The following is a 56,700-nucleotide window of genomic DNA, read 5'->3' as shown; positions in this document are numbered from 1 at the left end:
GTCAGTGCGGTACCGTCAGGGAGCGTCATCGTGCGTCGCTCGCCAGTGCCCGTGCGGTAATCGGCGGTGGCCATACGCCAGACCCGGGTTCGGGTCGCGCCATAACCCAACAGCCCGGCGCCGCCAAAGGCCGTCAGACCCAGCAGCAGTTTGCGCCGGCCCAGGTCGGCAGAGGGTGCCCGTAACACCCGCCCCGCCAACTGCTCAGGCACCGTCTCAAACGCCTGACTGACCTGCTGGACGCGTTGCCAGGCCTGCCGCTGGGCCGGACCGGTCGCGAGCCAGCGTTCAAAGTCGGCCTGCTCTTCGACCGACACCTCACCCGACCAGAGAATCACCTGCCATTCCAGTGCCTGGGACCGCAACTCCGATTCCAGCAGTCGCTGCGTTCCCTCACTCCGGCGCGACTTCCGGCTCATGGCGCCTCAGTCGCCGCCAGGCATGCCTGCATGGCAACCAGCATGTCCTTGCGGACCGTCGCCACCGACATGCCGAGACGCTCGGCGATGGCGCTGTAGGTCAGGCCATCGAAACGCGACAGTAAAAAGGTCTCGCGGACCCGGGGCTTGAGTGAAGCCAGCATCCGGTCAATCCGCACCAGGGTGTCCAGCACCAGCGACGACTCCTCGGGCGACGGCGCCACCGCCATCGGTTGATGGGACAGTGCTTCCAGGTAGGCCTGTTCGATACGCTGGCGGCGATGGCGGTCCACCACCAGGCCCTTGGCAATCTGCATCAGATGGGGCCTGGCCTGGGCCTGGTCGGGTACGCGGCCGCTGGTCAGCACCCGCAGGTAGGTGTCCTGGGCCAGATCCGCCGCCCGATGGGAGCAACCCAGCCGTCGCCGCAGCCAGCCATACAGCCAGCCATGATGGTCCTGATACAACGAGTGAAGCTGCTGTTGTGCGAAATCCGCGCCTGACACGACAAGCCCTGAAGACAATGAGAGGAAACGGCATGGCCATTAATGAAAACGATTCGCATTCTATAATTTTGTGACTGCGAAAGGCAATCCATACCGCACTGCTCCCCGCTTGCAGGCAGGGACGGTGAACACAACAGGGAAGGCAAAGCGAGGAGGCTCGCCAGGCTAAAGGTTGCTGGCGAGCACGGGGAAGATGCTGATCAGGCGCCTACGGCCAGGAACGCCTCGACCAGTTTGTCGATGCGACTTTCACTCAGGCCAGCGACGTTCACACGACCACCACCCACAACGTAGACGCCATGATCCTGGCGTAGACGGGCAATCTGCTCGTTGCTGAGGCCGGTGACGGAGAACATGCCGCGGTGACTGGCAAAGTAGTCAAAGCGGTCGCTGTCACTGGCTTCCCGGAATGCCGTGACCAGCTGCTGACGCAGACGCACGATGCGCTGCTGCATGCCATCCAGCTCATCCCGCCACTGTTGGGTCAGGCTGTCGTCGTTGAGCACCCGGGCAACGATGGCGGCGCCGTGGTCCGGCGGCATGGTGTAGGTCGCCCGCGCAATCCGCTGCATGTGGCCCTTGGCACGCTGGGCATGGGCCAGACTCTCGCCGATCACAATCGCAGCACCGGTGCGCTCACGGTAGAGCCCGAAGTTCTTCGAGCAGGAGGTGGCAATCAACAGCTCCGGCAGCCGTTCTGCCAGGTGCCGCAAACCACGGGCATCGCCCTCCAGACCGTCACCAAAGCCCTGGTAGGCCAGATCCACAAACGGCAGGAAGCCCTGACGCTCGGCCATGTCGGCGATCGCCTGCCAGCTTTCCCAGGAAATGTCGGCACCGGTCGGGTTGTGACAACAGCCGTGCAACAGCAGCACGTCTTCCGGCCCCAGCTCTGCCACCTGGGCCAGCATCGCGGCCTCATCCACCCGCTTGCTGTGCGGATCGAAGTAGGGGTACTCGCGCACCTCCAGTCCGCAGGCTTCCATCACCGGCTGGTGGTTAACGTAGCTGGGCCGGCTGATCCACACCCTGGCACCGGGGCGGGCGTAGGCAATCAGCTCTCCGAGCATGCGCAAAGCGCCGCTGGCACCGGGAGTCTGGATGGTGGCGGCACGATCCAGGGTCGGGGTGCCGGACAACAGCAGCGAGGTCAGCGCCTGGTTGAACACCTCATTGCCGGCGAGGCCGACGTAGCTCTTGCTGTCCTGTTCCTCGGCGATACGCAACGCCGCCTCCCGCACGGCAGCCATAACCGGCGTCGCACCGGCGGCGTTGCGATAGACCCCGATGCCGAGGTCCAGTTTGTCGTCCCGGGGGTCGTCCCGGTAGGCCACGGTCAGCGAGAGAATCGGATCTTCTGCCGGGGGATCGAGCTGCTCAAACACTGCGGTATCTCCTTCTAGCCAGTCAGGACTTGCCCAAACCCCCAAGAATACTCCGGTCCCGCCCTCCAATTCGAGTGTTTTACTCAAGCACCCGGCCGGGCTGGAGGCACTGCTGGCGGGGCTACGGCTCCCGGGCCACTGACGTCGGGTCGATGTCTGGCTCTTCATGACGCAGTAGCTGGTTGGCCAGCTCCAGGGCGCTGTGGCATTCCCCGGTTTCGGTACAGTGCTCCAGCTGCGTCTGCCAGTAGGCACAGGCTGAACGGCGGCGGCAATCGGTTGCCCTCACCAGCCAGTCGATCCCCTGCTCGGTACGCTTGACCGGTGCAAACAGATACTGCTGCCCCTGGTAGGCCAGCACCGCCACCCGATAGTCGCTGCCTTGTCCCACCGTCGACGGGTAGTCAAGCAGGTTCACCAGGCTGAGAGGGGTACCACGGGGAATCACCGCCACCACATTGCGGTCTCGGGCGGGATAACCGCCGAAACGGCCACGCTGGGACAACGGCAGCAGGCGCTGCGTCGCGCCATCGCCGGCGAGGACCACACCCAGGGCCGCGTGGTCACCAGCGACCGCCAGCAGGGTTTCCGGAGTCACGAAGGTGGCGTCATAAGCCGGCGGCAGGTCGGCGTGCAACGACGCCGGGGAAGGGGCATCCGGGGTGCTCTGGCATCCGGCCAGCACCAGCAGACACAGCAGCGACAAAATTCGGTACATGAAGGGGTTAACCTGTCAGTCAGTCCATTGAGCGAGCCATGATCCCATGGCTGACAGAATGGTCAAGCCGGCAACCGCAAAATTGGCGATCAGTCCCGGCCATTCCCGCTGCTGCACCTGGCTATAACCACGCCCCACTGACGGCGGCTCAGTCCGGCCTGGCCAGCCAGGACGCCAGCTTGGCCCGGCTGCGCTCGGACACCGGTGTTGCCAGCAGTGCTTCCATCCGCGCCGGATCACGGGGTTTGCTGACCCACAATGTGAACATCTCCGCCACCGTGACCGACGGTGTCGCAACCGGCTCGAACTGCACGTCTGCACCTGCCTCCAGGCGGCCGCCTTGCAGTACCCGGGCATAGACTCCGGGTCGGGCGGCATCGATGAAGCGGGCAACGAACTGCGGGTCGGCCATCCGGGCACCAAAGGTGGCGCAGGGAATGCGCGGAGCCGACAGTTCCAGCACCACATCGGCAATCCGCAACCGGTCACCAATACGCAGAGGCTGCTCGGGAAAGGCGGACAGGGTCAGGTTCTCACCGAATATCCCCGGCGCCAACTCACGCTGCAACTGCGCCGACCACCAATCGTAGTCCTCACGGCTGTAGAGGTAGACCGCCTGGTCGACGCCACCGTGATGACGGCCATCAACGATCACATCCCCGGCGACACCCTCAATGCCAACCTCAACCGGCCCCGATACCGGGCGTTTATGGATGCCGGTTTGCTGCACCCGTTTGCCGATGGCGATGGGCTCACTGGCACCGACGTTGATGGATTCCAGCCGTATTGCTCTGGTCATTGCCTTTCTCCCTGACGGTTTGTTTCTCCCGCCAGCCCCAGGGCCTGGCGAAGGTTGTCCCGGGCGCGAGTCTCCCAGCTCTGGTACAACGCCGGCGTCTGATACAGCCGCGTGCGTTCCAGAAAGCCGGCAAGCACCTGACGACGTTTGCGTCGATACAGCCAGCCCGGCACCCAGCGGTACTCCTGGCGGACCTGGAGTTCGTACTCGGCGAATCGCGCCGGCTCCGCTGCCAGAATGGCCAGGTCGATATCCACCAGCAGGGCCCGGTCGGGATCGCCGGATGTCGTGGTGCTGCCTTCGTCGGCACCGTGGCAGGTCGCCATCACCAGCGCCACCACCCGATCAACCCGGGACTCAGCGATACCGGCTTCCGCCAACGCCTGCCGGGCCCACTCGGCGCTGCGGGCCTCATTGTCGCCAGAGCGCACCTGATAAACCGCGTCGTGAAACCACAATGCCATCTCCACCTCGGCAGGTTGCTGGCAATGGTGTCGCTGGTGCTCGAACGTCAGCAGGCATTCGCTCAGGTGCTGCAAGGTGTGGTAGTGGCGCTGGGGCTCCTGCCAGGCCGTTAACAGCTGCTGGCAAAGGGCATCACCGGTACCGCTTCGAGTGGGCGACAGGCCCGTCCAAGCGCGCTGCCAGGAGCGTTGGAGCAGGGCATCCCGGTGTGAGGAGGAATCAGAATCGGGGACTGGGCACATGGGGGTCTCACTGGCCAGATCACGGACGGGCATCAGTTTGCGCCGCCCCCGGGGCTGATGCAAGCCATTGACCTTAAAGGCGGTTAGCCATCACACAGAAAGGCGCTCGGCAGCGGCTGTAACAATCCCGCGACAGCGGTGTCCAAGAGCAACCATCCTGTCTGCATGAGGACATCGCAATGAACGCCGTCTGGCAACGCACCATCATGATTCTACTGCTGACCACCGTGGCATCGCTGGCCCGGGCGGGGGAAGACCCCGTCTACACCGGACTGCTGTCCAACACCGGCGCCGGCGGCTTCGATGTCGTTGGCTACTTCGAGCAGGGCCAGGCGCTGAAAGGCTCAGCGGACTTCCAGAGTGAGTATCAGGGCGCCCAGTGGCGCTTCGCCAGCGCCGATCACCAGGCCAGGTTCGAGGCCAACCCGGAACGCTACGCCCCCGCCTATGGCGGCTATTGTGCCTGGGCGGTCAGCCAGGGCTACCTGGCGAAAGGCGATCCGCAGCACTGGAGCATCGTCGATGGCCGGCTGTACCTGAACTACAACCAGGACATCCAGGATCGCTGGCTGGCGGACACCACGGGCTTTATCCGTCAGGCCAATGCTCACTGGCCGCAAGTACTGGAGTGACTCAAGTCACCTCGGTCGCGGCCGCCAGCGTTACCCGGTCGCGACCGTGGCGCTTGGAATCGTACAGGGCATCGTCGGCACGGCGGATCAGCGTCTCCGGGTCGGTGTCCTGATCCGACTGAATCGCCACCCCGAAACTGCCACTGATAGCCACCGTCTGGCCATCAGCCAGCTGGACGGATAATGCCGCCATGGTCTGACGCAGGCGTTCCGCCGCCTCACCCGCCTGTTCACGATCACAGTTGGGCAGGATCACCGCGAACTCCTCACCACCGTAGCGGCACACCACATCCACCTGGCGAACCGCATCGTGCAAGGCCTCGGAGACCGCCTTCAGGACCCGGTCGCCGTTCTGGTGACCGTAGTTGTCGTTGAATTTCTTGAAGTGGTCGATGTCACACAACACCAGGGCCAATGGCTGGCCAAAGCGTTCCGCCCGCAGACACTCCTGGGCCAGCATCCGATCGAAATGGCGGCGATTGTGGAGCCCGGTCAGGCTGTCAGTGATGGCGGCAGTCTCCAGCTCCCGCTGTTGCAACAGGATCTTGCTGCGCATGGTGTTGAAGGTTTCCGCCACGCCCGCCAGCTCATAGGGAATACGGACCTCGATGCGATGGTCCGGGTCGCCATCGGCAAACTTCATGGCGCCGTCAGACAGCCGGTTCATGCTGTCGATCAGCGACCGGTTGATGATCCACAACCCCAGCACCCCGAATACCACGGACAGCAACAGCGCCGCCAGGGCGAGCTGATCGAATCGCGTGATGGCGACCAGGGCCCGGCGGTGGCTGGCTTCGTTGGCCAGCCGGACATCCTCGAACAGTTTACCCAGGTCGTGGCCGAGGCGATCGATATCGTCCTCGAACGCCAGCAGGGGCTGACTCCGGCTGGCGTCCATCATTCGTGATGGCAGCCCCAGCACCTGTTCAGAGTCTCCGGTCACGGCCCGCCAGTCCGCCAGGGCCTGGCGTACATCCTGTTCCAGCAGGGGTTGCCCGGCTACCGCCTGTTCCAGCCGGACAAAGGCCTGGTCAATAAGGTCACGGTGTTCAACGTAGCTGTCCGCATACCCCCGCTGACCAGTGGCGGCATAATCCACCACCGCCCGGGACACATCCCAGAGATTGATTTCGATCTGGTTCAACGGCTGCAGCACCTGACTCTGCTCTTCGGTCACCGCCACCAGCGGTTGCACTATTTCACTGTGAAAACGCAGGTAACCCAGCACCGCCAGCAGACACACCGGCGCGATGGTCATCACCAGGCCGCTGGCCAACCAGAACTTGAGGGACCGCTGCTGCCAGAAGGATTTGATGCGGCTCATGAGGGGCTCCATCGGCTCATGTTCGGGGAAACGCCCTCAAGGTATAGCCGAAACCGACGTCGTCGACCATACCTGAGGGCGTGTGACTGGAGCCTTGTCTGTGCTAAAGCCTGGTCAGCACTGCTGCCAGGCCAATACTACTACCAGGTCAGCACTACTAAGAGATCAGCACTACAGCGAAGTCAGCTTACCCGCCCCCTTGCGGCGCAGTTCCCATTCCTCGCGGGTCTGGGCGGCCTGTTCGCCGGGCATGGAATCGACGATGTGGAAGTAGTCAGAGCTGTATTCGTCCTCCATCACCAGTTCCCGCTCCTTGACCTTGACCACGTACACCGTCTGTACGTTCTGGTGATCGAACTCACGCCATTCCTGCTCGTCCTTGAGGAAGCTGTAACGATGCCCCTCCAGTTCTTCAATCACGCTGCTGGTGCGGGTAGTGCCGGCCCGTTCCACCGCCTCCTTGTACTGGTACACGGTGCTGTAGGCCGAGGCCGCTACCGATGAGGGGCGCATTTCATAGCGCTCGGAGAAGGCGTCAACAAACGCCTGGCCACGGGGATAGCCGCGCTCATAGGGCAGGTTCCAGACCCAGGGTGCGGCGCCGATCACGCCCTGCATGATGGTCGGTCCCACTTGACGCACCATGCCCAGGGTCAGACCCGGCACCACCACCTGCATGCGCTCGGTCAGCCCCATCTCATAGGCAATGTTGAGTGCCCGCACCATATCGTCGCCAAACAGCACCAGCATCAGCACGTCAGCATCACTGGCTGCAGCCTGCTCCAGGGCAGCGCGGTAATCGGTGATCCGGGCCCGCGGAAAGGGCGTGTGCACCCCGGGATGCACCTGGGTGTCCGCGGTGTTGGAGAAGTTGCGCATGGACTCCTCGGTGGACCAGCCCCAGGTGTAGTCGGCGGTGATGTAGAAGTAGCGATCGTTGGCATGCTGCCGCTGCAGGTAACGGCTCAGCGCCTTGGCCGACATCCAGGCGTTGTAGGGTTCACGGAACATGTGCCGGTGACCCTCACTGCCGGTGGTGGCGTTCGAGTAGGTCAGGGTACCGAAGTACACCCGGTCACGGTCCCGTGCCACCTTGCCGGAGGCGATCACCACCGAGCTGGAGGCCCCGCCGAACACCATGTCGACACCTTCCTGATCAATCAGCTCCGCGGTGTTTTCAGCGCCCTGTTCGGGTTCACCACGGGTGTTACGGATCACCAGTTCCAGTGGTCGGCCCATCACGCCGCCAGCCTTGTTGATCTCATCCACCGCCAGAAAGGCGCCCAGGCGCTGTTGCAGGCCCTGGTCCTTGTAACGGCCGGTTTGAGGGTAGTTGAGTCCGAGCCGGATCGGTTCGGCGAGCGCGGTCGCGCCGGTGACAAGCCAAATACACGCACAGAGGAGTACGGTCCTGATACTCATGGGTAGGTCTCCTGGGCAGCCTCGCCAGCAACTAAGTCCATCCGCTGCTAACGGTTCGCCTTTTTATTATTTGAATGTTGGACCTTGTAGTCTCCGCACCGAAATGGCGTACAACAACTGTACAAAGGTGACAGTTTGGTTACGAAGTGTGAACGCCCGGCTTGACCAACCTTACCCACTAAATAATAATGATTCTCGTTAGCCATTAAGGATGGCGAACCGCCTGGCCAAGTCGCGCCAGTGGCGGGCGCAGGCACAGCAGGAAGACGAACATCATGGACACCAACAGTTACCGGACACTGGAAGCCCGGATTCGCCACGGCAGCGAGCCGGACCACCCACGACTGCTGATCCGCTACCTCAGCCTCAGCTGCGCCCGGGCGGAACGCTGTAACAGCTCGGGTGACAAACGCGCCGCCTACCTGCGGGCCTACCATACCCTGCTGGAAGCCATCTGCGATCCCTGCGTCGCCCGCCATTGGCGCTGCCTGTGCCTGGACCAGATCTGCGTTCCCATCATCGCCCTGAACCGGCTTGCCAGCACCCGGCGCGAGCGTGCCCGCATCCAGCGACTGCGCCACGAACTCTCGGTGCTCAGCCACTATTTCCTGGCCTGACCGGCCACCACACCAAGGAGCCACAATGACCCAAACCCGCATTGAACGTGACAGCATGGGCGAGCTGGAGGTACCGGCCAACGCCCTATACGGCGCCCAGACCCAGCGCGCGGTCAACAATTTTCCGATCAGTGGCCGGGGCATGCCGGAAGCCTTCATCCGTGCACTCATCCTGATCAAGTCCGCCGCGGCCACCAGCAACCGCCAGTTGGAATGCCTGACCCCGGCGCAGGCCAACGCCATCGTCAGCGTCTGTTCCGACCTGCTGGCCGACGACGGGCTGATGACCCACTTTCCGGTGGATATCTTCCAGACCGGCTCCGGCACCAGTTCCAACATGAACGCCAACGAAGTCATCGCCACTCTGGCCAGCGCCAAAGCTGGTGAAACCATTGGCGCCAACGACCATGTCAATTTCGGCCAGAGCAGCAACGACGTGATTCCCAGCGCCATTCACGTCAGTGCCGCCCTGACACTCAACGACCGCCTGCTGCCGGCGCTGCGCCATCTTCAGGATGCCATCGAGACCAAGGCTGATGCCGTCAAGCAGTACTGCAAGACCGGTCGCACCCACCTGATGGACGCCATGCCAGTACGCATGGACCAGACCCTGCGCGCCTGGGGGGCCCAGGTGGCGCAGAACATCCACCAACTGGAGGCCCTGCAGCCGGCGGTCCAGACCCTCGCCCAGGGCGGCACCGCTGTCGGTACCGGCATCAATGCCCACCCTGACTTCGCCCGGGTCTTCAACGGCAACCTCAGCAACCTCACCAATCTGACGTTCACGCCGGCGGCCAATTTCTTCGCCCTGATCGGCTCCCAGGACACCGCCGTGGCCCTGTCCGGCCAGCTCAAGGCCACCGCCACCACGGTGATGAAAATCGCCAATGACCTGCGCTGGATGAACTCCGGACCGCTGGCGGGACTTGGCGAAATCGCCCTGGAGGCGTTGCAGCCCGGCTCCTCGATCATGCCCGGCAAGGTCAACCCGGTGATTCCGGAAGCCGCCGCCATGGTTGCCGCCCAGGTCATTGGCAACGACGCCGCCATTACCATTGGCGGTCAGTCCGGCAACTTCGAACTCAACGTGATGCTGCCGATGATCGCCAGCAACCTGCTGGAAAGCATTGAACTGCTGAGCAACAGCAGCCGTCTGCTGGCCGATCGCGCCATCGCCACCTTTACCGTCAACGACGACAAACTCACCGAAGCCCTGCACCAGAACCCCATTCTGGTGACCGCACTCAACCCCATCATCGGCTACCTCAAAGCCGCCGAGATCGCCAAGCAGGCCTACCGGGAAAAACGCGCCATCATTGATGTCGCCGAAGAGCAAACCGACCTCTCCCGGGAAGAGCTGAAACGCCTGCTCGATCCGGCCAAACTCACAGAGGGCGGGCTGTAGACTCTGGCAGCCGTGATCAGCAATGCGGCGGTCAGCAATCGGGGTACAACCGACCGCCGCACCACCAAAACCAAGTACATATACTTAATAGATGCAAATTTAACCAAGGGTTTGCCACTGGTGTTTTTTTGTGCTGTGATGCCCTAAACACCAACCGGAGTCGCCCATGCCCGCCACCTCACACGCCGATGGTTCGCTGACCGCCACTCACTGGGGCACCTACCTTGTCCACACCCAGAATGGTCGGGTCACGGCTCTGACCCCATTCGAACGTGACCCTGACCCATCCGCGATTGGTCAGGGCATGGCGGATGTGGTGGATGGCCCGCTGCGGATTACCCAACCGATGTTTCGACGTGGCTGGCTGGAGCAGGGAGCGGGTCCTGCCGACGGGCGAAGGGGTAGCGAAGACTTCGTCGCGCTTCCCTGGCCCGAAGCCATCGAGCGGGTAGCCGCCGAACTGAACCGGGTTCGTCAGCACCATGGCAACGAAGCGATTTATGGCGGGTCCTACGGTTGGTCCAGCGCTGGCCGGTTCCATCATGCCCAGAGCCAGCTAAAACGCTTCCTCAACACCATCGGCGGCTATACCGCCTCCGTCAACACCTACAGCTACGCGGCTGCGGAAGTCACTCTGCCTCACGTCCTGGGCAGTTTTTACCCTATGGTGAACGGCGCCACCAGCTGGGCCCAGATGCGCAAGCACACCGACCTGTTCGTGGCCATTGGCGGTATCCCGCTGAAAAACGGGCAGGTCACCAATGGCGGAGTAGGAAAGCATGTCCAGCGACAGGACCTGCTGGATGCGGTGGCAGATGGGGTCCGTCTCATCAACATCAGCCCGATTCGCTCGGACGTCATGGCCGAGGCAGGGGCCGACTGGCTGCCGCTCAGACCCGGCAGCGATGTCGCGCTGTTGTTGGCCATCGCCCATACCCTGGAAAGCGAGGGCCTGACCAACCAGCAGTTCATTGCCAGCCATACGGTCGGGTTTGAGCGCTTCCGTGACTACGTGCTCGGACACAGCGATGGTCAGGCCAAAGACGCCGATTGGGCAGCAACACTCTGCCAGCTCGACGCCGATGATATCCGCCAGCTGGCCAGGCGGATGGCCCGGGAACGCACCATGATCTCCGTGAGCTGGTCACTAACCCGGCAGGATTACGGTGAGCAGCCCTACTGGGCCGCCATCGCCGTCGCCGCCATGCTGGGCCAGATCGGCACCGAGGGTGGTGGTATCGGCTTCGGCTACTGCGCCATGAACGCCATCGGCGCCAACTATCAGGGCATTCCGGGCGCGGCCTTGCCCCAGGGCAACAACCCGGTGAAACAGTTCATCCCGGTCGCCCGGATTGCCGACATGCTGCTGAATCCCGGTGAACGCTTCGACTACAACGGCCAGTCCGGACACTACCCGGAGATAAAGCTGGTGTACTGGGCTGGCGGCAACCCCTTCCACCACCACCAGGACCTGGATCGGCTGCGACAGGCCTGGCAACGGCCAGACACCGTCATCGTCCATGACTGGTGCTGGAATGCCCATGCCCGCCATGCCGACATTATTTTGCCCGCGGCCACCCATCTGGAGCGGAACGACATCGCTTCGTCCAGCCGTGACCCGTTCCTGGTGTACATGACCCAGGCCATTGACCCGGTTGGGGAAAGCCGTACCGACTATGCCATTTTCAGCGCCCTGGCCAAGGCTCTGGGGGTGGAGGAGGCATTTACCGACGGACTGGATGAAAGCCAATGGCTGGCCCGACTGTACGACGAGACCCGGGACAAGGCGGCGGTGCAGGGCATTGAACTGCCGGACTTCGAACAATTCCGCCAGCAGGGCTGGTTCGAGGCCGAGCCCCCGCGGCAACCGCAGGTCCTGATGCAGGCGTTTCGCCGAGACCCGGAAACCCATCCCCTGGGCACTCCCAGCGGAAAAATCGAACTGTTCTCGGCAACCGTGGCCGGTTTCGGCTACGACGACTGCCCCGGCTATCCCTGCTGGATACCGCCACGTGAATGGCTCGGCGGCGCCACCGCGGCAACGCCCCTGCACCTGATCTCCAACCAGCCAAGGACCAAGCTGCACTCACAGCTGGACCATGGCCGACACAGTCGCAGCGCCAAGCTCAATGGCCGCGAACCGGTCATGCTGCATCCCGACGATGCCGCCGCTCGCGGCATTCGCCACGGCGATCTGGTTCGGGTCTTTAACCACCGGGGCGGGTGCCTGGCGTCGGCCATTGTCAGTGATGATGTGCGCCCGCAGGTCGTGCAACTCAGCACCGGCGCGTGGTATGACCCGCCGTCGTCATCGGCCAGTGGCCTGTCATGCCTGCACGGCAATCCCAACGTACTGACCCGGGATCAGGGCACCTCCCGGCTGGCACAAGGCCCCAGCGCCATGTCCTGTCTGGTGGAGGTCGAACGTTACCTCGAACCGGCAGCGCCGGTAACGGTCTTCACACCGCCAACCATCGACCACCGCAAAGGCATAGCCGACTAATGCCTGATCTGCCGAGGGCCGGATCCCGTCCGCATCGACACGCCGGGTTGCAATTCCCCCCGGCGCCGCTTTAATAGGCAGTCAGATCACCACCGGCCCCGATTCCCCATGCGACAGACCTTCGAACTTACCCTCAGCGAGACTCAAACCGCTGCCGATGCCCTGGCAGCCCACACCGGGCTGTCCAAGGGACGCATCAAGGACGCCATGACCAAGGGCGCCTGCTGGTGGACCTGGAAAGGCAAGACCCTGCGATTGCGACGGGCCACCAAGACTCTGTACCCCGGAATCCGGCTGGCGCTGTATTACGATGACACCGTGCTGGCACGCACCCCGCCGGAAGCGTCCTGTGTGCAGGATGGCAAGCGCTACAGCCTGTGGTACAAACCCCACGGATTGCTGGCCCAGGGTTCCCAGTGGGGAGACCATTGCAGTCTGTTGCGCTGGGTGGAACAGCGAACCGGCCGTGAGGTATTTCTGGTCCACCGGCTCGATGCCGATGCCGCCGGCCTGATGCTGGTGGCCCATGACGGCAAGGCTGCCGGTGCGCTGTCCCAGCTGTTCCAGGGTCGGGATATCCGCAAGGTCTATCAGGCCTGGGTCTGTGGTGACCTGCAGGCCAGCGACCAGGTGCTGGACGAGCCCATCGACGGCAAGGCCGCGATCAGCCGCGTCACCACCCTGGCGTATGATCCGCAGCAGGACAGTACCCTGGTGGAAGTGGTGATCGAAACCGGCCGCAAACACCAGATCCGGCGCCACCTGGCGGGCATTGGCCACGCCATCGTCGGTGACCGGCTCTACGGTGACGGCAAGGGCGAGACCCTGCAGCTGCTGGCCCAGGCACTGAGTTTTCGGTGCCCGCTGAGCCGCAAGGCCATCGAGGTGTCACTGCCTGAGGCGTTGTGGCTGGAGGGTGCGGCTGATCAGGCATCAAAAAGCTGATAGCCGCTCTTGCCGTGCTTTTTGATCTGGTACATCGCCTGATCGGCTTTTTCCAGGAGTTGCGCCAGTGCCTCACCGTGGGTGGGGTACAGGCTGATGCCAATGCTGGCACCAATGTTGTAGTGCTGGCCGCCGACCTGGATGTCGTCTTTCAGCCGTGCCAGTAACTTGGCCGCAATGTCGTGGACGTGAGCGGCATCGTTCAGCTGGGTGGCAATCACCACGAACTCATCGCCCCCCAGGCGGGCGCAGATGTCGGTACTGCGGGTGTGCTCCCGTAACCGTTGCGCCACGATCTTGAGCACCTCATCGCCGATGCAGTGACCGGCACGATCATTGATCGGCTTGAAGTTGTCCAGATCGATGTAGATCAGTGCCACAGATTGGTGAGGGCGGGTGGCCAGCAGCAGAGCGTCTTCGAACAGCTTGGTCATGTACCGTTGGTTGTTGAGCCCGGTCAGCGGGTCGAGGTAAGCCAGCTCCAGTGCCCGGGACTCCGCATCCAGCAAACGCTGCTGAAACAGCAACAGCAATGCGCCAATCAACGACAGGTACAACAGCACCGAGAACACCATGCCCGTCACAAAACCCGCAGCCTGGGTCTCAGGTTCAAACCGTAACGACGGATAACTCAGCCAGTACACAGAGAAAACCGCGGCCACCAACGCGGTGAAAACCAGCATGCCTTTAGGCACCCGATGACGGTAGCGATAGGCCAGAACGGCCAACAGCCCCAGTGCACTGCTGTTGAACAGCACCACCCCCCAAGCCACCGTCGTAACAGCCAGGTCGAACCCCACACCGGCCACCAGCCAGACCAGGGCCAGCAAGGCGACACCACGGCAGTACCTTTCAAGGGAGTCGAGCGCAAGCAACCGGATCAAGCCGGTTACCAGGAACAGCTTTTCCAGCACCACAAAGGCGATGTAGACGGCTTCGGCGATGCGCTCTTCCGCCCCCCAATCAGGCAACAGCAGGCTGAGTCTCGCCGACAACAGGCATAGCATTGCCAGTGCCCACCAGATGGCTACCGAATGGGTACGGGGAAAACGGTTCAACCATAAGAACAGCACCAGAAACACGGCGTAGATCGAGGAGCCAACAAGGTGTACCACATCGATGGGCGCCATAGACAAACGGCCTGGGCTGGAAGCGGGTGTTTCCCCCAGTATAGCTCGGCTACGCCGGGCTGCCGGTCAGCCTGGCTGGGTGACGAACGCCACCAGTGCCTCGTGAGCCTGTTTGGTACCGTTGATGGCCATATCGGTATGCGACGGGTCCCGGTAAGCCGGACCGGTCTCAGTCTGGACCATTTCCGTCCAGCCATCCCCCAGGTCCCGGAATTCCAGCACGATCTCGGCGTCGGCGCCATCGAAGCGGCCTTGCGGGCCCCAAGACTCCCAGCTTTGGACAATGCGCTGGCCGGGCACCAGTTCTTTGAACTCGCCCCGGGCGGACAGCTCACCGTCCGGAGTGGGCCAGCGATAGACGTAAGCGCCGCCTGGGCGGGCATCGATTTCAACACTGGCAGCCAGCCATCGCGCCAGCGACGGTCCGTCTGTCCAGGCCTTGAAAACCGCGTCCGGAGACGCCTGGATGCGTGTCGTTACCGAAAAACCCTGGTCTTCCACAGTGGCAGTACTCATGGGTCGCGCTCCTTTCGACGTTCAGGCTTTGCCTGATCGTGGCATCCCACCAGATATTATTCAACCAAAAGGTTGACAGTTGCAGGAATTCGGCAGATATTAAACCACATGGTTAACTATAGCGATGATGCCCTCAACCAACTGTTCCATGCCCTGGCGGACCCAACCCGGCGGGCGATGCTGCAGGCACTGGCCCACCACCCCCAACCGGTCGGGGCCCTGGCCGCCCCGTTCGAGATTTCCCTGGCGGCCGCCTCCAAGCACATTCGGGTTCTGGAGCGGGCCGGTTTGCTAACCCGGCAGGTACAGGGACGAAGCCACATCTGCCAGCTCAACGCCGCGCCCATGCATGGCGGTATGGAGTGGATACGCCATTACGAACAGTTCTGGCACCACCAGCTGGACACCCTGGAGCATTTGCTGGAAGCGGAGGATGCCGCCAAAGCCGATCCAGAAAGCCGTCGGGATGCTCCATCCACGTGAGGACCACTGTGAGGAGAAAACACCATGACCCAACCCTATGGCGAACTCAGCAACCCCGACACCCTGACCATTGAACGACTGCTGCCTGGCCCGGTCGAGCGGGTCTGGCAATATCTGACCGATCCGGAACTGCGACGGCAATGGCTGGCGGCCGGCCCGATGACACTGGAACCGGACGGTGAGGTGGAGTTGCGATTCCACAACAGCCAGCTGTCCGGCGCTGAGGACACCCCCCCAGCCAAATACGCCCAGTACGATGACGAACACATCCAGCGGGGCACCATTCTGGCCTGTGAACCTCACCGACTATTGCGCTTCACCTGGCCCATGGGCGATGAGATGACGGAAGTCAGTTTCGAGCTGAGCCCGCAGGGCGAAAAGGTCAAACTGGTGATACGCCACAGCCTGCTTCAGCGGGGCGAGCATCTGCTCTCGGTCGCCAGTGGCTGGCACACCCATCTGGCCTTTCTGCTGGCCAGGCTGGAGCAACAGCAGCCACCGGCATTCTGGGCCACCATCGCTGAGACCGAAGGGGAATATGCCCGGCGACTTGGGCTGACGCCCTAACGGCGTGCCACTGTTCCGAAAATGTCGCGGGTAGTAGTCCACTATTACCCGCGGTGATACCACTTACCACGGGTATGCCCACCATTCTGAGGATCGCTGTCTTGCCCAGATTACTGCGAGCTATCTGGGCAAAGAGCACACGCCAACGGAGAGCCGGGCGAGAAGGCTGGTCGATGAAGAAGACCAGAGTGTGATCGATTCTGGCCTTTCGGTTTTCAACGCTCGCCGGCGGACGGCTTGGACGCCGCCAGGGCAGCGTCGATGAGGTGACGGCCAATGGCCTCCTCGAACTCGGCCCATACCGGCTGCATGGCCCGGCGCCAGGTGTCCAGTTCGGCTTCACTGGGGCGGTAGACTGTCACTTCACGCATCCGCTTCAGGTCCTGGTGGTCGTTGCGGCTTTTTGCGGTGGCCACGCTGTTGCCGTAGCGCAGAGCAATATCCATGGCGTAGCTCAGCATCCGGCGGTCCTCATCCGGCAGGCCTTGCCAGAAGGCGTTGTTGGTGATCAGCAGGTAGTCCAGCACGCCGTGGTTGGATTCCATCAGATAGGGCTGATGGTGCTGGAAGTTCTTCGAGTAGATGTTGGACCAGGTGTTCTCCTGCCCCTGGATCATGCCGCTGGCCAGGGCATCGTAGACATCGGCGAACGCCAGCGGTACCGGTTCCGCGCCAATCTGCTCGAACTGGGCCCGCAGTACCGGCGAATCCATAATCCGGAACCGCAGCCCGGCCAGGTCCTGGGGCTCATGGAACGGTCGGTCCGCGGTCAACTGCTTGAGGCCATTGTGCAAATAGCCCAGACCGAGAATGTTGCTGTCCTGCATGCTGGTGAGCAATCCCCGGCCCGCCTCACTCTGCTGAAAACGGTCCACCGCGGCCATGTCCGGGAACAGGAACGGCAGCGAGAACAGCTTCAGGCGGGAGGTGTAACCGGCAAACTTTGACAGCGACGGCGCCGCGAAATGCACCTCACCGGCAGCCACCGCGTCGATCACTTCGACATCGTTCATCAGGGTTGAGTTGGGGTGCACCACCACCTGGTAGCGACCGCCCAGTTTCTGCTCGACGATGGACTGGAACATGGTCGCCATCTTGCCTTTTGGGGTATCCGGTCCCACCACGTGGGAAAACACCAGTTGCCGCGGGCTCTCGGCCGAGGCCAACAGCGGCAACAATAACAGGGGCACCAGGCCCAAACGGACAATCCACTTCTTCACTTCGGATCTCCTTGCACAGGGAAGTCGGCAGCCGGCATGGGCCACCGTTTTGTTAGGCTGCGATCAAAAAAAACCCGAACCACCGGGCAGTGGTTCGGGTTGTGAGCCGGTACGGCTGGCCGGGATCAGTCGATCTCGGCGCGGGCGTTGGCCAGGATGGTGTTGAGGGTCTTGCTTGCCTGCATGACCTCAGCCACCTGCTCAGCCGGCGCGTGGTAGTAACCACCGATGTCCGCCGGGTGGCCCTGGATCACGCTCATTTCCTCGAGGATCTGGTCCTTGTTGGCTTCCAGCTGCTCGGAGAGCTTGGTGAAGAACGCCTTCAGTTCCGCATCTTCATCCTGCTTGCTCATTTCCTCAGCCCAGTAACGGGCCAGGTGGAAGTGGCTGCCACGGTTGTCCAGCTCACCGGTCACGCGAGACGGCGACTGGTTGTTCTCCAGCAGGCGCTCGGTGGCCTTGTCCATGGTCTGGCCAAGGATACGGGCGCGGGCGTTGCTTTCCTTCTCGCCCAGCTCGTCCAGGGACACCGCAATGGCCAGGAACTCACCCAGGGAATCCCAGCGCAGGTGGTTCTCTTCCAGCAGCTGCTGCACGTGCTTCGGTGCAGAGCCGCCGGCGCCGGTCTCGTACAGGCCACCGCCGTTCAGCAGCGGCACAATGGACAGCATCTTGGCGCTGGTGCCCAGTTCCAGGATCGGGAACAGGTCGGTGAGGTAATCACGCAGCACGTTGCCGGTCACGGAAATGGTGTCGAGGCCACGGATCAGCCTCTCCATGGTCCAGCGAATGGCGCGCACCGGGCTCTTGATGAGGATTTCCAGACCATCGGTGTCGTGGTCCTTGAGGTAGGTTTCCACTTTCTTGATCAGCTGGGCGTCGTGGGGACGCTCGTCGTCCAGCCAGAACAGGGCCGGCATGCCGGACGCACGGGAGCGGTTGACCGCCAGCTTGACCCAGTCGCGGATCGGCAGGTCTTTGGTCTGGCAGGCACGCCAGATGTCGCCTTCCTCAACCTTGTGCTCGGTCAGTACCGCGCCATCGGCGTCGACAATGCGGACGACGCCGTCTTCCTGGATTTCAAAGGTCTTGTCGTGAGAGCCGTACTCTTCCGCCTTCTGGGCCATCAGCCCCACGTTCGGTACCGTACCCATGGTGGTCGGGTCAAAAGCGCCATGGGTCTTACAGAAGTTGATCACTTCCTGGTAGATGGTGGCGTAGGTGGACTCCGGCATGACCGCCTTGGTGTCCTTGAGCTTGCCGTCGCGGGCCCACATCTTGCCGGAGTTGCGGATCATCGCCGGCATGGAGGCGTCGACAATCACGTCGCTCGGTACGTGCAGGTTGGTGATGCCTTTGACGGAATCCACCATGGCGATTTCCGGGCGGTGCTCGTAGCACTTGTGCAGGTCTTCCTGGATCTGCTCCTGCTTGGATTCCGGCAGCTGCTTGATCTTCTCGACCACACTGGACAGACCGTTGTTCGGGTTAACACCGATCTCGTCGAACAGATCGCCGTACTTGTCGAACAGCTCCTTGTAGAAAATCTTCACCGCGTGACCGAACACGATCGGGTGGGAGATCTTCATCATGGTGGCTTTGACGTGCAGGGAGAACATCACACCGGTGTTTTCACAATCGGCAATCACGTCCTCGAAGAACTGGCACAGCGCTTTCTTGCTCATGAACATGGCATCCAGCACTTCGCCTTCCAGCAACGGCAGGTCGTCTTTCAGGACCGTCTGTTCGCCCTTGCTGTTCTCGAACACAATCTTGGCGTTGGTGGCCTTGTCCAGGGTCAGGGACTGCTCGCTGGAGTAGAAGTCACCACCACGCATGTGGGCAACGTGGGTGCGGGAAGCCGGGCTCCACTCGCCCATGGAATGGGGATACTTGCGGGCAAAGGCTTTCACCGCTGCCGGCGCACGACGGTCCGAGTTGCCCTCACGCAGTACCGGATTCACCGCACTGCCGAGCACCTTGGCGTAACGGGCCTTGGCGTCTTTCTCGTCGTCGTTCTGGGGGTTTTCCAGGTACTCGGGCAGGTCGTAACCCTGGGCCTGGAGCTCCTTGATCGCTGCCCGCAGCTGCGGGATGGAGGCACTGATGTTGGGCAGCTTGATGATGTTGGCGTGCGGGTTCTTGGTGTACTCCCCCAGCTCGGTCAGGGCATCGGGGACCCGCTGCTCGTCGGTCAGTCTATCCGGGAACTGGGCCAGGATGCGGCTCGCCAGGGAAATATCACTGGTCTCAAATTCAATACCGGCCGGCTTGGCATAGGTTTCCAGGATCGGAAGCAGGGAACGGGTGGCCAGGGCGGGTGCTTCGTCCGTCAGGGTATAGACGATCTTGGATTTTGATTCGGTCATTTTCGTCCTCTAGCTAGTGTGAGAGTTCAGGACGGTCATGGCCAGACCGGAAGTCTTGTGAACCCACGGTCACGGCAAAGACTGATTACGAACTTTTGATGGGCGTACTAAGATACCAGTTTTTCCAGTGGAATGAGTAAGATCTTAGTATAAGAACTTAGATATTGTGGGCAGAACCGGTGACAATCCGGTGAAATGGCGTTTTTTTACGGAAGTTTCGGAAACGGCGGGAATTTTCCAACCCCGCCGACCAGGGCGCCAGGGGGTTGGAAAGTAAGTTGGATAGTGAGCTGGCCAGAGGGTCGGGGACTCAGCCCGCCGGCATCAGGCCAACCGCCGACAACGCCTCGGCAATCTGGTCCAGGGCCTGGGGGTTGGCCAGGGCGTCACGGTTGTCACTGCGGGCGGCACCGTTGATCAGTCGGGCCACCGCCAGCTCCACCTTCTTGCCGCTGCGGGTGTAGGGAATGTCCGCCACCTGCACAATGTGCCGCGGCACATGGCGGGGGCTGGCACCCTCGCGGATGCGGGACTTCAACCGCTTCACCAGGGCTTCATCCATAGCCTCGCCCTCGGCCGGCACCACCAGCAACACCACTTCCACATCGCCGTCAATCTGGCGTCCGACCACCAGGCTGTCTTTCACCGCAGCCTCGGTCTCCACCTGCCGGTAGATCTCAGCGGTACCGATGCGCACACCGCCCGGATTGAGGGTAGCGTCGGAGCGACCGTAGATGATGGCGCCACCGTGCTCGGTGAACTCGATGAAGTCACCATGGGCCCAGACCCCCGGGTAGGTATCGAAGTAGGCGCCGTGGTAGCGACTGCCATCGGTGTCGTTCCAGAAACTCACCGGCATCGACGGCAATGGCTGGCGACACACCAACTCGCCGCGGCCCTGGGAGACCGGCTGGCCGTCGTCACCGTAGGCCACCGCATCCACGCCCAGGAAACGGCACTGAATTTCGCCCCGGCGCACCGGCAGCAACGGTGTCGCGCCGACAAAACAGCCACAGATATCGGTGCCCCCGGCAATGGACCCCAGCAGCGCCTGGGGTGCACCGTCGCTATAGATCCAGTCGTAGTCCTCAGGCAACAGCGGCGAACCGGTGGAAAACACCACCCGCAGCGGGCTCTGGTCCAGGGTCTTCGCTGGCGCCAGCTCGGCCTTGCGACAACCGGCAATAAAGCGGGCACTGGTGCCGAAGTGGGTGACCTTTTCGTCCGCCACCGTCTGCCACAGGAAATTGAGGTCGGGATAACCCGGCGAGCCATCGACGGTGATCACCGCGGCCCCGGTCAGCAGCGCTGACGCTTGCCAGTTCCACATCATCCAGCCACAGGTGGTGAAGTAGAGGAAACGGTCATCGGCGCCAACGTCGCCGTGCAGCATCAGTTCCTTGGCGTGGTTGACCAACAGCCCACCGGCACCATGGACGATGCACTTGGGTTTGCCAGTGGTACCGGAGGAATAGAGGATGTAGACCGGATGCTCCGGCGGCAACGGGGTGTAGGAAGGCGCCTGGCCCTCACCGGCCGCCAGCGCGTCCTCCCAGGTGGTCACCCGGTCACCGGATATCGGTGGCTGGTCCGGCAACTGCTGGACACTGACCACGCAACGCAGCGAAGGCAATCCAGCGATCAGTTCGGCAAACTCCTGCTGGCGCGGGAACACCTTGCCGCCGTAGCCGTAACCGTTCACCACCACCAGCGCCGCCGGTTCAATCTGGCTGAAGCGGTCGTTGATGGCACCAACCCCGAAGTCCGGCGATGCCGAGCTCCAGATGGCTCCCAGACTGGTAGCCGCCAGCATCGCGACCATGGCTTCGTAGCCGTTGGTCACCACCCCGGCCACCCGGTCGCCGGCGACAATGCCCTGGCCACGCAGGAACGACTCCAGCGCCCCCACATCCGCCTTTAGCTCGGCGTAGCTGCGGCGCAGCACAGGCCGGGTTTCGCAGTAGGCGACGATGGCTTCCCGGTCCGCCAGCTCACCCTCGGCGTGGCGCAACAGGTTGGCGGCGAAGTTCAGGGTCATGCCGGGGAACCAGTCGGCACCGGGCATGGTACGACGCCCAAGCACCGCATCGGCCGGACGGTCGCAGATCAGACCGCAGAAGTCCCAGACCTTCTGCCAGAAGGTTTCCAGATCGTCGATGGACCACTGGTGCAGGGCGTGGTAATCGGCAAACGGGCCATGGCCCTGCTGCTCCAGCCAGTGTTTGAAACGGGCCATCTGGCTGTTGTTGAGGGCCGACTCGGTGGGGCTCCACACGACATCGGCGGGTTGGTTGTCAGTCATGGTGTTGCTCTCTCCTGTTCGCGCTGCCGTTTACTGCATGTGCCAGCCATGGCTTACCACCACCGACTGGCCGGTGAGGGCCGCCGAGGGGAAGGCAGCCAGGTGCACCGCCAGTTCCGACACGTCCTCGACGGTGGTGAACTCACCGTCGACGGTGTTCTTCAACATCACGTTGCTGATCACCTCCTGCTCGGAGATGCCCAGTTCCTTGGCCTGTTCCGGAATCTGCTTGTCCACCAGCGGCGTGCGAACAAACCCCGGACAAATGATGTTGCTGCGGACGCCGTGGCTGGCCCCCTCCTTGGCCACCGCCCGGCACAGACCGAGCATACCGTGTTTGGCCGCCACATAGGGCGCCTTCAGCGGTGACGCCTCCAGCGAGTGGACCGAGCCCATGTACAGCATCACCCCGCCATCACCGGCGTACATCTGCTGCAGCGCCGCCCGGGTCACCAGGAAGGCACCGTCAAGGTGTACCCGCATCACCTTCTGCCAGTCGGCAAACGCCAGCTTGTCCAGCGGGTCGATGTGCTGGATGCCGGCATTGGCGAGCGCAATGTGCAGGCCTCCCCACTGGTTGACGATCTCCGCCACACCGCGATCTACCGCCTGCTCATCGGTGACGTCCATGGCCAGTCCCATGGCGGTGCCACCGGCAGCCTCAATGGCGCGGGCGGTGTCGGTGGCGGCATCGCCGTCGAGATCGGCCACCGCCACCCAGGCGCCCTCACGGGCATAATGCTCGGCAATGCCGCGGCCAATGCCACGGGCACCACCGGTGATCAGCGCAATCCGCTTGTCTAAACGCATTCTTGAATCTCCTTAAACAACGTCACCGGGGCTAGTCGTAGGCGACACTGGGCAGCCAGGTCGCGATTTCCGGCACCAGGAACACGATGGCCAGGGCCACCAGCTGGATAATGATGAACGGCACCACACCCCGGTAGATATCGGTCACCTTGATCTCCGGCGGCGCCACCCCCTTGATGTAGAACAGGGCGAAACCCACGGGCGGCGTCAGGAACGAGGTCTGCAGGCACATCGCAAAGAGGATGGTGAACCACACCAGATCAAAGCCCAGCTGCTGCACTACCGGCGCCACCAGCGGCAGGATGATCAGGGTGATTTCCACCCAGTCGAGGAAGAAGCCCAGCAGGAACACCCCGAACAGAATGGTGAGGATCACGCCATAGGGGCCGAAAGGCAGACCCAGCAGCGCACTCTCGATCACCTCATCACCGCCGAGACCCCGCAGTACCACCGAAAACGCCGTCGCCCCCAGGAAGATGGCAAAGATGAACGACGCCGTGCGGGTGGTCTGGTAGAGCGAGGACCGCAGCACCGGCAGGTTCAGGCGACCGGCAAACAGCGCCAGCAACAGCGCGCCCAGAGCCCCTACACCAGAGGCCTCGGTCGGCGTTGCCAGACCGGCAAAGATCGACCCCAGTACCCCCAGGATCAGCGCCGCGGTGGGCACCACCGCCTTGCAGACCTCCCAGATCACACTGATATCCACCTTGCCAAGCCCTTCCGGCACCGGCGCCACATTGGGCTGCAACAACGGTCGCAGGATGGCGTAACCGACGTACATGGTGCCCAGCATCAGACCGGGCAGGAAGGCCCCCATGAACAGGTCGCCCACCGACGCCTCGGGCACCGCCAGCCGGTCCGCCATCAGTACCAGCATGATCGACGGCGGAATCAGGATGCCCAGGGTGCCGGTGGCACAGGCGGTGCCGACGGCAAAGCCCTTGTCGTACTTGTTCTCCATCATCACCGGCAGGGACAGCATGCCCAGCAGCACCACCGAGGCACCGATGATGCCGGTGGTGGCCGCCAGCAGCACACCGATCACGATCACCGTGACGGCATAGCCACCACGCACCGCTCCGAACAGCTTCACCATGCTGTTCATCAGTCGCTCGGCAATGCCGGACTGATCGAGCATGATGCCCATGAAGATAAACATCGGCAGCGCCACCAGGGTTTCGCTCTCCACGATTCCCCAGATCCGCTCCGGTGCCAGCCCCATCGACGAGGGGTAGTCAAACCACAGGTTGGCGCCGAAATTCTCCACCGCCACCACACCGACCACGGTCCAGATCACCGCAGTACCACCCAGCACCCAGGCAACCGGGAAGCCGGTCATCAGCAATGCTCCAAAGGTCAGGAACATGCCAATTACGAACAGGGTTTCAAGCTCCATCAGGCCGCATCCCCTTGTTGATCTTGTGAATGGGTCTCAGGCTGCGACGTCCGCGGTTTCAGCGGTCGCGGAAAACCGAACAGCAGCGCGGTCACCTTGAACAGGCGGGATACCGCCGCCAACGCAATCAGCATGAAGGCCAGGGCCAGGATGGCCTTGAGAACCCAGCGATGGGGCAGCCCCGCGGGCGCCTGGCTGGTTTCCCCGACCTGGTAGGAGCTGAGGGCGTAGGGAATCATTTCGTAGATCGCGATGCCCAGGAAGGGCAGTAGCAGTAACAACAGGCCGAACAGTTCAATCCAGCCCTGGGTCTTCAGACTCAGGCGCTCGTGGATCACGTCCACCCGCACGTGGTCATCCACCACCAGGGTGTACGCCAGCCCCAGCAGCCAGCCGGCGCCGGCAATGTGCCACTGCAGTTCCTCCAGCAGCACCGAGCCCTGGCCAAAGGCGTAGCGGCCAACCACCGCCCAGATGATGACCCCGGTTACCACCACCCAGAACCAGGAGGCCAGCTTGCCGATTGCCGTCAGCGCCCGGTCGAGCAGGCGACTGATAGCGGTATCCGGCAGTTCGGTGTGGTGATGGATAAGCTCATCGGCATCGGTCACGGTCGGGTGACCGGAGGGTCCTTGATCAGACACCGTCATGGAAGAGTCCTCGCTTAACAAGCCAATACTGCGAAGCAGCCATGATCCCGGAAGACCATGGCTGCGGCTCGCCAGGCCGGCAACGCCGGCTGGCGGTTGACGCGCCCCGGATTACAGGTCGCTTGGCAGGTAGGCGCGGCTGTCCCACACCTTGTAGGTTTCCATGAATTCCTGCTGGCTGTCGTAGACCCGTTTGAAGTCGGCGTCACGCTCGGACTCCTCCTCCAGCACTTCCTCAGTCACTGCCTTGAGCTCCAACAGTACCTCGCGGGGGATCTGGTCAGCCTGGACACCTTCGTCCTGGAAGCCGGCCAGCACCGCACCGTTGCGATACTCACCCTCGGCCAGACCCAGGGTGGTGGCGGCGGTACAGGAGGCTTCTACCAGCGCCTGCTGGGACTCGCTGGCGCCATCCCACTCATCCTTGTTGATCAGCAGGTACTGGGCAGTGAACTGCTGGTGCCAGCCCGGGAACAGGTTGTACTTGACCACCTGGTTGAAGCCCAGGATCTGGTCGATGGCGGGCATGGAGAATTCGGTGGCATCGATGGTGCCTTTTTCCAGCGCCTGATACAGCTCGCCACCCGGAATCATGGTGACGGACGCGCCCAGGCGTTCCAGCACCTTGCCGCCGAGACCGGCGAAGCGGATCTTCATGCCGTCGTAGTCTTCCAGGGTTTCGATCTTGTTGGCGTACCAGCCCGCCGTTTCGGGCCCGATGATGCCGCAGAGCTGGGCGTGGACGTTAAAGCCCTTGTTGGCGTAGACCTGTTGCAGCAGGTCATGGCCGCCACCGTAGTAGTACCAGCCAATGTAGGCCCAGGGCTTCATACCGAAGGGAACCGCGGCGAACAGCGGTACCGCAGGCACCTTGCCCTGGTCGTAACCGATCCAGGTGTAGCCGGCGGATACCTTGCCGTCGGAGACGGACTGCAGGATATCGAATGGTGGAACCAGCTCACCCGGCTCATACACCCGTACCCGGATGCTGCCGTTGGAAGCGGTGGTCAGGTTGTCAGCTACCCAGGCAGCGGGAGAGCCCAGACCGGGCAGGTTGGTGGCAAAGGCGACGGGCATTTTCCAGCGCAGGTCGTCGGCAACGGCACTGGTGGACAGGGCGATAGCACCGGCAACGCCGGTCATGGCCTTGAGCAGTTTCATCGATAAGTCTCCTAATATTGTTCTTGTAGGTTGCCCGCCTGGCATCGTCGGGCGGGTCTGGCCAGAGTGTAGTCAGACAGCGCAGGAAACAGGAAAGACTGAGGACGGTAGGGTTGAGCTGTCGGCGTCATTCTTGTTTTCTGCGTTGTTCTGACGTCCTGCCTGACAGGAATAGCAGACACCGTGCCAAACTAAAAAAATACAATAAAAACAGGAGACTAAAAGAAAAAACGCGATGTAGCGGAAAACCGAAATGTCCTGACTTCCAGACACACTTAGACAGAAGTCTAAAAGCCCCGTCCTGAAAACCGGACAGGCGTCCAGAATTCAGGACATTCGCGCCAGCTTTTCGTACAACACCGAACGGGAGATGCCCAACAGTTTCGCCGCCCGGGTGCGGTTGCCGCGGCTGGCCACCAGGGCCTCCTCAATGGCCTGCCCCTCCGCTTCTGCCAGGGTCTGGGCCAGCGGCCGGATGGGCCGCGGCACCAGCGATGGCGAGGGCCGATTGCCGCCGCGGGGCAACACCTTGAAGATGGCATCGGCATCCAGGCGGCCGGAGTCTTCCCCCATGGTCAGTGCCCGCTCCAGCACGTTGCGCAGCTCGCGGATGTTGCCGGGCCAGTCGTAACCGGCCAGCGCCGACACCGCAGCGTCGGTGATCTCGCCCCGCAACTCCAGACCCTCACACAGGTCTTCCAGAATGGCCTCGCACAACACTCCGAGATCCGGCAGCCGATCCCGCAGTGGCGGAATGGGGATTTCCAGTACGTTCAGGCGGTAATAAAGGTCGGAACGGAAACTGCCCTCCGCCATCATCACCTCCAGGTTGCGACTGGTGGCGGCTATCACCCGCACGTTCACCGGCACCACCTTGTTGGAGCCCAGCGGTTCGATCTCACCTTCCTGCAGCGCCCGCAGCAGCTTGGCCTGCAGTGCCAGGGGCATGTCGCCCACTTCATCCAGGAACAGGGTGCCGCCGTTGGCGAGCTGGAACTTGCCGTCGCGGTTGCGGCGGTCCGCGCCGGTGTAGGCCCCGGGGGCGACACCGAAGAACTCCGCTTCCAACAGATTTTCCGGAATCGCCGCGACATTCACCCCCACGAACGGGCGGTCGGCGCGTCCGGAAGCCGAGTGGATGGCCTGGGCCAGCACCTCTTTACCGGTCCCGGTTTCCCCCAGCAGCAGCACCGGCACGTCCCGGCCAGAGGCCAGGCGGGCCCGGCGCTTCACTTCCAGCGCCGCGGGGCTGGCCCCGACGAAATCCCCCAGGCTGTAGCGGGTGCCGCGGGTCTTACGCGCCAGGGCCTTACGGGCCGCCACCAGATCCTGGTGCAGCCGGCGGTACTTGCTCACCAACGGGGTCAGTGGCTGCAGGTCGTCGTACAGCACAAACGCCACCGCCCCCATGATGTCGCCGTCCTCATTGAAGAACGGCAGCCGGGTCACCACCAGTTGCTGGGTGTCGTGCTCCATGATGTCGAGCAGCAGCGGCTGGCCGCTCTGCACCACCTCATGCATCCGGGTCTGGGGAATGACACCTCGAACATCCTGGCCAATGACCCCGCGGGGATCGGGCAGCCCCAGCAGGGCGGCATAACTGGCGTTGATCCAGGTGATACGGGCATCCCGATCCACGGCGATGGCGCCGGCACTGGCTTCCTCAAACATCGGAAACAGCGCTTCGATCAACTCCCGGGTCAGCCCACTTTTGTTGTTTTGGCTAAACGGCTTGGTCATGAACTCGCTACTGGCTGGAAAAAAGTCTGTCATGATGATGAACCTGCCAGAGGTTATCCCGCGGGACCGGGGTTGGCAATCCAGGCCACCAACCGCCAGCCCCGCAACGTGGGGGATCAGTCCGGGATGCGGACCTGATTGTCAACGAAGTGGATACGATCCGCCTGCGCCGGCGCCGGCTGGATCGCCGGCAACTGCGCCAGGGTCAGCGCTGGCGCGCCAGCACCACGGGGCTGGGGCCGTACCACCTGGCTCGGCGGCAACTCGGCCCCGGTGGTCAAGCGGTCGTACACCAGATCCAGCGCCTGCAGGTAGTAGTGGTGCAGCGGCACATAGCGGGCATCAAAGCCGGGAAAAGCATTGAATGCATCCAGGTGATGGGCGTTCAACACCTCGTAGTAACGCAGCCCGGAGGTGTCACCCTCAACCCGGCGGTTGAGACCGAAGTAAGGCCGCGAGGTGTGGTTGATTGGCAGGATGGCGTCGGCCCGCCCGGTCACAAACACCGCCGGTTTGCCCTGCAGATCACCACTGGCCCGCACCGCCTCGATACCAGAGCTGACGCGCTCGGCCTGGGCCTGCAGCGGGGCCGACAGCGCATCGCCGGTGACCGGATCGAGGCCGTCCACCAGACTGCGCAGGCACAGCAGCGCATCCAGGCCATGGTCGGCGAGGCCGCTGGAGGTGGAGACCGCATCCGCCAGACGGGTGGGCGCCCCGGCGGCCTGGTCATACACCAACTGCACCCCGGACGTCGGCGGAATGCCGTTGCTGGTGGCGAACAGGGCCGCCTCCTGGGCATCCGTCAGCGGGATCACGGTGCCCTGGTCACCGGTGGCCGCCAGCGACAGGCCGCACAGCGGTTGGTTGACCGGGAACTCGCCATAGGCGTTGGCGTAGGTCATGGCGATGGCCTGGGCCACGGACGCACCGTAGTGGCTGGGCGCCACCAAGTTCTGCTCCGGCTGGATGGCGTACTCGTCGTTGAGAATGCGCAGGGCATCGGTGGCCTGCTCGTCCAGGGTCGCCCCCGTCACCAGGCCCGTGGCCGCCAGCGCGGCACAGGTAGTCTCGTTGACGCCGACGTCGTTCAGCGCGGCATTGAAGGGGGCGTCATCCCGCACCGCCGGCGCCCGGTTGGCACAGCCCTGGTAAAGGGCAATGGCGGAGGTGTAGTCCAGCAGGCTGCGGCTGTGCCCGGTAATGACCGGGCCATCGCCCTGGCGCAGGGTGAAGCTGCTGTCCGGCGTCGGATTGATGTTGGGCTCGGATACTGCAACACCGTCAATCCAGCCGTTATCATCAAGCTCGGCCGCCCGCACCGAGGCACCGCCACCGTTGGAGACGCTGGAGGCGATCACCAGGGTGTTTTCCGGTGTCAGCACCACGGTACGGCCATCGTCGCCGTGGGGTTTGCCATAGCGCTGGTTCAGCACATAGAAACCGAACTCGATTGACTGCAACACATGGCGGCCCCAGTCCGCCTCCGGGTTATCCCGGGAATGGGCGTGCTTGAACGCCAGCCGGTCCGGGTGACTGGTGTTGAAGGCCTGGCGTTCGGCGTCGGTGAGATCGGCGCGAAACAGCACCGGCGTGTCGTCGTCATCACTGAGGGTGCCGTCCAGACGCTGGGCGTTATTGGTCATCAGATTGTGGCTGCCGGTTCCGGTGCCCTTGTCGGTGTACACCACCGCGCAGCCCTGTTTCAGCCCCCATTCTCCGGCGGTACCGATGGCACCGTAGATGCCGCGGGAACCGGAGGACGGTGCGGTCACCATGCAGGCCTGTTCGATGTCAAAGCTGGCGGGCACCTGCACCATCACGGTGACCGGGTGATTGGCGCCGGGCACCGTTGCCAGGGCCAGGGTTTCGGAGCCTGCCACCAGGCCATCGTCGTTACGCCCCACCTGGGGGCCGTAGAGCCGGCCATAGCCGCCGTCGGCGGTCATGTCCGCCAGTGCCCGGTAGTTGGTGTAGATCGCCAGGCGGCGCAGTTCCGCCGGTGTGGGATTGAGGCTGTCGGCAAACGCCGGCGCGGTGGCGCTGGCCAGGCCGCTGCCGCCGAGACCGGCGGTCAGCAGATCGTCGGTGATGCCGTCGTAATCCTGCTGCTGAACCTCACCGGTGATGAAGCCGGGCAGGGTATTGAGTTGGGGAGAATCGTCGTTGTCGGAGCTGCAGCCCACCAACAGAAAGGCTGCCGCCAGGCCCGTGGGAACGGCCAGCCGTGCGCGATTGGTCATGACATGTTTCCTTACCGGTGTTGTTGTTATTGATCCGCGTCCCAGCGACCAGGGAACCTCTGATTAACGTCGCCGGACGCCGCAGCCACCGATGCAGATCCCGGGCCAATGATCTAGATCTTTAAAATTCAATGAGTTACAGGAATCAAAGCTGCGCGCAGCCTGAGCCTGTCCGGATACCAGGACAGACAGAATCCGGCGATCGCCAGTCTTCACGTTGGCAGGGTGGGCTCTGGAGGCAACAGCAGGCTTTCTCAGCCGGCGTCCTGATATCCGGACACCGTCCCGCTTTCCGGACAGCCCAGAGGCAGGCGCAGCTCAGTCCAGCACCGACCGCAAACCGTCGATGGCTTCCACCAGACCATCCGGCTGGCGTTCCCGCGACCACACCACGTAGGAGGGGTAGGGAAATTCCGGCGCCAGCGGTACCCGATGCAGCTCACCACGGGCCAGATAGGGCCGAACCGCCCGTTCACGGAAATAGCCGGCGCCACCGGCCTGGAGAATGAAGCTGAGCGCCAGCGGCCCGAGACCCACAAAGACGTTGGAACGCCGCAGGGTGGGAAAGGCCTGATCGTGGCGACGGGAGAATTCATCCCCCCAGTCAACATAGACGTATCGGTCCGGGGCACTGATGGCCCCCTCCGGTTCGGTACTGACCATGATCAGCCGCTCATCCTGCAGCAGTTCGGTGGCCAGGTCCGGGTGGTACAACGGCGAGTACATCACCGCGAAATCCAGCAGGCCGCGCTCCACCTTGTCCAGCAGACTGGCGGGCTCTTCCACATGGGTACGCAGGCCGATGTCGGGGTGATGCTGGCGCATCCACACCAGCCAGTTCAGCAACAGCGGGCTCCACAGGCTCTGCTCCCCGCCCACGGCCAGCATCTGGCGCTGCTCCGGCGCCATATTGACCTCATGCTGGGCCCGCTCCCACACCTGGATCAGCGCCTGGGCATGGCGCTCGAAGCGGCGGCCTTCCAGGGTCAGCAGGGCACCATGGCGGCCCCGATCGAACAGGGTTCGACCCAGTTGAGCCTCGAGGGTTTTGATGCGGGCGGTGACGGTGGTCTGGGACACACTGAGCCGTTCGGCCGCCTGCATAAAGCTCCCAACTTCCACCACCACCAGGAATGTTCGCGCCAGTTCGGTATCCATGGCCGAACCTTACCTCAAAATAATTGCTGGTTAGTAGCAATATAATTCGTTATTTATGCATTAATGAGGGTGGGATACTGGCTCCGCCAATGTCGGCCAACCTTTTCTATCCGTAGGCTTGTCATGACCAATGCAATCGAACACCGCGACGTTTGGTCGTCCCCCTGCCTGCTGGGACAACCCGACGCTCACCTGCTGACACCGGAACCCGCCGGACGGGAACTGGCCCTGGTAAACAGCCTATCCCGGGTCTTCGGCATTCACCTGAAATCCGCCGGGCGGGACACCGACCATCCCATGCTGAGCAACCTGACGCGGCTGTTCCACCGGGTGACGGTGGACGCTGACACCGCTCTGGAGCGACATCAGGAAGCCTGGTCCAACGTCTACTTGATCCAGCACGGGGTCACCCGGCTGTTCCGTGAGGCCCCCAACGGCAAGATTTCGATTCACCACTTCTTCGCCGAAGGCGACCTGGTGTGGCCAGTGTTCGGCCGCAGCCGGACCATGCGCAACACCCTGTGCCTGTCCACCGTCACCCACTGCACACTGTGGGCTGCGGACTTCCAGGCCTTCCGCGCCACCATTCGCAAACACAGCGAAGGCCAGTGGGCCCGTTTCGCCCTGGCGCTGACCGAGGAACTGGCCGAGCTGGCCACCATGCGGGAGTTCCACAAGCAGACCCTGTCGGCAAAGGAACGCTACGACCTGCTGGTGCGCGACTACCCCGAGCTGGTGCAGCGGGTACCGGACAACCAGCTCGCCGCCTGGCTGGGCGTGGTGCCGGCGACCTTCTCCCGCCTCAAGCGCGCAAGCTGATCCACTGAGCGCGGAGCTGGCACCAAGCCACGTTTCAGCCCCGCGCGTCACGACCATCCCCAGAACATCAGCCACCAGGCGGCCAGTATCGACAGGATCGCCAGCAACGGGCCAACCATGGCCACCATCCGCCGCCCACCGGTGGCATAACCACCTGCGATCTTCCAGGCCAGCACCGCACTGGCAAGGGCGCCCAGCGCCAGCAATGTGGCGCGGGCCTCGTTGACCCAGCCCAGGCGGATACCGTCATTGCCCAGCAGCGTCACGGTAATGCCGGTCAGCCCCAGGAACACCCCCAGCCCCGCCAACGGGATTAGACAGTAGCCCAGGTGCCAGAGCCGCGACCAGGACCAGCGCCCCAGCAATCGGTTCGCCAGCGCCAGCAGCATCGCCAGCACCGATCCCAGCAATGCACCGGTGGCGGTGATGTAGAGCAGCAGGGTGACGCCATCGAGCAGGTTGAAGACGTCGTTCTGCGCCGGGTAATTGGTGAGAACCCAGGCCGGCAATGTGGTGGTGAGCGGCCACAGCCAGTCCCAGGACACCAACCAGGTGGCAATGGTCTGCTTGAGGGCCACAAACCAGGGGCTCACGGTCCACTGGAACGACCCCACCGCCACGCCCAGAACGCCGTAGAGCAGCAGCACAAACTCCCAGCCGGTGGGCTGGCCGTCCCGCGGTGGCCGGATCACCTCGCTCGCCGGCGCTCGTAACCGCAGCCGGATCGAGGACTTGTAATCGCTGCAGCGGCCGCACATGTGACAGTCGCTGGTGCTGTCGAGCTGCTTCAGGGGAATCAGCGGCCCACAGTCCGGCGCGGGCGAACGCGGGCGCTGGTGTCGGGTTTCACGGTTGAACCGGACCCAGGCGGCCTGGTCGGTGTGGAAATGCACCGGCGCCAGTTTCGCCAGCAGGCCGAACACCCCCCGCACCGGACACAGGTAACGGCACCACACCCGCTTACCCTTGCCATACACCAACCCCACCAGAGTCGCCGCCAGCGTTGAGCCCCCCAGCACCACCAGGGCACCCAGCGGATACTGGTAGACGCTGGCCATCTGGCCGTAAAGGGTGGTGCCCAGGAACGCCACGAACGGCCAGCCGGGCCAGCGAATCCAGGCCGGAATCGGCCGTCCCAGCCCCACCCGGCTGGCCGCCTCGGTGAGGGTGCCCTCCGGACAGAACACGCCACACCAGACACGCCCCAGCAACACCATGCTCACCAGCACGAAAGGCCACCACAGCCCCCAGAACACAAAAGCGGCGAAGACCGTCAGATGAGAGAGGATCTGGGCCTGGTGATCCGGCAGCGGCAGGCACGCCGGCACGATCAGCAGCACCGCGTACACAACCACCACCGTCCACTGAATCCGCTGAACCCACCGCCGGTGGCGACGCAGGCCATCGCCAATCGCCGCCAGTCGCGAAGGCCTGGCCGTCGCGGGCTGGCCCAACGTCATACCGCAGTCTCCGTTGACAGACTCGCAGCGGGCCGACGCCGCTGCCAGCGCAGTCCAACGGCCACGATCAGCCAGAACAGGCCGTAGGCCAGCACCATGGTCAGGGCCGGCCAGGCGCGGTAGCCGGCGAAATCCGCCAGCAGTGCCCCCACGCCCTGGCCATCGTCGAGCAGCCAACGGCTGTCCCACAGCGGATCAGGGCCCGCTGGCAACAGCCCCAGGCCGATCAGACGTTCCACCCCGGCAACCAGCAGTGAGGCAGCCAGCATTAGCAGCAGTATCTCAGTCAGGCGGAAAAACAGCCGCCAGGAGAACAGCCGGGTACCGACCTGCAGCAGGGCAAACGTCAGTAACGCCACCGCCAAGCCACCGAGGGCTGCCAGGGTGAACGACGCCAGGGCGGCCGGGGAGTCCTGGGCCAGGCCCATGCCATACAGGAAGATCAGCGTTTCCGAACCCTCCCGGGCCACCGCAATCGCCACCAACACGGTGATGCCCCAATGGCGGGAGTTGTCAGTGGCGTGGCTCAGCCGCTGCTCGATACCGGCCCTGAGGCCGGCGCCGTGGCGGCGCATCCAAAACACCATCTGTACGATCAGTGCGCTGGCGACCAGCACCATCACGGCCTGAAAGATCGCCTGGCGTTCACCCTGCAGCCAGCCGTCAGCCTGCATCAAACCGATCCCCATCAGCCCGGCCAACGCCACGCCCACGGCGACGCCCAACCACAGGTAACGCTGCCCGGCACCGCCGGAGGTGCGGGCCAGCCAGGCGTGAACAATACCTATCACCAGAATCGCCTCAACGCTCTCGCGCCAGACGATGAAGAAAACCTGTTCGGGCATGCCGGACTCCTTACGATGGCGCGATGGCGGACGCTTTACTCGGCAATGACCTTGCCGCGGGCCTCGGGCAGATGAAACTCGTCAAAGAAGTCGTATTCACCGGGGCGAAGCGGGTGCACCACCACAAACGAATCCACCCCCGGTCCCATCACCTTTTCCTTGCGCAGGGAGCGACTCTCAAACTCCACCGGGGTATCGCCGGTGTTGTGCAGGCGGATCTTGAAGCGCTCGCCCGCCCGCACCCGCAGCTCCCGGGGAATCAGTTCACCGTTGTTGAGTTCCAGATCGTAGGCCGGCAGCCCGCCGGCCCGGGCCAACGGTGCCAATAGCGCGGCCATGGTGAGGACAATCAGTCGATTCATCGCCGTCGCGCCCTCAGTACCCGCCTTTCTTGCCGACTCCGGCGTACACGAAGGTGTAGTCCACGCTGAAGGTGTCGAACCACTCGTCCACGCCGGTCTCGTTGTCAATGTGGCGCATCAGGCGCGGGGTGCGAATGGTGTAGGTCAGGTGATACTCGCCCGGACCATTCAGCCGCACGTTGTCGCCGTAGTGGGTGCCGTCGCTGGCGATCATCGGCATGAAGCGGCCCTCAATGGCGGTGCCGCTGCCGGCCTTGGTCAGCACGTAATCGATTTCCAGGTAGGGGATCCAGGCACCGGGGGCAAAGCCGTTGGGGTTGTCTTCCAGGGCGTGGATGTCCGCCTCCAGATGAATGTCCGCCTCAGCCGCCGGCAGGCGGCCGGCCGGTTCCATCACCACCGGCTGCAGGTACACGGCGGCGATCTCCATGCCATGCTCCAGAGCGGGTTCACCGATGGGGTATTCCAGCGCCATCGCAGAGGATGACAGCAGCAACAGGGGGGCAAGCAGTAACGAAGGGCGGGGCATGGCGTCGTTCCTCGATCAGGTCTGTTGGAACGGCACTATAAACAAATGATAACGGTTATCGCTTGATCGATATCAACCGGCGCTCGATGGGCCGCCTCAGGACGGCTCGAGGCCCGGCGTCGAGGGCCTGGCAGCCTGGTCCGCCGGCCGCCAGAGCGGGTAGGGAATGCCCGCCAGCCGATTGATCGCCCAGGCCTGCACCAGCAGCAACAGCACCCCGGACATCAGGATCGGCAGCTGTGCCGGGTGGGGCATCAGCCCCAGTGACACGATCAGGGCGGTGGCACCGGCCGGCGGATGGGGCACCCGGAACACCACCATCAGGCAACTGGTGAGCCCCAACGACATGGCCGCAGCCCCTACCCGGGAAAGGTCGACGCCGGTGGCCATGGCTGACGACGCGTCCGCCAGCCCAAACAGGTACAGCGACACCAGGCCCATCAGGGCACCCAGCAGGTGGCCGCAAAATGCATTGCGGGGCGACGCCGGAGCCGCCAGCGGGACGTGAAAAAGAATGAACGCGGTCGCGCCAAGGGATGGGAAGATAAAGGCTTCCTGAGTGGCCAGTGCCACCAGCGACACCAGTGCGATGCTGAGGCTGCCATTCACCAGATTGAATCCCGCCTGCACCGTGCGCCGGCTGAATCGCTGTTCCAGCCGCTCCAGGTGCAGCACCCGCAACACCCCGCTGACCTGCTGCCAGCGCAGGCGTTCGTTGCCCGCCGCCATGCCCGTCTCCGTTGACGTCACCAAAGGGCCGGCGATGCTACGGCAGAATGCCCGGCCAGGCCATGGCAGCGCCCGCCATCACTTGATATTCATCAACTGACGCCAAAACCCGGTCACAGAACACCGCTTTCAGTCGCGGACAGGGCTACAGCCGCAGGTAGGGCGCCAGGGTCAGCAACAGAATCATCGCCATGGCGAGGCAGGCCGCCAGGGTGGTCACCGGCTTGTGGCGCAGCCGCGCCCAGAAGCCACGTACCCGGCCGGCGTCCAGGTCCTGCTGGTAGGCCGCACGCTGGCGGCTCAATCGCTCGGCCTGATAGTCCTGCAACAATGCCCGCGCCCGCTCCGCCTCATCGGCGTCATGGACCCAGAAACCACCCATGCTGATGCCCCAGCGGCTTGGCGGGGTCTCATAGTAGGCCACGCCATGCTGTACAAACAGCGCGCGAATCTCATCCGCTTCGTCGTCGGGCACATGGCGCAGGTTCATCAGGTGGTGTGGCATGGGTCTCCAGGGCGTGGTGGTTGCCCCGGGATCGGGGCCATAGAGTTCTGGCGCTACGCCCATTATTCTAGTGCCAGTGCCCATTGCTTGAATAGCCGGCGCTTCCGGATCTTTGCCAAGGACCCTGCATGACCGAACACCCCCTGACCCGCCTGCTGGCGTTCGACGACCAGGTACGACGGGACCGCCGCCAGGCGCCAGCGTTCCTCCACCGCCGTGACCGCCGTTTTGGCCTGGATACCGAGGCCTGCGACGACGACACCCTGGTGAACCAGTGGCTGACGCACCTCCGCCGTTTCAGCCCAGGCAGTCAGCAGAACGCCGGCGGGCGTGACCGGCGCCTGCAGCGCTGGGACCGAATCGGCCTGGCCTTTATGGCCGCCGGTGTGCTGCTTGGCATTACCACCATGCTGGGTCTGCTGTACTACGACGGCAGTGGCCGCATCAACGTCACCGTGCTGCTGGCGTTCCTGGCGCTGCAGCTGCTGCTGGCGCTCGCCACCGCCGTGCAGTCGCTGCTGGGCTGGCGCCCCTGGGGCTGGCTGGTAAACCGCAGCGCCGGCGCCGACACCTCCGTGCTGCAACACCTTCACCCCCAGCTGTTGGCCCGGGCCGCCCAGGGTGGGGGGCTGGCCTTCACCCTCGCCGGCCTGGCAACCCTGCTGGTGCTGGTGGTGGTGCAGGATCTGGCGTTCGGCTGGAGCACCACCCTGGCCGCCGGCGCCGAAAGCTATCACCGGCTGGTGCAGACCCTGGCCATACCCTGGCAGGCACTGTGGCCGGCCGCGGTGCCAGACGCCAACCTGGTGGCCAGCACCCGCTTCTTCCGCGCAGCGCCGACAAGCGCCGTCACCGCCGTCCGCTGGGGCGACTGGTGGCCGTTTCTCACCATGGCCTGGCTGTGTTACGGCGTGCTGCCCCGGGCCCTGCTGAGATGGCTGGCCGGCTGGCACCTGCGTCACCAGGCCCGCCAACGGCTGTACCATCACCCGGGGCTCACCGCCCTGCGCTACCGCATGGAGACGCCGGTGCTTGAGACCGGCAACCCCGACGCCGATGCCAGCAGCGCGCCGTCCCTGGACACCCGCGGCGAGCTGCAGCCGTACCCGGACAGTCCGGTGGTGATCCGGTGGGCCGGCGCCGGTGGGGAGCCGCTGCCGCTGGACTTTGCCGATAACGGCCAGCGCCAGGTGTTCGAGGCTGGCGGTGGCGCCACCCTGGCGCAGGACCGGCTTGCCCTGCGCCAGGCGGCGGCGGTACTGGCGCTGGCCGAACAGCCATCGGCGATCGTGCTGACCCGGGCCTGGGAGCCGCCCACCGGGGAGCTTGAAGACTTCCTCAGCGAAGCCCGCGAGCAATGGCCGACGGACACCCTGGTGGCGCTGGTTCCCCTGGCCACAGACCCCAGCCGACCACCGGAACCCCAACAGCTGGCACAGTGGCTGCGCTTCAGCCAACGCCAGCATCAGGCCCGGCTGCAGGTCAGCCGCTACGATGCCCAGCCACCGGCCCGGGCCTGGAGCAACGGGGGTGCGACATGAGCCAGCCGCCGCTGTTTGCCGTCGTCGGCCACCCCAACAAGGGCAAGTCCAGCGTCGTGGCGACCCTGTCCCAGAACGACGCCATCGCCATTGCCCTGGAGCCCGGCACCACCCGGGAACACCACACCTACCCACTGAGCATTGACGGTGAGACGCTGTATACCCTGGTGGACACCCCCGGCTTCCAGCGCCCCCGCCAGGTGCTGGCCTGGCTGGAGGCCCACAGCCTGTCGGCCTCCGACCGGGCCGAAACGGTGGCGGCGTTTGTCCAGCAGCATCGCGACGATCCCCGTTTCCACGACGAGTGCGAACTGCTGACACCATTGATCAACGGAGCCGGCATTATCTACGTGGTGGACGGATCGGTGCCCTACAGCGCGGCCCATGAGAGCGAGATGACGATCCTGCGCTGGACCGGCCAGCCCAGCCTGGCGCTGATCAACAGCATCGGCACCGACGACCACAGCGACACCTGGCAGGCCGCCCTGGGCCAGTACTTTCAGGTGGTGCGCAAATTCAATGCGGTGACCGCACCGTTCAACCAGCACCTCAGCCTGCTGAAGGCCTTCGGCCAGCTGGAGCCAGCCTGGGAATCGGTGCTCGAGCGGGCGGTGATGTACCTGTCGGAACAGCGCGCCCAGCGCCGCCATCAGGCCGCCCGGCTAATCGCCACCGCGCTGGAGGACATGATGGCCTGGCAGGAACGTCGCACCCTGACCACGGGCCAGCCCGCGGACGCCGAGCGTGACGCCCTGGCCGGCCAGCTGCGACAGGCCTGGTATCGGCACCAGCGTCGCCGTGAACAAGCCCTGCGACTGGCCATTGAAGCGCTGTATCAGCATCACCGGGTACAGCGCCAGGAGGCCGAGCTGGAGTGGCACAGCGACCACGACCTGTTCAGCGAGGACAGCCGCCAGGCCTGGGGTGTCAGCCGTAAATACCTGGCCGGTGCCGGGTTTGGCGCTGGCGCCCTCGGTGGCGCGGGGCTGGACGCGGTCACCCTGGGCTCCTCCCTTGGCACCGGCGCGCTGATTGGCGGGCTGGTGGGGGCCGCCGGCAGCTACTTTTACGGCGACCGGCTGACGCTGCCGGTGATGCGCCTGGGGCCCCTGCGTGATGGCCTGCAGACCGCCCGCTTCGGGCCGGTACAGGACAGCCAGTTCGGCTACGTGGTACTGGGCCGGGCGGTCGACCACTGGTGGCACATCAGCTGTCGCAACCACGCTGGCCGCGATACCCTGAACCTGGCACCCGCCGACAGCCATTGGCTGGAAACCCTTGCCCCGGAGCATCGTCAGCAGATCCACAAGGCCCTGCAGCGCTGCCGCAAACAGAAGCCGCTGGGCAGTGACCAGCGCCACCGGCTGGCGCTCGCGGTGGAAGCCGCACTTGAGGCTTACAGCCACTGGCGGTTGAATCCGGGTTGAGAGGGATGTTTATACTGTAAGGCTATTCCATCACCCAATGAGGAATGCTATGAAAATTGTACGTGTACAGGACATCATCGGCACCGAACGCGAAGTGGAAGGTCCAGGCTGGACCAGCCGTCGGCTGCTGCTGAAGAAAGACGGCATGGGCTTCTCGTTCCACGAAACCATTATTCCCGCTGGTGCCGAACTGAACCTGTGGTACAAGAACCACCTGGAAGCGGTGTACTGCGTGGCCGGCAACGGCACCATCACCGACCTGGCCACCAACGAGACCCACGAGATCACCGACGGCACACTCTACGCCCTCGACAACCACGACCGCCACATCCTGCGCGGCGGCACCGAGGACATGCGCCTGATCTGCTCGTTCAACCCGCCGGTCACCGGTCGCGAGACCCACGACGAAGACGGTTCCTACAACCTGTCGGAGTAATCCGCCCCTCCGGGAACCCCTGTAATGCTCAAGGAGCACACCCCTGCCAGCACCGCCCACCTGGTGCTGGTCGGTCTGCTGTTGTGGCTGGCCGGCCTGTACCTGCGGATACCGGTGCTGGTGGCGCCGGCGCTGGCGCCGGACATCGCCGCTGAGCTGGCGCTGTCCCAGGCCCTGACCGGCGCCCTCACCACGCTGCCCATCCTGATGCTGGCCATTGGCGCCATGCCGGGTTCGCTGGCGATTTCCCGCCTTGGCCCCCGCCATACCCTGGCCCTGGCGATGCTGGTGATGGTGCTCGGCTCGGCGGGCCGGGCGCTGGTACCGGACGCCACCGCTCTGATGGCGGCCAGTGCGGTCATGGGCCTGGGAGTGGCGATGATGCAACCGGCACTGCCGGCTCTGTTGCCACGCTGGCTGGCCCCGCACCACCTTGCCATGGGCACCGCCATCTACATGAACGGCATGCTGATGGGGGAGTTCATTGGCGCCGGTATTACCCGGCCGTTGATCCTGCCAATGGTGGGACACAGCTGGCGCCAGGCGCTGCTGGTGTGGTCACTGCCGGCCCTGCTGGTCACCGCCGCACTGTACCTGCCCCGCCGCGATAGCGCCCGCCCAGCCCGGCGACCAGCCTGGCTGCCGGACTGGCGCAACCCGCTGACCCTCAAACTGGGCCTGCTGCTGGGGCTGTCCGGCTCGCTGTTCTTCGGCTTCAATGCCTACCTCGGCAACCTGCTGGAACAGCGGGGTGAGCTGGAACGGCTCTCCGACGCCCTGTTCTGGTACAACCTGGCCCAGGTGTTCGCCTCGCTGATCATGCTGAAAATGGCAAGGCGCTGGGTCGGCAACCGTACCGTGATCCTGGTGATGGCTCTGGGAGCCATCGCGGGCGCACTGGGCAGCGTGCTGACCGACGGCACCCTGGCGATCGCCAGCGCCACCTTCATGAGCCTCACCGCGGGCATCCTGCTGATCCTGCTGGTGGCGCTGCCGCCACTGCTGGTGAGTGCCGCGGACACCGGGCGGCTGTCCGCCGGTAATTTTCTGGTGGGCTATACCATTGCCTTCGGCGTACCTACCCTGGGCGGTCTGATCGCTGACGCCACCGGGGATGTCCGTCACGCCATCTTCACCATGGTCGTCTACGCTGTGGCGGTATTGCCGCTGGCGCTGACGCTGGACCTGAGACGGGCCCGCTCACCCGCTCCCCAAACCCATTAACCGTTGGACACCCTGACTATGCGCCAGCTTCTTCGTCTGTCCCTCACCGCCCTGTGTCTGCTGCTGGTACTGGGCTGCTCCGAACACCCCAGCCAGGCCAGCGAACGCCAGGCCCTGCCGGCACCGACCAGTGACACGGTGAGTTTCAGCGACGACGTGCAGCCCATTCTCGCTGGCAAATGCCTGGCCTGCCACGGCTGCTTCGACGCCCCTTGCCAGCTCAAGCTGGAAACCGCGGAAGGCCTGGTGCGCGGCGCCCACCCCAGCCCGGTGTACGACGGCGGCCGGCTGGAAACCGCAGCCACCACCCGGCTCGGCTTCGATGCCAGCAGCGAGGCCCAGTGGCGGGAACTTGGCTTCTACTCGGTGCTGGCGAAGAACGGCGGGGAACAGAGCCTGTTCGAGCGCATGATCCGGCTCGGCAAGCAGTACGATTTCGCCCCCAACAGCAAGCTGCCGGAAGACATCGCCCTGGGGCTGGCACGCAGCAACCAATGCGTCAGCAATGACGAGTTTGCCGACTACGCCGAAGACCATCCGCTGGAAGGCATGCCGCTGGCGGTGACCGGGCTGACCGATGACGAGTACGCCACCCTCACCGGCTGGCTCCGCCAGGGCGCCCCCGTCACCCTGGAACAGGTCACCCCGGGCCCGGCCGAGCAGGCGCTGATCCACCGCTGGGAATCCCTGCTCAACCAACGCGATGACCGCCATCGCCTGGTGGCTCGCTGGCTGTACGAGCACCTGTACCTGGCGCACCTGTATTTCCCGGAACTGGAGGGCGACGCCCGCTTCTTCCAGCTGGTGCGTTCCTACACGGCGCCGGGTGACCCCGTTGACCCGGTGGCCACCCGGCGCCCCAACGACGGTGTAGACGCACCGTTCTACTACCGCCTGCGACCGGTGACCGGCAGCATCCTGCACAAACGCCACATCACCCTGCCGGTAGGCGAAGCCACCCTGGCGCGGGTCCACAAGCTGTTTTTCGAGCCGGACTGGTCGGTGCACCGGCTGCCCGGCTACGGCGCCACCGAACGGGCCAACCCGTTTCTGACGTTCTCCGCGATTCCGGCCCGGGCCCGCTACCAGTTCATGCTCGACAACGCCGAGTACTTTGTCCGCACCTTCATCCGTGGACCGGTGTGCCGTGGTCAGATCGCCACCGACGTAATCCGCGACCGCTTCTGGGCGATCTTCCAGGACCCGGACAAGGATCTCTACATCACCGACGCCGCCTACCGCCGCAAGGCGACCCCGCTACTCAGCCTGCCCGGCCAGGACTCCGCCCTGCTGGATCTGGGGGACAACTGGCTGGGCTACCAGGACATGCGCAATCGCTACACCGCCCTGCGCGAGGCCGCCTACCGCGAATACCAGCCCGACGGCGCACAGCTTGCGGATATCTGGGATGGCGATGGCCACAACGACAACGCCCTGCTTACCATCTTCCGTCACCACACCAGTGCCTCGGTGCAACGGGGGCTGATCGGCCAGGTCCCGCTCACCACCTGGTGGATGGATTACCCGCTGTTTGAGCGCACCTACTATGAGCTGGTGGTGAATTTTGACGTCTTTGGCAACGTTGCCCACCAGGCCCAGACCCGGCTCTATTTCGACCTGATCCGCAACGGCGCGGAGCACAGCTTCCTGCGACTGCTGCCGGCAGACGCACGCCAGTCGGTACTGGATCACTGGTACCAGGGCAGCGGTCAGCTCAAGTTCGGCATCAGCTATCACGAGGTCGATACCGACACCCCGAGCGGCGTGACCTTCGCTACCGATGCCCCCCGCCAGGAGCTTGGCCTGCGGCTGCTACAACGCTTTGCCGACATCAATGCCGAACACCAGGACCGCCTCAACCGCTGCGCCGGTCGCAATTGCCGGCGTCCCGACCAGCCGGGCTGGGTGCACCCGGTGGACCGACAGCTCAAGACCCTCGCCAACGTCCCGGCTGAACGCCTGGCCGCCATCGATGGCCTGCCGGATGTGACTTTCCTGCGGGTCCACAACGACGATGGCGAGCGCACGGTGTACAGCCTGATCCGCGACCGCGCCCACAGCAACGTCGCCTTCATGATGGGGGAATCGCTGCGCTACCAGCCGGAACAGGACCGCCTCACCCTCTACCCGGGCATCATCGGCAGCTACCCCAATTTTGTCTTTAACCTGCCGGCCTCACAGGTGGCGGAGTTCACCCGCCGGATGCAGGCGGTAGCGACGCCGGAGGATCTGACCCGGGTGGTGGATACCTGGGGCGTTCGCCGCACCCATCCCCGGTTCTGGCAGATCCTCCATGACATCACCGCCTGGCACCGAGGCCAGCGACCGCTGGAGGCAGGCATCTTTGACATCAACCGTTACGTCAACCTGTAGGGCAGCCGCCGGATACCGCCTGTAGTGAAGGCGTGGTGATGTTGTGGCAAAGCTGTAACGAAATGTAAGATCCGGCGGCCCGGGCTTTTCCGCCCTGGCCGCTGGTGATAATGTGACCAGCAATGGCCCGATATGACGGGCTGAACCCTGACCAGTTGAACCCACGAGGTCGCTATGGACGTCTCTTCCATTGCCAGTTACGCCAGCCTTCAGAGCCAGGGACAGGTCCGTGAGCAGGTACAGCTCAGTGTATTGAAAACCGCCCAGGACATGGCCTCCCAGGGCGCCATGCAGTTGCTGGACAGCGTCGCCCAGACTGCGCCGGTATCCACCGCCAGCTCCAACCCCAACGTCGGCAACAACATCGACGTTCGCGCCTGATACCGCTCAACGCCCCTGTTTCTTGGTGCCCTGCTTCGCTTCCGCGGTGAGCGGGTCTTCCGGCCAGGGGTGCTTGGGATAACGCCCGCGCATGTCCTTGCGCACCTCCACATAGCCATTACGCCAGAAACTGGCCAGATCACTGGTCACCGCCAGCGGTCGCCGGGCCGGTGACAGCAGGTGGATCACCACTGGCACCTCGCCCCGGGCCACCGTCGGGGTGGTGGTCCAGCCAAACAGCGCCTGCAGTTTCGCCGCCAGCACCGGGCCGTGGTCGGTGGTGTAGTCGAGGGTGACGTTCTGGCCGATGGGAATGCTCAGCGCAGCCGGCGCCAGTTCCGCCAACTGCTGTTGCCGGGGATAGTCCAGCAGGCTCAGCAGCGCCGGCACCAGGGCCACCTGCTGGAGCTGGCCCCAGCTTTTCACCCCCACCAGGAACGGCGCCAGCCAGCTGTCCAGACCGTCCAATAGCGAGGCGTCATCCATCGCCGGCCACTCGTCCGGCCACCGCGAATGCAGCAACCGGAGCCGGGCCCGCAGCTGACGGGCGTTGTCGTTCCACGGCAGGCTGGCCAGACCCTTCTCCCGCACCGCTGCCAGCAACCCCGCCACCACCTGCTCCGGAGACGGATCGGGCAGGGCGGTTTCCGCCAGTACCAGGCGTCCCAACCGGGTCTGGCGACGGGCAACCACCCGGCCGCGGTGGTCGTCCCAGATCGCCTCTTCGACGGTGGTCATGTGGTCGGCCAGATCCCGCTCCAGATCCGCCGGGTCCAGCGCCGCGGCCAGGTAGATGGTCGCCTCCCGCGCCTGGCCGTCCAGCTCGGCCGCCACCAGCCAGTCTTCCCGCGCCAGGGCATCGTCCGCCCGCAACGCCGCCCCGCGGCCGTTGCTGAGCTGGTAACGTGGCGACGTTCCGGGGCGGCGATGGGCCACCCGATCCGGGTAGGCCTGGGCCAGCAACCGTCCTAGGTCCGCGGCACTGGCGCCGCTGTCCGGCTCCGGAGCCCATCGCGCCGCCACCCGTTTCAGGGCCTGCAGACGCTGGCCATCCACCCGGCTGTCCCGACGCTCCCCACGCAGCAGCTGCCAGCGGCTGTGGAGGTCGGCGCCGGCACCCGGTCCCAGCAGGTCCCGGTCTTCCAGCAGTGCTGCCAGCTCGGCGGCGGTTCGGGCCAGCCCCCAGTCCCGGCCCCGCAGCATCATGTGCGCCAGCCGGGGATGCGCCCCCAGTTGCCGTGCCGCCTTGCCCTGTTCGGTGATCGCGCCGTCGGCCGCCAGCAGATCCAGCCACTGCAACAGCGACACCGCTTGCTGCCAGTGGGCCCGGGGCGGAGCATCCACCCAGGTCAGATCATCCGGGCTGCGGGCGCCCCACTGCGCCAGTTCCAGGACCAGCGGGGCCAGGTCGGCCTGCTGGATCTCCGGCGGGGTAAAGTCGGCCAGACCAAACTGGTCGGACTCACTCCACAGCCGGTAACACACCCCGGGCTCCACCCGCCCGGCACGGCCCTTGCGCTGCTCAGCCGACGCCCTGGACACCCGCCCGGTGACCAGTCGAGTCATGCCACTGTTGGCATCAAAGCGGGCCTGGCGCTGCTGGCCGGCGTCCACCACCACCCGAATGCCCTCGATGGTCAGGCTGGTCTCAGCGATGGCGGTGGCCAGCACAATTTTGCGTTCACCCGCTCCCGCCGGTGCGATGGCGCGGTCCTGATCGTCATTGCGAAGGTTGCTGTACAGCGGTGCCACATGGACACCCGCCGGCAGCTGACCCGCCAAAGCCTGGGCCACCCGGCGAATTTCGCCAGCCCCGGGCAGGAACACCAGCAATGATCCCGACTGGTCCGCCAGCGCCTCCTGAATAACCACCACCACATGATCCAGCAGCCGCCCCTGACGGGGCAGGGGACGATAGATCTCAGTAACCGGAAACGCCCGGCCGGCGCTGGTAAGTACCGGTACATCCCCCAGCACCCGGGCGATGGGCGCGGTATCCAGGGTGGCGGACATCACCAGCAAGCGCAGGTCCTCCCGCAGCGCCTGTTGCGATTCCCGCACCAGCGCCAGCCCCAGATCCGCCTGCAGCGAGCGTTCGTGGAACTCGTCAAACAGCACCGCAGCGTATTCCTCCAGCGCCGGGTCGTTCTGAATCAGCCGGGTGAGGATGCCTTCGGTCACCACCTCGATACGGGTCTGCGCCGACACCCGGGTGTCCAGCCGGGTGCGGTAACCCACGGTCTCGCCCGCCCGTTGCCCCAACTGGCTGGCCATGAACCGCGCCGCGGAACGGGCCGCCAGACGCCGAGGTTCCAGCATCAGGATCTTGCCGTCTCCCCGCCAGTCCGCCGCCAGCAGCGCCAGCGGCACCCGCGTGGTCTTACCGGCCCCGGGCGGCGCCTGTAACAGCGCCGTTGTATGCTCGTCGAGGGTGGCCAGCAGGTCGGGGAGCAGGTTGTCGATGGGGAGCATGGTTGGGGGTATCCGGGTTAATGCGGGGTATGAATTCTAGCGGGAGAAAGCAGGGACTGTCAGGACGGCGGCCACTCTGACCATACCCCCGTTTGATTAATGTCCGTGCCACGCCTCAGGCTTCGGCACCAGCGCACTGAACACCAGGCCCCAGGCGAGGGCGGCGACGCCGATCCAGAAGGCGGTGTCGAGGGTGCCGCCGAGATTGAGCCATTGCTTGGTCAGCCAGGGGCCCACCATCTGGGTGAAACCGTAGAGCGCGACCAGGGCGGCGGAGAGACGGGGGCCCTGGTGGGGGTGGAGGGCACGGCCGATGCGTTGGGTCAGCAGGACCGTGCCGACGAAAGTGATGCCCACCAGCAGAGCACACAGCACCAGTCCCACCGGACCTGGCCACAGCACCGCTGCCAGAACACCCAGCAGCTGGATCAGGTAATTGGCCCGCAGAGCCGGCAGATCCCCGAGACGGCTACCCAGGTGGTTCCACAGGAAGGCGGCAGGCAGGGTCGCCAGAGCCACTAACAACCAGCTGCCATCGAGCAGCCAGTGCTCCGGCGGCAGCTGGCGCTGGGCCACCAGTGGCAGGAAGGTCATCGGCAGGATGTACCCCAGTCCGGCACCCGCGTAGGACAGGAACAGCGGCACGCTGGCTCGATCCAGTAACGGTCCATGGTCCGCACCGTGGCCAGAGCTCTCAGGCCGGGAGGGCACCTCGAGTTTCAGCAGTCGCGCCGTTCCCCACCAAGCCAGTGGGATCGAGAGAATGGCCGCAGGCCACCAGCGGGCGGCACCGCTCAGCCAGTCCGCACTCAGGCTCACCAGGGCGCTGGACAGCAGCAAGCCCAACCCCACCCCCAGATAAACCAGGCCACTGGCGCTGGCGCGGTTGCGGCGGACCAGCCATTCCAGAATCAGCGCCGGCGCCTGCACAAATACCACACCGTTGGCTACGCCGTTAAGCCAGCGGGAGGCGGCGATTGTGGCTTCGCTGTCCAACTGGGTCTGGAGCAGCGTGGTGAGTACGTGCACCGCCAGCGACAGCGGCAACAGCAGGCGGATGTGGTCAATGCGGTGCCAGCGAATGGCCAGCAACGCCCCCATCAGATAGCCGAGGTAGTTCCAGGTGGCGATGCTGGCGCCCTGTTGCAGATCCAGCTGGCCATCGGCGACCAGGTAAGGCAGCAACGGGGTGTAGATAAAGCGCCCGAGGGAGTGCACCACAACCAGCAGAACGGCGCCAGCGGCAAGGACCGAGAACAGCTCACGGGGCGTGGTACAACTGGGTTGGGATACCGACATTCAAGACACCACGGCAGACAGCTAAGAAGAAGAGCAACCTTTCCCTGAAAAGACCCGGATCAACCCGCCCGGGGATGATTGCGACGGGTCCACTCATAGATTTTCTGATAGGCCTCTGCCAGGTCTTTGGGCGTATGCGGGGGCTGGATAACCGCGGTCATCTCGCCCTCGGGGTTGATCAGCGCAATGTGGGCGCTGTGATCCACCAGTTGCACACCCTTGTCCTCACGATGGACAAACACCGCGTTGAGGCTCTTGGCCAGATCCCGCAGCACCGAAAGGTCGCCGGTAAGGCCGTGAAAGTCGTCGCCGAAGAAGTTGAGGTACTCGGTTAGCCGGTCCGGGGTATCCCGTTCCGGGTCGGCAGAGATCAGCAGGTAATCCGGCTGCGGCAGGGTATCCGGCATCAGACCGTCGGCCTGGCGCAGGGTGGACAGGGTGGCGGGGCAGACGTCGGGACAGAAGGTGTAGCCCACAAAGGCGAAGGTCCAGCGTCCCTTGAGGTCATCCTGGCTGACCGTTTCACCGGCCTCGTTGAGCAGCTGAAACGACGGCAGTGCACGGCCCTGCTCGTACACGAAGGTGTTGAGCTCGCTCAGTTCCGGCGCCGGTGCAGTATTGGCGGTTTCCGCCTGGAACACCTGTCGGCCCACCACCAGGCCAAACACCAGAACCACCACCATCACCAGGATGATGACCGTATTGCGTACCGTGCGATCCATGTCTGTCTCCCAAAGCTTTCAACACCGCGATCAGCGCCAACGTGATCAGAACCGTGCGAAATGGTCGACCAGCAGGACCACGAACAGTGCCATCAGGTAGGTGATGGAATACTTGAAGGTGGCCAGGGCGACCCGGCGGTCATCGCCGCGCAGCAGTCGAATGGCATAGTGCAGGAATCTCAGCCCCAGAACCAGTGCCCCGACCAGATAGAGGGTGCCCGACATCCCGGTCACGAACGGTAGCAGACTGGCTGCCAGCAGCATCAGGGTGTACAGCAGGATGTGCAGCTCGGTGTAGCGGTTGCCATGGGTCACCGGCAACATGGGGATGCCAGCCTTGGCGTATTCCTCCTTGCGATGGATCGCCAGGGCCCAGAAATGCGGTGGCGTCCAGGCGAAGATGATCAGCACCAATAGCAGCGCATGGCCGTCCACCTGGCCGGTGACCGCCGTCCAGCCCAGCAGCGGCGGCATGGCCCCGGCCAGTCCGCCGATAACGATGTTCTGGGGCGTGGCCCGCTTCAGAAAAAGGGTATACACCCCGGCGTAACCCACCAGCGACGCCAGGGTCAGCCAGGCTGTCAGCAGGTTGACCTGCCACACCAGCACCACCATGCCGGCCAGGGCCAGTGTCAGCGCGAACAGCAGGGCATCCAGTGGCGCCAGCCGCCCGGTGGCCACCGGACGTTTGCGGGTCCGCGCCATCACCGTATCCACCTTCTGGTCCACCACATGGTTGACCACCGCCGCCGCCCCCGCCAACAGCGCAATGCCCAGGTTGCCGAACAACAACGCCCGCCAGGACGGCAGGCCCGGTTCCGCCAGCAACATGCCGATGACCGCAGTGAGGATCATCAGCGCCACCACCCGTGGCTTGGTCAGTTCCAGGAAATCACGCCAGGACACCGGTTGGCGCCCGGCCTGGAGAGTCAGTGCTTTTGCCGGTTCAGTCATACGGTTGCCTCCTGGTTAAAGGGCGATGGCGCGACAGTGGCGGGCTGTGGCGAAGCCGGCCGGGTTCGCCACAACAGGTGGATGATGGCAATCAGCAGCGCCGCCCCCATGGCGTTGTGGGCGACGGCAATGGCCAGGGGCAGGTGCAACGCCACGTTGAGGAGCCCGAGGCCGATCTGTGCCAGTAAGGTCACGGCGACCAGGCCCAGGGCCTGACACTGACGCCGCCGGGTACAGGCCGGCCATACCTTCAGCAGCAACAGGGACCAGTACACCAGCACCACCAGGGCGCCGAGGCGATGGCTGAGGTGGATCGCCACCCGGCCATCCGCGGTGAGCTGGCCACCTAGATAGTTCGGCCCGACCTGCTGGGTGATGTCGAAGCCATGACGAAAATCCATCGCCGGCCACCACTGGTCCTGGCAGGTTGGCAGATCCGGACAGGCAACCGCGGCGTAGTTGGCGGCGGTCCAGGCACCCAGGGCGATCTGGCCGATCACCAGCAGCAACCCGCCAAACAGCCAGCCCCGCCATCGTCCCAGTTGTGGCGCTGGTGGCTCCCAGCGGGCCAGCAGACGAATGCTGAGCAGGGCCAGTAACGACAGGGTAGTGAAGCCCCCCAGAAGGTGCAGGGCCACCACCTGGGGCCAGAGCTTGAGGGTCACAGTCCACATGCCAAAGGCGCCCTGCAGCAGGATGAAACCGGCCAGGAACAACGGCAGCTTCCAGGGCAGACCGTGGCGCCGGTGGCAGAATGCGAACCCCGCCAGGCCGAAAACCACCAACCCCAGGATCGCGGCCGCGTAGCGATGGATCATTTCCGGCCAGCCCTTGCTGGCATCCACCGGGGCATGGGGGAAACGGGCCTCAGCAAGGGCAATCTGCTCGGCGCCCTGGGGCACGGTGAGGAACCCGTAGCAGCCGGGCCAGTCGGGACAACCCAGACCGGCATCCACCAGCCGAGTCCAGGCCCCTAGCATCACCACCACCGCGGCGAGCACCGTTGCGACCAGGGCCACCCGGCCCATGCCCCGTTGCCAGGACGTATGTTCAGGCGTTTTGGTCATGGCGGCCTATCCGATCTGGGAGAGTTTCAACAGATGCTTGATGTCATTGAGCATGTCCTTGCCGCTGTGGCGCTCGTCGTAGCGCATCAGCACATTGCCCAGCGGGTCCACCAGCAGCACCGCCGGTGCCTGCCCGGGGCGGACGCCTTCTGGCCACTGTGGCCGGCTATCGGGCGCCAGGCTCAGCCGTTCCATGGCCCGGTATTGCTGCTCCCAGGTAGCACTCAGTTCAGCCCCTATCTGGCCAACATAGGCCGCCCGCGCCACCCGGTTGGCGTTCTTGCCCAGGGCGACAGGCACCTGCCGGGCCAGATAGAGCAACTGCTGGCAGGCCGCATCGCAGTCTTCGGCCACCACCATCAGCAGCCACTGCCCCTCCGTCTCAGAAAGGCCAAACCGTTCAGCCAGAGGCTCACCGCCAACACCACGCAGCTGCAACTGGTCGACCGGCACCACGGGCTGAACCAGCACGCCCTGATTGCTGTGGCCAGTGGGGTTGAGCCAGCCGGTGTAGAACATCACCGTGGCGAGGATCATCGGGCCGAAGCCCACGGTGAACAGCAGCAGTGCCATGCGCCGACCCCGGCGCACCTGAGCCGGCGTCGGGTGTTGTGGGGTCTGGGAGGCGGGTTGGTTCATGGATTCAGCCGTTGTCGTTGTCATTGTTGGCTCCCTTCGTTGTTATCGGGGTTCCTTTTTGATCATAGGCTGGTGGCCGGCGGTAGCTGGCGAAGACGGTCAGTACCACCAGCACCGCCGCCATCAAAAACCACTGGGTGGCATAGCCGTAGTGAGTCTGTGGGCCCATCCGATCCGGCACCCAGTCGGCACGGAAGGCCCCGGGCTGAAGCGGGCTCTCCAGTCGCACAATGCGGTTGGCAACCCCAGGTGCCAGCACCGCCACGTCGGCTGGCGCCAGGGTCTGAACCCGTCGGGGCCAACCGCTTTGCGGCCCCGGGGGCGTCTGTGCCAGCACCGGCGGCTGGGGAAAGTCGGCCACCCGGCCCGCCACCCGCAGCTCGCCCTGGGGTGTGGGGAACACCGGCAGGTTCTGTCGACGTGCCGGCGCCCGCACCCAGCCCCGGTTGACCACCACCGGAGGCCCGGCCACGGGATGGAACAGGGTCATCACTTCGTAACCGGCCACGCCGTCGCGGGTTCGGTTGTCCAGCAGCCAGCTGTGGTCGCCATAGCAGCCACTCAATACCACCGGTTGTCCGGGCTGTGGCTGCTGTTGCCACAGCACTGACCAGTCCAACTGTTCCGCCTGCCGTCGCCACAACTCCAGCTGCCGAGTCTTCTCGCCAGCCCGTTCCAGCTGCCAGGCTCCGAGGCCAAGCAGCAGCGGCAGCATCAGGCCGCTGAACAGCAGCAGTCGCAGATTCGGCTGCCATACCCGCACCGCCGCCGGGGTCCCGATCATGCTTTGCTATAGTGGAGACTGACCCTGCCAGCCACCAACCGATTGCCGGGAGCACCGATGCTGAAGATTGTCATTGTGATCATGATGATTGCCGTCCTGATCAGTCTGTTTACCGGGCTGGTGTTCCTGATCCGCGATGGAGGTAAAACCAACCGGGTGGTCAACTCCCTGGCGGTGCGGGTGGGCCTGAGCCTGGCGCTGCTGGCGCTTATCCTGGTGTCGCTGTGGCACGGCGACCTCAGCCTCAATCCCACCCCCTGACCGGCAGTGCTTAGAGGATGTAGACAAAGACAAACAGCCCCAGCCACACCACATCAACAAAATGCCAGTACCAGCTCGCCGCCTCGAAGCCGAAGTGTTTCTCTGCGGTGAAATGGCCCTTGAAAATCCGAATCAGCATGATGCTCAGCATCAGCGTCCCCAGCATCACATGGGCCCCGTGGAACCCGGTGAGCATGAAGAAGGTGCTGCCGTAGATACCGGACGACAGGGTCAGGTCCAGCTCGGTGTAGGCATGCACATACTCCTCTGCCTGCAACGCCACGAACGCCAGCGCCAGCACTATGGTGGCCGCCAGCCACAGCTTGACCTTGCCGCGGAGCCCCTGTTTGAGACCATGGTGGGCCACGGTCACGGTGAACGACGACGTCACCAGCAGGATGGTGTTCACCAGCGGCAGTCCCCAGGGACCGATCACCTCGGAGGGTCCCGGGTAGGCCTGCGGATCGGGGTTGTTGAGCAGTGGCCAGGTGGCCTGAAAGCCCTCCCACAGCATCTGTGAGCTGCCGCGGTCACCCTCACCACCGAGCCAGGGCACCGCAAACACCCGGGCGTAGAACAGGGCGCCGAAGAAGGCGGCGAAGAACATCACTTCGGAGAAGATGAACCAACTCATACCCCAACGGAACGAGCGATCCATCTGATCGCTGTAGAGTCCGGCCCGGCTTTCGCGGATCACGCTGCCAAACCAGCCAAACAGCATGTAGGCCATGATCAGGCTGCCCACCAGGAAGATCCACCAGGAGCCGGTGGTGGAGTTGCCCTGGGACCCGTTCACCATGATCGATGCCACCCCGTACAGGGTGACCCCCAGCCCGACCGTGGCGATGATCGGCCACTTGCTCTGGGCGGGAACGTAGTAGGTCTGGTCAGTTGCCATGCCTGCCTCCGACGGTTTAGCCGTTATTGTTGGTGTTGTCCTGCCCACTGCCGGAGACCGCCTGCAGCTCGCTCTGGTCGTACAGGGTGTAGGACAGGGTCAGTTTGCGGATGTGTTCCGGCAATGCCTTGTCAACAATGAACACCAGCGGCATCTGCACGGTTTCACCCGCTGCCAGGGCCTGCTGGTTAAAACAGAAACACTCGGTTTTGTGGAAATACAGGGTGCCTTCGGCTGGAGCCAGGCTGGGCACGGCCTGCCCCACCATCGGATCGGTGGTGGGGTTTTCGGCGTAGAAATTGACGGTGGTGGGCTCGCCCGGGTGCACGGTGATGCTGCGGGTCACCGGCCGAAACACCCAGGGCATGTCAGGGCCGTTCTGGGCGATGAACTGAACGGTTACAATGCGGTTGGCGTCGGTCTCCTCATTGCCGCTGGCCTGATAGCGGCCAGCGGTCTTGCCGTTGATGCCGGTGATGTCACAGAAGACGTCGTACAACGGCACCATGGCGAAACCAAAGGCAAACATCCCCATCACGCCGGCGAGGCACCAGCCGATCACCCGGGCATTGGAGCGCCGGGGCGGCTGCGGGTTGGGCTGCGGTGTGTCGCTCATGACCGGTTCCTCCGTGGGCGGACCGTTACTTGACCTCGGGCGGGGTGCTGAAGGTGTGGTAGGGCGCCGGTGATGGCACCGTCCACTCCAGCCCTTCGGCACCGTCCCAGGGCTTGGCCGGCGCCGCCTCACCACCACGGACGCACTTCACCACGATCAGCAGGAACAGCAGCTGGGTGGCCCCGAACATGAAGGCACCGATGCTGGATACCATGTTGAAGTCGGCGAACTGCAGGGCGTAATCCGGAATCCGCCGGGGCATGCCCGCCAGTCCCAGGAAATGCATGGGGAAAAAGGCCAGGTTCATGCCGATGAACGAGAGCCAGAAATGGGTCTTGGCCAGGGTCTCGTCGTACATATGGCCGGTCCACTTGGGCAGCCAGAAGTAGGCCGAGGCGAAGATGCCGAAGATTGCACCGGGGACCAGCACATAGTGGAAGTGGGCCACCACAAAGTAGGTGTCGTGATACTGGAAATCCGCCGGTGCAATGGCCAGCATCAGCCCGGAAAAGCCGCCGATGGTAAACAGGATGACGAAAGCCACGGCAAACAGCATGGGTGCCTCAAAGGTGAGGGAACCGCGGAACATGGTGGCCACCCAGTTGAACACCTTCACCCCGGTGGGCACCGCAATCAGCATGGTGGCGTACATGAAGAACAGCTGGCCGGCAATGGGCACCCCCACGGTAAACATGTGGTGGGCCCAGACCACGAAGGAGAGCAGGGCAATGGCACCCACCGCGTACACCATGGAGGCATAGCCGAACAGTGGCTTGCGGGAGAACGCCGGAATGATGTGGGACACCGCCCCGAACGCCGGCAGGATCATGATGTAGACCTCGGGGTGGCCGAAGAACCAGAACACGTGCTGGAACAGCACCGGGTCGCCGCCCCCGGAGGCATCAAAGAAACTGGTACCGAAGTTGATGTCCATCAGCATCATGGTGACCACACCCGCCAGCACCGGCATCACCGCAATCAGCAGGAACGCGGTGATCAGCCAGGTCCAGACGAACAACGGCATCTTCATCATGGTCATGCCCGGGGCCCGCAGGTTGAGGATGGTAGCGATGACGTTGATCGCCCCCATGATCGAGGAGATCCCCATGATGTGGACGGCAAAGATAAAGAAGGTCGTGCTCGGCGGGCCGTAGGTGGTGGACAGGGGTGCGTAGAAAGTCCAGCCGAAGTTGGGGGCTCCGCCCTCCATGAACAGGGTGGACACCAGAATCAGGAACGCACACGGCAGCAGCCAGAAACTCCAGTTGTTCATCCGCGGCAGGGCCATGTCCGGAGCGCCGATCATCATTGGCAGCATCCAGTTGGCCAGACCGACAAAGGCCGGCATGACCGCCCCGAACACCATGATCAAGCCGTGCATGGTGGTCATCTGGTTGAAGAACTCCGGCTGCACGATCTGCAGCCCGGGCTCAAACAGCTCGGCCCGGATCACCATCGCCATGGTGCCGCCCAACAGGAACATGGCGAAGCTGAACACCAGGTACATGGTGCCAATGTCTTTGTGGTTGGTGGTCAGCAGCCACCGGCTGATGCCCCTGGCAGGACCGTGATGATGTTCCCCGGCATGGGTATCGATAACCGCACTCATGGAAGCCCCCCCGTTACCACCGGCCCAGCGGTGGCGTTTGTCCATCGGTTACTGCTGGTTCTTGTAGTCAAACACCTCTTTGGGCGTCACCATTTCCCCGGTGTTGTTGCCCCAGGCGTTGCGCTCGTAGGTGATCACCGCCGCCAGGTCCACCTCACTGAGCTGCTTGCCAAAGGCCTGCATGGCGGTACCGGACACCCCGTTAACCACCACATCCAGATGCGCCGCCATGTCCTCGGTAACGATGGCGCTGCCCTTGAGGGCCGGGAACGCCGGTGGCGTCCCGGAACCGTCAGGCTGGTGACAGGCGGCACAGGCAGTGGCGTAGACACCTTCACCCCGAGCTACCAGCTCATCCAGGGTCCAGTCCTTCTGGGTCAGCTCGCGCTCTTTCTCAGCCGCGGCCACCTGATCGGCCACCCAGGTGTCGTACTCGTCCTGGGGCACCGCCTTCACCACCACCGGCATGAAGCCGTGGTCCTTGCCGCACAGTTCGGTGCACTGGCCGCGGTAGATGCCGGGCTCGTCGACACGGGTCCAGGTCTCGTTGATAAAACCGGGGATGGCGTCTTTCTTGACCCCGAACGCCGGTACCCACCAGGAGTGGATCACATCGTTGGCCGTTACCAGGAAGCGCACTTTCTTGCCCACTGGGATCACCAGCGGGTTGTCCACATCCAGCAGGTAGTTCTCGGATTTTTCGGTGCGGTTGTAGATCTCGTCACGGGACGTGGCGAGGTTGGAGAAGAAGCCGAAGTCATCGTTGATGTAGTCGTAGCGCCACTTCCACTGATAGCCGGTGATCTTGATGTCGATGTCCGACTCTTCGGTGTCGTACATGTCCACCAGGGTGGCGGTGGCGGGGATGGCCATGGCCACCAGGATCGCGAACGGAATCAGCGTCCAGAGGATCTCGACCACGGTATTCTCATGGAAGTGGGCCGGCTTGTGGCCCTCGGACTTGCGGTGAGCCAGAATCGACCAGAACATCACCCCGAACACCACCACCCCAATGATCACGCAGATCCAGAGGATGGTCATGTGGAGGCTGAAGATGTCGTTGCTGGTTCCGGTCACCCCCGGGGTCATGTTCAGGGTCCAGTCCGCCCGGGACCAGACCGGAAACAGTAACCCGGCAGCGAGTAAACCCGCCCGCTTCGCGTGCACGCCCATAGCCTTTCTCCGTAGAGTTCTATGGAGCCCTGAGCGTCCACTGGCGTTGCCGGTCGCACCCCGCTGATCGGTTTGCGTGACCCAGCGGCTCCTTATTCTTGTTCGATATTCCCTCTCACCGGCCGCAGGCGGAAACCGCTCGTACTGACGGAACCGGCGAGGAAGCCTGCTCACGGATTAACCAACCCTGAGTATAGACAGGGGGTTGGGAAATGCTAAAAATTGGGTAAACGGAATATGACTATTAACACTGTTTTTTTATAACCTGAGCTTCTATTGTCCCGTCTGGTTAATTCGTTGATTTACTGAGCCACTGACAACCCGAAGAGCTAGGCGTGCTGGTGACGGTTTGGTGGTTCCAAATCGAGACAGCACAACGACGCTATTCGGGTTGTCAGTGGCTCCCGAAGGGCTTGTCTCTGAGGGCTCTGAGCCTGTGTTGCCACTG

The 56,700-nt window shown here is 64.0% G+C and carries 52 protein-coding genes (1 of these 52 only partly in view); 15 read left to right on the top strand and 37 right to left on the bottom strand.

Annotated elements, in window-relative coordinates; genetic code table 11:
- The 6 genes from MLD24_RS12595 to MLD24_RS12570 form a co-directional block, all read right to left on the bottom strand.
- Nucleotides 1-419, bottom strand: the 5' portion of a protein-coding gene (locus MLD24_RS12595) for a FecR domain-containing protein (RefSeq protein ID WP_248166901.1). It extends 574 nt beyond the left edge of the window; 419 of the gene's 993 nt are visible here — the first part of the coding sequence; the start codon lies at nt 417-419; the stop codon falls past the left edge of the window.
- Nucleotides 416-925 (bottom strand): sigma-70 family RNA polymerase sigma factor, encoded by a 510-nt coding sequence (locus MLD24_RS12590; protein ID WP_248166900.1) that lies wholly within the window; start codon nt 923-925, stop codon nt 416-418. Before MLD24_RS12590 ends, MLD24_RS12595 begins: the two co-directional genes overlap by 4 nt.
- A 200-nt stretch (nt 926-1,125) precedes the next feature.
- On the bottom strand, nt 1,126-2,310 hold the full coding sequence (locus MLD24_RS12585; RefSeq protein WP_248166899.1) for an amino acid aminotransferase: 1,185 nt from the start codon (nt 2,308-2,310) through the stop codon (nt 1,126-1,128).
- 121 nt (nt 2,311-2,431) lie between these two features.
- Nucleotides 2,432-3,028 carry a hypothetical protein gene (locus tag MLD24_RS12580; RefSeq protein WP_248166898.1) on the bottom strand — a complete coding sequence of 199 codons (597 nt, stop codon included), beginning with the start codon at nt 3,026-3,028 and terminating at the stop codon, nt 2,432-2,434.
- Between the two features lie 148 nt (nt 3,029-3,176).
- Nucleotides 3,177-3,827: an MOSC domain-containing protein gene (locus tag MLD24_RS12575; protein WP_248166897.1), complete on the bottom strand. Its 651-nt coding sequence runs from the start codon at nt 3,825-3,827 to the stop codon at nt 3,177-3,179.
- Nucleotides 3,824-4,534 (bottom strand): HD domain-containing protein, encoded by a 711-nt coding sequence (locus tag MLD24_RS12570; protein WP_248166896.1) that lies wholly within the window; start codon nt 4,532-4,534, stop codon nt 3,824-3,826. Before MLD24_RS12570 ends, MLD24_RS12575 begins: the two co-directional genes overlap by 4 nt.
- A 179-nt stretch (nt 4,535-4,713) precedes the next feature.
- On the opposite strand from MLD24_RS12570, the gene MLD24_RS12565 reads away from it, so the two are divergent.
- Nucleotides 4,714-5,166 (top strand): YHS domain-containing (seleno)protein, encoded by a 453-nt coding sequence (locus MLD24_RS12565; protein ID WP_248166895.1) that lies wholly within the window; start codon nt 4,714-4,716, stop codon nt 5,164-5,166.
- A 1-nt stretch (nt 5,167) separates the two neighbouring features.
- On the opposite strand, the gene MLD24_RS12560 is transcribed toward MLD24_RS12565, so the two are convergent.
- Both MLD24_RS12560 and MLD24_RS12555 read right to left on the bottom strand, forming a co-directional pair.
- Nucleotides 5,168-6,490 (bottom strand): diguanylate cyclase, encoded by a 1,323-nt coding sequence (locus MLD24_RS12560; protein ID WP_248166894.1) that lies wholly within the window; start codon nt 6,488-6,490, stop codon nt 5,168-5,170.
- A gap of 171 nt (nt 6,491-6,661) precedes the next feature.
- On the bottom strand, nt 6,662-7,912 hold the full coding sequence (locus tag MLD24_RS12555; RefSeq protein ID WP_227172935.1) for a substrate-binding protein: 1,251 nt from the start codon (nt 7,910-7,912) through the stop codon (nt 6,662-6,664).
- Between the two features lie 275 nt (nt 7,913-8,187).
- On the opposite strand from MLD24_RS12555, the gene MLD24_RS12550 reads away from it, so the two are divergent.
- The 4 genes from MLD24_RS12550 (at nt 8,188) to MLD24_RS12535 (ending at nt 13,382) form a co-directional block, all read left to right on the top strand.
- Entirely contained in the window at nt 8,188-8,529 is a 342-nt protein-coding gene (locus tag MLD24_RS12550) for a hypothetical protein (RefSeq protein ID WP_227172936.1), read from the top strand.
- 25 nt (nt 8,530-8,554) lie between these two features.
- Nucleotides 8,555-9,934 carry a class II fumarate hydratase gene (locus tag MLD24_RS12545; RefSeq protein ID WP_248166893.1) on the top strand — a complete coding sequence of 460 codons (1,380 nt, stop codon included), beginning with the start codon at nt 8,555-8,557 and terminating at the stop codon, nt 9,932-9,934.
- Between the two features lie 166 nt (nt 9,935-10,100).
- Entirely contained in the window at nt 10,101-12,437 is a 2,337-nt protein-coding gene (locus MLD24_RS12540) for a molybdopterin-dependent oxidoreductase (RefSeq protein WP_248166892.1), read from the top strand.
- Between the two features lie 108 nt (nt 12,438-12,545).
- On the top strand, nt 12,546-13,382 hold the full coding sequence (locus MLD24_RS12535) for an RluA family pseudouridine synthase (RefSeq protein ID WP_248166891.1): 837 nt from the start codon (nt 12,546-12,548) through the stop codon (nt 13,380-13,382).
- Here the strand turns inward: MLD24_RS12535 and MLD24_RS12530 are convergent.
- Both MLD24_RS12530 and MLD24_RS12525 read right to left on the bottom strand, forming a co-directional pair.
- On the bottom strand, nt 13,364-14,512 hold the full coding sequence (locus MLD24_RS12530) for a GGDEF domain-containing protein (protein WP_248166890.1): 1,149 nt from the start codon (nt 14,510-14,512) through the stop codon (nt 13,364-13,366). The two genes, MLD24_RS12535 and MLD24_RS12530, sit on opposite strands and share 19 nt — an antisense overlap.
- 66 nt (nt 14,513-14,578) lie before the next feature.
- Nucleotides 14,579-15,028, bottom strand: coding sequence for an SRPBCC family protein (locus MLD24_RS12525; protein WP_227172941.1), 450 nt, complete (start codon nt 15,026-15,028; stop codon nt 14,579-14,581).
- Between the two features lie 108 nt (nt 15,029-15,136).
- On the opposite strand from MLD24_RS12525, the gene MLD24_RS12520 reads away from it, so the two are divergent.
- Nucleotides 15,137-15,511: an ArsR/SmtB family transcription factor gene (locus tag MLD24_RS12520; RefSeq protein WP_227172942.1), complete on the top strand. Its 375-nt coding sequence runs from the start codon at nt 15,137-15,139 to the stop codon at nt 15,509-15,511.
- A 24-nt stretch (nt 15,512-15,535) separates the two neighbouring features.
- Entirely contained in the window at nt 15,536-16,078 is a 543-nt protein-coding gene (locus tag MLD24_RS12515) for an SRPBCC family protein (protein ID WP_248166889.1), read from the top strand.
- Nucleotides 16,079-16,293: 215 nt separating this feature from the next.
- Here MLD24_RS12515 and MLD24_RS12510 read toward each other — a convergent pair whose 3' ends face one another.
- From MLD24_RS12510 to MLD24_RS12465, 10 genes are all read right to left on the bottom strand, one after another.
- The gene (locus tag MLD24_RS12510; protein WP_248166888.1) at nt 16,294-17,298 is read right to left on the bottom strand and encodes a DctP family TRAP transporter solute-binding subunit; all 1,005 of its coding nucleotides are present in this window, start codon (nt 17,296-17,298) and stop codon (nt 16,294-16,296) included.
- A gap of 125 nt (nt 17,299-17,423) precedes the next feature.
- The gene (locus tag MLD24_RS12505; RefSeq protein WP_227172946.1) at nt 17,424-19,667 is read right to left on the bottom strand and encodes an NADP-dependent isocitrate dehydrogenase; all 2,244 of its coding nucleotides are present in this window, start codon (nt 19,665-19,667) and stop codon (nt 17,424-17,426) included.
- A gap of 310 nt (nt 19,668-19,977) precedes the next feature.
- Nucleotides 19,978-21,969 carry an acetoacetate--CoA ligase gene (locus tag MLD24_RS12500; RefSeq protein WP_248166887.1) on the bottom strand — a complete coding sequence of 664 codons (1,992 nt, stop codon included), beginning with the start codon at nt 21,967-21,969 and terminating at the stop codon, nt 19,978-19,980.
- 30 nt (nt 21,970-21,999) lie between these two features.
- Nucleotides 22,000-22,779, bottom strand: coding sequence for a 3-hydroxybutyrate dehydrogenase (locus tag MLD24_RS12495; protein ID WP_248166886.1), 780 nt, complete (start codon nt 22,777-22,779; stop codon nt 22,000-22,002).
- Between the two features lie 31 nt (nt 22,780-22,810).
- Nucleotides 22,811-24,175 carry a TRAP transporter large permease gene (locus MLD24_RS12490; protein ID WP_227172949.1) on the bottom strand — a complete coding sequence of 455 codons (1,365 nt, stop codon included), beginning with the start codon at nt 24,173-24,175 and terminating at the stop codon, nt 22,811-22,813.
- Nucleotides 24,175-24,825: a TRAP transporter small permease subunit gene (locus MLD24_RS12485; protein ID WP_248166885.1), complete on the bottom strand. Its 651-nt coding sequence runs from the start codon at nt 24,823-24,825 to the stop codon at nt 24,175-24,177. Before MLD24_RS12485 ends, MLD24_RS12490 begins: the two co-directional genes overlap by 1 nt.
- Before the next feature lie 111 nt (nt 24,826-24,936).
- A complete protein-coding gene (locus MLD24_RS12480; protein WP_227172951.1) occupies nt 24,937-25,986 on the bottom strand; it encodes a TRAP transporter substrate-binding protein in 1,050 nt (349 codons plus the stop codon).
- Nucleotides 25,987-26,313: 327 nt separating this feature from the next.
- Nucleotides 26,314-27,726 carry a sigma-54 interaction domain-containing protein gene (locus tag MLD24_RS12475; protein WP_248166884.1) on the bottom strand — a complete coding sequence of 471 codons (1,413 nt, stop codon included), beginning with the start codon at nt 27,724-27,726 and terminating at the stop codon, nt 26,314-26,316.
- A gap of 116 nt (nt 27,727-27,842) precedes the next feature.
- Nucleotides 27,843-29,969, bottom strand: coding sequence for a D-(-)-3-hydroxybutyrate oligomer hydrolase (locus tag MLD24_RS12470; RefSeq protein WP_248166883.1), 2,127 nt, complete (start codon nt 29,967-29,969; stop codon nt 27,843-27,845).
- 318 nt (nt 29,970-30,287) lie between these two features.
- A complete protein-coding gene (locus MLD24_RS12465; protein WP_248166882.1) occupies nt 30,288-31,127 on the bottom strand; it encodes a LysR family transcriptional regulator in 840 nt (279 codons plus the stop codon).
- A gap of 123 nt (nt 31,128-31,250) precedes the next feature.
- On the opposite strand from MLD24_RS12465, the gene MLD24_RS12460 reads away from it, so the two are divergent.
- Nucleotides 31,251-31,946, top strand: a complete 696-nt coding sequence (locus MLD24_RS12460; RefSeq protein WP_227172955.1) for a Crp/Fnr family transcriptional regulator — start codon at nt 31,251-31,253, stop codon at nt 31,944-31,946.
- 47 nt (nt 31,947-31,993) lie between these two features.
- Here MLD24_RS12460 and MLD24_RS12455 read toward each other — a convergent pair whose 3' ends face one another.
- The 6 genes from MLD24_RS12455 to MLD24_RS12430 form a co-directional block, all read right to left on the bottom strand.
- Complete coding sequence (locus tag MLD24_RS12455) at nt 31,994-33,406, bottom strand: 4Fe-4S binding protein (protein ID WP_248166881.1); 1,413 nt, start codon at nt 33,404-33,406, stop codon at nt 31,994-31,996.
- The gene (locus tag MLD24_RS12450) at nt 33,403-34,251 is read right to left on the bottom strand and encodes an FTR1 family iron permease (RefSeq protein WP_248166880.1); all 849 of its coding nucleotides are present in this window, start codon (nt 34,249-34,251) and stop codon (nt 33,403-33,405) included. Before MLD24_RS12450 ends, MLD24_RS12455 begins: the two co-directional genes overlap by 4 nt.
- Before the next feature lie 35 nt (nt 34,252-34,286).
- The gene (locus MLD24_RS12445; RefSeq protein WP_227172958.1) at nt 34,287-34,613 is read right to left on the bottom strand and encodes a cupredoxin domain-containing protein; all 327 of its coding nucleotides are present in this window, start codon (nt 34,611-34,613) and stop codon (nt 34,287-34,289) included.
- A gap of 13 nt (nt 34,614-34,626) precedes the next feature.
- On the bottom strand, nt 34,627-35,142 hold the full coding sequence (locus MLD24_RS12440; protein WP_248166879.1) for an iron transporter: 516 nt from the start codon (nt 35,140-35,142) through the stop codon (nt 34,627-34,629).
- 96 nt (nt 35,143-35,238) lie between these two features.
- The gene (locus MLD24_RS12435; protein WP_248166878.1) at nt 35,239-35,871 is read right to left on the bottom strand and encodes an HPP family protein; all 633 of its coding nucleotides are present in this window, start codon (nt 35,869-35,871) and stop codon (nt 35,239-35,241) included.
- Nucleotides 35,872-36,016: 145 nt separating this feature from the next.
- On the bottom strand, nt 36,017-36,376 hold the full coding sequence (locus MLD24_RS12430; RefSeq protein ID WP_248166877.1) for a DUF6164 family protein: 360 nt from the start codon (nt 36,374-36,376) through the stop codon (nt 36,017-36,019).
- Between the two features lie 128 nt (nt 36,377-36,504).
- On the opposite strand from MLD24_RS12430, the gene MLD24_RS12425 reads away from it, so the two are divergent.
- The 6 genes from MLD24_RS12425 (at nt 36,505) to MLD24_RS12400 (ending at nt 43,758) form a co-directional block, all read left to right on the top strand.
- The gene (locus tag MLD24_RS12425; RefSeq protein WP_248166876.1) at nt 36,505-37,917 is read left to right on the top strand and encodes a DUF2868 domain-containing protein; all 1,413 of its coding nucleotides are present in this window, start codon (nt 36,505-36,507) and stop codon (nt 37,915-37,917) included.
- On the top strand, nt 37,914-39,344 hold the full coding sequence (locus tag MLD24_RS12420; protein ID WP_248166875.1) for a GTPase/DUF3482 domain-containing protein: 1,431 nt from the start codon (nt 37,914-37,916) through the stop codon (nt 39,342-39,344). Before MLD24_RS12425 ends, MLD24_RS12420 begins: the two co-directional genes overlap by 4 nt.
- Before the next feature lie 49 nt (nt 39,345-39,393).
- Nucleotides 39,394-39,780, top strand: coding sequence for an ectoine synthase (locus MLD24_RS12415; protein ID WP_227172964.1), 387 nt, complete (start codon nt 39,394-39,396; stop codon nt 39,778-39,780).
- 24 nt (nt 39,781-39,804) lie between these two features.
- Nucleotides 39,805-41,004 carry an MFS transporter gene (locus MLD24_RS12410; RefSeq protein ID WP_248166874.1) on the top strand — a complete coding sequence of 400 codons (1,200 nt, stop codon included), beginning with the start codon at nt 39,805-39,807 and terminating at the stop codon, nt 41,002-41,004.
- Nucleotides 41,005-41,022: 18 nt separating this feature from the next.
- Nucleotides 41,023-43,377, top strand: a complete 2,355-nt coding sequence (locus MLD24_RS12405) for a fatty acid cis/trans isomerase (RefSeq protein ID WP_248166873.1) — start codon at nt 41,023-41,025, stop codon at nt 43,375-43,377.
- Nucleotides 43,378-43,551: 174 nt separating this feature from the next.
- Nucleotides 43,552-43,758 (top strand): YjfB family protein, encoded by a 207-nt coding sequence (locus tag MLD24_RS12400; protein WP_227172967.1) that lies wholly within the window; start codon nt 43,552-43,554, stop codon nt 43,756-43,758.
- Nucleotides 43,759-43,764: 6 nt separating this feature from the next.
- Here MLD24_RS12400 and hrpB read toward each other — a convergent pair whose 3' ends face one another.
- From hrpB to MLD24_RS12365, 7 genes are all read right to left on the bottom strand, one after another.
- Entirely contained in the window at nt 43,765-46,230 is a 2,466-nt protein-coding gene (gene hrpB, locus MLD24_RS12395; RefSeq protein WP_248166872.1) for an ATP-dependent helicase HrpB, read from the bottom strand.
- A 96-nt stretch (nt 46,231-46,326) separates the two neighbouring features.
- On the bottom strand, nt 46,327-47,529 hold the full coding sequence (locus MLD24_RS12390) for a YbfB/YjiJ family MFS transporter (RefSeq protein ID WP_227172969.1): 1,203 nt from the start codon (nt 47,527-47,529) through the stop codon (nt 46,327-46,329).
- Between the two features lie 59 nt (nt 47,530-47,588).
- The gene (locus MLD24_RS12385) at nt 47,589-48,251 is read right to left on the bottom strand and encodes an SCO family protein (protein WP_248166871.1); all 663 of its coding nucleotides are present in this window, start codon (nt 48,249-48,251) and stop codon (nt 47,589-47,591) included.
- A 45-nt stretch (nt 48,252-48,296) separates the two neighbouring features.
- Entirely contained in the window at nt 48,297-49,205 is a 909-nt protein-coding gene (cyoE, locus tag MLD24_RS12380; RefSeq protein WP_248166870.1) for a heme o synthase, read from the bottom strand.
- On the bottom strand, nt 49,202-50,272 hold the full coding sequence (locus MLD24_RS12375; RefSeq protein ID WP_248166869.1) for a COX15/CtaA family protein: 1,071 nt from the start codon (nt 50,270-50,272) through the stop codon (nt 49,202-49,204). The genes cyoE and MLD24_RS12375 overlap by 4 nt, the downstream gene beginning before the upstream one ends.
- Nucleotides 50,273-50,278: 6 nt before the next feature.
- Entirely contained in the window at nt 50,279-50,935 is a 657-nt protein-coding gene (locus MLD24_RS12370; protein ID WP_248166868.1) for a hypothetical protein, read from the bottom strand.
- Entirely contained in the window at nt 50,916-51,695 is a 780-nt protein-coding gene (locus MLD24_RS12365; protein WP_248166867.1) for an SURF1 family protein, read from the bottom strand. The genes MLD24_RS12370 and MLD24_RS12365 overlap by 20 nt, the downstream gene beginning before the upstream one ends.
- A 57-nt stretch (nt 51,696-51,752) precedes the next feature.
- On the opposite strand from MLD24_RS12365, the gene MLD24_RS12360 reads away from it, so the two are divergent.
- Nucleotides 51,753-51,956: a twin transmembrane helix small protein gene (locus MLD24_RS12360; protein ID WP_227172975.1), complete on the top strand. Its 204-nt coding sequence runs from the start codon at nt 51,753-51,755 to the stop codon at nt 51,954-51,956.
- A gap of 10 nt (nt 51,957-51,966) precedes the next feature.
- On the opposite strand, the gene MLD24_RS12355 is transcribed toward MLD24_RS12360, so the two are convergent.
- The 4 genes from MLD24_RS12355 to coxB are packed head-to-tail and all read right to left on the bottom strand — an operon-like array spanning nt 51,967 to nt 56,252.
- Nucleotides 51,967-52,854 carry a cytochrome c oxidase subunit 3 gene (locus tag MLD24_RS12355; RefSeq protein WP_248166866.1) on the bottom strand — a complete coding sequence of 296 codons (888 nt, stop codon included), beginning with the start codon at nt 52,852-52,854 and terminating at the stop codon, nt 51,967-51,969.
- Nucleotides 52,855-52,870: 16 nt separating this feature from the next.
- A complete protein-coding gene (locus tag MLD24_RS12350; protein ID WP_248166865.1) occupies nt 52,871-53,470 on the bottom strand; it encodes a cytochrome c oxidase assembly protein in 600 nt (199 codons plus the stop codon).
- 25 nt (nt 53,471-53,495) lie between these two features.
- A complete protein-coding gene (gene ctaD, locus MLD24_RS12345) occupies nt 53,496-55,079 on the bottom strand; it encodes a cytochrome c oxidase subunit I (protein WP_227176184.1) in 1,584 nt (527 codons plus the stop codon).
- A gap of 48 nt (nt 55,080-55,127) precedes the next feature.
- A complete protein-coding gene (gene coxB, locus MLD24_RS12340) occupies nt 55,128-56,252 on the bottom strand; it encodes a cytochrome c oxidase subunit II (RefSeq protein ID WP_248166864.1) in 1,125 nt (374 codons plus the stop codon).
- Between the last annotated feature and the right edge of the window lie 448 nt (nt 56,253-56,700).

It is taken from the genome of Marinobacter xestospongiae, from assembly GCF_023156385.1.
GTDB classification, from domain to species: Bacteria; Pseudomonadota; Gammaproteobacteria; order Pseudomonadales; family Oleiphilaceae; genus Marinobacter; species Marinobacter xestospongiae.
This window is presented reverse-complemented; position numbering and strand designations above follow the sequence as displayed.

What these genes read in the sequence shown, in the direction of transcription:
- MLD24_RS12580 (WP_248166898.1), bottom strand. Translation starts at nt 3,028, where the DNA reads ATGTACCGAATTTTGTCGCTGCTGTGTCTGCTGGTGCTGGCCGGATGC.
- MLD24_RS12575 (WP_248166897.1), bottom strand. Translation starts at nt 3,827, where the DNA reads ATGACCAGAGCAATACGGCTGGAATCCATCAACGTCGGTGCCAGTGAG.
- MLD24_RS12570 (WP_248166896.1), bottom strand. Translation starts at nt 4,534, where the DNA reads ATGTGCCCAGTCCCCGATTCTGATTCCTCCTCACACCGGGATGCCCTG.
- MLD24_RS12565 (WP_248166895.1), top strand. Translation starts at nt 4,714, where the DNA reads ATGAACGCCGTCTGGCAACGCACCATCATGATTCTACTGCTGACCACC.
- MLD24_RS12560 (WP_248166894.1), bottom strand. Translation starts at nt 6,490, where the DNA reads ATGAGCCGCATCAAATCCTTCTGGCAGCAGCGGTCCCTCAAGTTCTGG.
- MLD24_RS12555 (WP_227172935.1), bottom strand. Translation starts at nt 7,912, where the DNA reads ATGAGTATCAGGACCGTACTCCTCTGTGCGTGTATTTGGCTTGTCACC.
- MLD24_RS12550 (WP_227172936.1), top strand. Translation starts at nt 8,188, where the DNA reads ATGGACACCAACAGTTACCGGACACTGGAAGCCCGGATTCGCCACGGC.
- MLD24_RS12545 (WP_248166893.1), top strand. Translation starts at nt 8,555, where the DNA reads ATGACCCAAACCCGCATTGAACGTGACAGCATGGGCGAGCTGGAGGTA.
- MLD24_RS12540 (WP_248166892.1), top strand. Translation starts at nt 10,101, where the DNA reads ATGCCCGCCACCTCACACGCCGATGGTTCGCTGACCGCCACTCACTGG.
- MLD24_RS12535 (WP_248166891.1), top strand. Translation starts at nt 12,546, where the DNA reads ATGCGACAGACCTTCGAACTTACCCTCAGCGAGACTCAAACCGCTGCC.
- MLD24_RS12530 (WP_248166890.1), bottom strand. Translation starts at nt 14,512, where the DNA reads ATGGCGCCCATCGATGTGGTACACCTTGTTGGCTCCTCGATCTACGCC.
- MLD24_RS12525 (WP_227172941.1), bottom strand. Translation starts at nt 15,028, where the DNA reads ATGAGTACTGCCACTGTGGAAGACCAGGGTTTTTCGGTAACGACACGC.
- MLD24_RS12520 (WP_227172942.1), top strand. Translation starts at nt 15,137, where the DNA reads ATGGTTAACTATAGCGATGATGCCCTCAACCAACTGTTCCATGCCCTG.
- MLD24_RS12515 (WP_248166889.1), top strand. Translation starts at nt 15,536, where the DNA reads ATGACCCAACCCTATGGCGAACTCAGCAACCCCGACACCCTGACCATT.
- MLD24_RS12505 (WP_227172946.1), bottom strand. Translation starts at nt 19,667, where the DNA reads ATGACCGAATCAAAATCCAAGATCGTCTATACCCTGACGGACGAAGCA.
- MLD24_RS12500 (WP_248166887.1), bottom strand. Translation starts at nt 21,969, where the DNA reads ATGACTGACAACCAACCCGCCGATGTCGTGTGGAGCCCCACCGAGTCG.
- MLD24_RS12495 (WP_248166886.1), bottom strand. Translation starts at nt 22,779, where the DNA reads ATGCGTTTAGACAAGCGGATTGCGCTGATCACCGGTGGTGCCCGTGGC.
- MLD24_RS12490 (WP_227172949.1), bottom strand. Translation starts at nt 24,175, where the DNA reads ATGGAGCTTGAAACCCTGTTCGTAATTGGCATGTTCCTGACCTTTGGA.
- MLD24_RS12485 (WP_248166885.1), bottom strand. Translation starts at nt 24,825, where the DNA reads ATGACGGTGTCTGATCAAGGACCCTCCGGTCACCCGACCGTGACCGAT.
- MLD24_RS12480 (WP_227172951.1), bottom strand. Translation starts at nt 25,986, where the DNA reads ATGAAACTGCTCAAGGCCATGACCGGCGTTGCCGGTGCTATCGCCCTG.
- MLD24_RS12475 (WP_248166884.1), bottom strand. Translation starts at nt 27,726, where the DNA reads ATGACCAAGCCGTTTAGCCAAAACAACAAAAGTGGGCTGACCCGGGAG.
- MLD24_RS12470 (WP_248166883.1), bottom strand. Translation starts at nt 29,969, where the DNA reads ATGACCAATCGCGCACGGCTGGCCGTTCCCACGGGCCTGGCGGCAGCC.
- MLD24_RS12465 (WP_248166882.1), bottom strand. Translation starts at nt 31,127, where the DNA reads ATGGATACCGAACTGGCGCGAACATTCCTGGTGGTGGTGGAAGTTGGG.
- MLD24_RS12460 (WP_227172955.1), top strand. Translation starts at nt 31,251, where the DNA reads ATGACCAATGCAATCGAACACCGCGACGTTTGGTCGTCCCCCTGCCTG.
- MLD24_RS12455 (WP_248166881.1), bottom strand. Translation starts at nt 33,406, where the DNA reads ATGACGTTGGGCCAGCCCGCGACGGCCAGGCCTTCGCGACTGGCGGCG.
- MLD24_RS12450 (WP_248166880.1), bottom strand. Translation starts at nt 34,251, where the DNA reads ATGCCCGAACAGGTTTTCTTCATCGTCTGGCGCGAGAGCGTTGAGGCG.
- MLD24_RS12445 (WP_227172958.1), bottom strand. Translation starts at nt 34,613, where the DNA reads ATGAATCGACTGATTGTCCTCACCATGGCCGCGCTATTGGCACCGTTG.
- MLD24_RS12440 (WP_248166879.1), bottom strand. Translation starts at nt 35,142, where the DNA reads ATGCCCCGCCCTTCGTTACTGCTTGCCCCCCTGTTGCTGCTGTCATCC.
- MLD24_RS12435 (WP_248166878.1), bottom strand. Translation starts at nt 35,871, where the DNA reads ATGGCGGCGGGCAACGAACGCCTGCGCTGGCAGCAGGTCAGCGGGGTG.
- MLD24_RS12430 (WP_248166877.1), bottom strand. Translation starts at nt 36,376, where the DNA reads ATGCCACACCACCTGATGAACCTGCGCCATGTGCCCGACGACGAAGCG.
- MLD24_RS12425 (WP_248166876.1), top strand. Translation starts at nt 36,505, where the DNA reads ATGACCGAACACCCCCTGACCCGCCTGCTGGCGTTCGACGACCAGGTA.
- MLD24_RS12420 (WP_248166875.1), top strand. Translation starts at nt 37,914, where the DNA reads ATGAGCCAGCCGCCGCTGTTTGCCGTCGTCGGCCACCCCAACAAGGGC.
- MLD24_RS12415 (WP_227172964.1), top strand. Translation starts at nt 39,394, where the DNA reads ATGAAAATTGTACGTGTACAGGACATCATCGGCACCGAACGCGAAGTG.
- MLD24_RS12410 (WP_248166874.1), top strand. Translation starts at nt 39,805, where the DNA reads ATGCTCAAGGAGCACACCCCTGCCAGCACCGCCCACCTGGTGCTGGTC.
- MLD24_RS12405 (WP_248166873.1), top strand. Translation starts at nt 41,023, where the DNA reads ATGCGCCAGCTTCTTCGTCTGTCCCTCACCGCCCTGTGTCTGCTGCTG.
- MLD24_RS12400 (WP_227172967.1), top strand. Translation starts at nt 43,552, where the DNA reads ATGGACGTCTCTTCCATTGCCAGTTACGCCAGCCTTCAGAGCCAGGGA.
- hrpB (WP_248166872.1), bottom strand. Translation starts at nt 46,230, where the DNA reads ATGCTCCCCATCGACAACCTGCTCCCCGACCTGCTGGCCACCCTCGAC.
- MLD24_RS12390 (WP_227172969.1), bottom strand. Translation starts at nt 47,529, where the DNA reads ATGTCGGTATCCCAACCCAGTTGTACCACGCCCCGTGAGCTGTTCTCG.
- MLD24_RS12385 (WP_248166871.1), bottom strand. Translation starts at nt 48,251, where the DNA reads ATGGATCGCACGGTACGCAATACGGTCATCATCCTGGTGATGGTGGTG.
- cyoE (WP_248166870.1), bottom strand. Translation starts at nt 49,205, where the DNA reads ATGACTGAACCGGCAAAAGCACTGACTCTCCAGGCCGGGCGCCAACCG.
- MLD24_RS12375 (WP_248166869.1), bottom strand. Translation starts at nt 50,272, where the DNA reads ATGACCAAAACGCCTGAACATACGTCCTGGCAACGGGGCATGGGCCGG.
- MLD24_RS12370 (WP_248166868.1), bottom strand. Translation starts at nt 50,935, where the DNA reads ATGACAACGACAACGGCTGAATCCATGAACCAACCCGCCTCCCAGACC.
- MLD24_RS12365 (WP_248166867.1), bottom strand. Translation starts at nt 51,695, where the DNA reads ATGATCGGGACCCCGGCGGCGGTGCGGGTATGGCAGCCGAATCTGCGA.
- MLD24_RS12360 (WP_227172975.1), top strand. Translation starts at nt 51,753, where the DNA reads ATGCTGAAGATTGTCATTGTGATCATGATGATTGCCGTCCTGATCAGT.
- MLD24_RS12355 (WP_248166866.1), bottom strand. Translation starts at nt 52,854, where the DNA reads ATGGCAACTGACCAGACCTACTACGTTCCCGCCCAGAGCAAGTGGCCG.
- MLD24_RS12350 (WP_248166865.1), bottom strand. Translation starts at nt 53,470, where the DNA reads ATGAGCGACACACCGCAGCCCAACCCGCAGCCGCCCCGGCGCTCCAAT.
- ctaD (WP_227176184.1), bottom strand. Translation starts at nt 55,079, where the DNA reads ATGAGTGCGGTTATCGATACCCATGCCGGGGAACATCATCACGGTCCT.
- coxB (WP_248166864.1), bottom strand. Translation starts at nt 56,252, where the DNA reads ATGGGCGTGCACGCGAAGCGGGCGGGTTTACTCGCTGCCGGGTTACTG.